The sequence below is a fragment of the Allosphingosinicella vermicomposti genome (assembly GCF_003012815.1).
In the GTDB taxonomy this organism is placed as follows: Bacteria; Pseudomonadota; Alphaproteobacteria; order Sphingomonadales; family Sphingomonadaceae; genus Allosphingosinicella; species Allosphingosinicella vermicomposti.
Map to the genome: position 1 here is coordinate 220,485 of NZ_PXYJ01000003.1, position 53,901 is coordinate 274,385.

Here is a 53,901-nt window from a genome sequence, read left to right on the forward strand (position 1 = left end):
TCGATCTTCCTCATTGATGGTCCCTCACAACCGCGACGAACGCCGCGCCATATTTGTCGAGCTTCGCGGCGCCCACACCCGATATGCGCGACAGCGCTTCGAGGCTTGTCGGCTTCAATTCGGTCATCTCGCGAAGTGTGCTGTCGTGGAAGATGACATAGGGCGGCACGTCCTGCTCCTTAGCCAGGTCGCGGCGGCAGGCGCGCAGGGCCTCGAACAAAGGATCGTGCGGATAGTCCGCCGCATCGCGTTTATTGCGCCGCCGCTCCTTCTTGGGCGGCAGGACGATCTCCACCGCCTCCTCACCCTTAAGGATCGGGCGGGCGCCGGGCCCGAAGGAAAGGCCGCCATAGGCGTCGGCGCGCAGGGCATCGCGCGCCATCAACGCGCGCGCAACCGGCTTGATGAGCGGAAGCTCCTCCTCGCCCGCGATGCCGAAGACGCTCAGGCGATGATGGGCGAAATTGTGGATCTTGTCGGTTTCCTTGCCCGCCAGCACGTCGGCGAGATGACCAAGGCCGAAGCGCATTTCGGTGCGGAAGGCGGCGGACAGCAATTTGCGGGCAATCTCGGTCGCATCCACCGCCTGCGGCGGCTCCAAGCAATTGTCGCAATTGCCGCAGCGTTCGGACGGCGTCTCGCCAAAATGGCGGAGCAGGATCGCGCGGCGGCATCCGGCGGCCTCGACCAATGCGCCCATCGCGTTGAGGCGCTGCCGTTCGCTCCCACGCCGGTCCTCCGGCACTTCGCTTTCGACGCGGGCACGGGCGCGAGAAAAGTCCTCGGCGCCCCAGAAGAGATGCGCTTCCGATGGCTCCCCGTCGCGGCCCGCGCGTCCGGTTTCCTGATAATAAGCCTCGATCGATTTGGGCAGGCCCGCATGGGCGACGAAGCGCACGTCGGGCTTATCGATGCCCATGCCAAAGGCGATGGTCGCGACCATCACCATATCCTCGCTCGACACGAAGGCCGCCTGCGCCCGCGCGCGAACCTGCGGATCAAGGCCTGCATGATAGACACCGGCCGGACGCCGCGTCTTGCCGATCTGCGCGGCGATCTTTTCAGCGGCCGCGCGCGTCGGCGCATAGACGATGCCCGCCCCCGGCTGATTGGCCAGCAAGGCATGGAGCTGACCAGACAAGCCGTCGCGTGGGCGGATATGATAGCGGATGTTCGGCCGGTCGAAGCCCGCGACGATCAGCCCGTCGTCGGGAATGCCGAGCTGGTGGAGAATATCCTCCCGCGTCTGCCGATCCGCCGTCGCGGTGAGTGCGAGGCGCGGCACGCCTGGAAAGCGATCGAGCAAGGGCCGAAGCAACCGGTAGTCCGGCCGGAAATCATGCCCCCATTCGCTGACGCAATGCGCTTCGTCGATCGCGATCAGCGACAAGGGCACCTGGGCGATCAGATTGCGGAAACTTTCGCTCGAAGCCCGCTCCGGCGCGGCATAAAGAAGGTCGAGCTCGCCCGCACGAAACCGCGCGAGCGTCTCCTGCCGATTATCGTCGGCGGAGGTCAGCGAAGCGGCGCGAATGCCGAACGCATCTGCAGACCGTATCTGATCGTGCATCAAAGCAATGAGCGGGGAAATGACAAGCGCGGTGCCCTCTCGCGCCAGCGCCGGAACCTGATAGCAGAGCGACTTGCCCGCCCCGGTCGGCATCACCGCAAGTGTATGCTGCCCCGCCATGACCCGGTCCACCACCTGGGCCTGAACGCCGCGAAAGCCCGCGAATCCGAAGGTCGTGTGGAGAATGTCGAGAGGATCGTGCACCTCGAGGCTCTAGCCGCTCGGGCGGCGGCCCTCAAGGCAAGAAGCCTTTCCAATGTTCCCCTTTCATTCTAATGTGACGCCATGGTCAGCCTTCCCGATTCCTGCTTTGCCGATGCGCCGCTTGTGGCGCAGGATGTGGCGCGCGGCGTGTCGCGCCTCTTTTTCCGGCAGGATCTTCACGCTTTGTGCGAAGTGCCGCTTCCCAACGGGCGGCGGGCGGACATGATGGCGATCGACGGCAAGGGGATGATCACCATCGTCGAGATCAAGGTGTCGCGCGCCGATCTACTCGGCGACTGCAAATGGCCGGATTATCTGGACTATTGCGACCGCTTTTTCTGGGCGGTGCCGCAGGGCTTCGCGCTCGATCCCTTCGATGGTGAAGGCTGCGGGCAGGATTTGTCGGGCCTCATTATCGCCGACCGCTACGATGCGGCCGTCGTCCGGGAGGCGCCAATCCAGATGCTCGCCCCGGCGCGGCGCAAGGCCGAAACCCTGCGCTTCGCCCGCCGCGCTGCCCTCCGCGTCATGGGCGGCATGGATCCAGGATTGGGCGGCCTGGACTAATTCCCCGTCATTGCGAGGAGCGAAGCGACGAAACAATCCACTTCGCCGCCAGATTCAGTGTCGCTGGATTGCTTCGCGCTGCTCGCAATGACGACACCTCAGAATTTCGGGCCGACAAATTCCTTCGCGGGCTTGGCCGGCTGCTCCATGATCTTCAATACCGCTTCGGCGCGTGGATCCTGCCGGGCGTAATCGAGCGCATTATAGCCCGCGATCCGATCACCGATCTTGGGATTGGCCCCCGCTTCCACCAACATGCGCACCATGTTGGCGTCGCGGCGCTGCACGGCCAGGATCAGCGGCGTCTGGCCGCGATTATCCTGCACATTCACATTGGCCTTGCGCGCGATCAGGATTTCCGCGCCTGCCGTCCAGCCCATCTGCGCCGCGAGCGTCAGCGCGGTGTCGCCTTGTCCCGATTGCATGTCGGCGCGCGCACCCTTTCCAAGAAGGTAGCTCAGCCAGCGGCCATCGCGCTTCTTCACGACCTCGTGAATCGCAGCCTCGCCGCTCGTCGGATCCTTGTACAGAAGGACGGTGGAGCCCGGCGCGTCGATCAGGTCCGCCGCCTTCGTCCCGTCATTGTCGCGCACGGCCTTCAAAAAGGTATAGCCGTCCGACATGCGCTGCGCCGCCACCGGAGTGGATAGGGTTATCGCGCCCGCCATCGCCGCCAGGATCAGAGACCTTACCGCCTTCATCGCCAATATTCCCCGCACAAATGATGCTTGATCGCAGCCCCTTAGCAAAGCATGGCTGGAGGGGCCATGAACGGAATCCAAAAAACGCGCCTTTCCGCCGCCCTGTTGCTGGCCGCCCTCACTTTCACCGGCTGTTCCAAGCCGCAGGAGATGCCGCCACTGGCGGGCGCCGCGATCGGTGGACCATTCCAACTTACCGACCAGGACGGCAAGGCCGTGACCGACAGGGATTTTACCGGCCAGTATCGCATCGTCTATTTCGGCTACAGCTTCTGCCCGGACGTCTGCCCGGTCGACCTCCAGCATATCGCGCAAGGCTATGCCAAGTTCGAAAAGACCGACCCCAGCAAGGCAAAGAAGGTGCGCCCCATCTTCATCAGCGTCGATCCGGAGCGCGATACGCCCGCCGTGCTGAAGCAATATGTCGCCGCCTTCCATCCCCGCCTCGTCGGTCTCACCGGCACGCCCGATCAGCTCAAGGCCGTCGCCAAGGCGTACGGCGTCTATTACCAGCGTCGCGACGTTGAGGGCGCGAGCGAATATCTGATGGATCACAGCCGCTCGGCCGTCCTGTTCGGGCCGGACGGGTCGCCTATCGCGCTCATCCCCCAGGATCAGGGGGCCGATGCCGTCGCGGCGGAGTTGCAGCGCTGGGTGATATGAGCGAACGCTTCTGGGAAAAGCCGATCGGCGAGCTCTCCCGTGCGGAATGGGAAGCGCTTTGTGACGGCTGCGGCAAATGCTGCCTTCACAAGCTCGAGGACGATGAAACGGGCGAGGTGCATCACACCAATGTCGCTTGCCGCCTACTTGATCGCCGCAACGGACGCTGCACCCATTATAAAGGCCGCCACGCATTCGTTCCCGATTGCGTGCGGCTGACGCCCGCCAAGATCGCGAGCATGGATTGGCTCCCCTCCACCTGCGCCTATCGCCTGCGCGCGGCGGGCGGGCCGCTGCCCGATTGGCATTATCTGGTGAGCGGCGACCGGGAGAGCGTCCATGCGGCCGGCATGTCGACGCGCGGCTGGACGGTGACGGAGGCCGATGTCGTCGATTTCGAACATCATCTGATCGACCGTGATCTTTAAAAAGGCGGCCACGCCCGTCCTTCCCGATGGCGTCACCCTCAAAGTTTCGGCCCGCGCCAAGGTGATGCGGCTGAAAGTCGACCACCGCACCGGAGGCGTCGTGCTGACGGTGCCGCGGCGCGTGTCGCAGGCCCGCGCGCTCGCCTGGGCGCAAAGCCAGAAGGACTGGATCGCCCGCGCCCGCGCCGCCATTCCCGACCGACAGCCGCTCGAACCCGGCATGCAGCTGCCCTTTCGCGGACGCGACCTCGTTATCCTTTGGGACGAAAAAGCCCCACGCATCCCTCATCTCATCGGCGACGCCATCCATCTCGGGGGGCCGCGCGACACGGTGGAGGCGCGCCTCCTGCGGTGGCTGCGGCAGGAAGCGCTCTGCATCTTGTCGGAGGAAACGCGTTTCTATGCCGTCAAGGCAGGCGTCGCGGTCACTCGGGTCGGCGTCGGTGATACGATCTCACGCTGGGGCAGCTGCTCCTCATCCGGCGCGATCCGCTATAGCTGGCGCCTGATCCTCGCGCCGGATTCAGTGCGGCGCGCGACCGTCGCGCATGAAGTGGCGCACCGCGTCCACATGAACCACGGTCCCGACTTCCACTCCCTTGTCGCGAAACTGTTCGAAGGCAATTCCGATGCCGCGCGCGATTGGCTGCGCAAGCACGGTGCGGGCCTGCATCGGATTGGGCGATAGTCCCCTAAAGCCCCTTCCCCTTGATGGGGGAGGCTGGGTGAGGGTGATCTACGACCGAGGGCACCGCTTCTTCCGGAAACATCACCCCCACCCCAACCCTCCCCCATCAAGGGGGAGGGAGTTAGGTCCGAGCCGTTCTGCCTATTGAGGCTGCGGCGCGGGCTGTCTTTGGCCCGGTGCGGGCGGAAGCGTGTCCTGCCGCAGCTGGCGCTGCGGCTGTGGCTGGCGGTTGGGCGCAGGCCGCTCCCGCCCGATGGCACGGTCCAGCCATTGCTGGTCGAGCCGTTCCTCGCCAGGCGGCGGCGCCTGTTCCTCTTCACCCCCGGGCTCTCTTGGCAGTGGCTGCTCCTGCCCTGGTTGCTGCGGGATCGGGTTGCCGTCCGGATCGACCATCATGAAATCTTCAGGCGCGCCGTACCAGCTTTCCGCGTCGGGCTCGGTCTGCCAGTCGGGCAGCGCAACCTGCACGTCGAACTGTTCGATCGGCCGCTTCGCTGTCGCCTGGATCATATAGTCGCGGAACGCGCGGGCCGGGGCGGTGCCGCCCTGAAGGCCCCCGACGGTCTTTGCATCGTCGCGGCCCATCCAAACACCGGTGGTCAGCCCGCTCGAAAAGCCGATAAACCAGCCGTCCTTGTTGGAGCTGGTCGTGCCGGTCTTGCCCGCCACCGGCCGCCCGATCTGCGCGGCGCGGCCGGTCCCGGTCATCACGGCGGACTGAAGAAGGTCCGTCATCTGCGCCGCGACCCAGGGCGCGACAAGCACGCGATTCTCGTCCGATTGGTGCTGATAGAGGACGGTGCCGTCGCTCAACGTTACCTTGGCAATGCCATAAGGCGTCACCGCCGCGCCCTTGCGCTGCACGGCGGCAAAGGCGCGCGTCATGTCGATGAGACGCACGTCCGACGTGCCGAGCACCATGGACGGGTGGGTATTGACCGGCGTCGTGATCCCGAAACGGCGCGCCATGTCGGCGATCGTGCCGAAGCCCACCTGCTGGCCGATCTGCGCCGACACGGTGTTCAAGGAGAGAGAAAAGGCGCCACGCAGCGAAATCGGCCCAGAGAAGCGGCGGCTATTGTTGCGCGGGCTCCAGCCGTTGATCGTCACCGGCTGGTCGGTCACCGTCGTGTCGGGCGTGTAGCCGGTCTCAAGCGCGGTCAGATAGACGAAGAGCTTGAAGGCCGAACCCGGCTGGCGCTGCGCTTGCGTCGCGCGATTGTAGATCGAATCGACATAATCCTTGCCCCCGATCATCGCCCGCACCGCCCCATCCCGGTCGAGCGAGACGAGCGCGCCCTGCGCGCCGGCAGGCGTATTGGCGTTGATCGCTTCGTCCGCCGCTTTCTGCATGGCGGGGTCAAGTGTCGTCCAGACCTCGATCGGGTCACCCGTCTCGTCGATCAGTGTATCGAGTTGCGGCAGCACCCAATCGGTGAAATATCGCACGCTATTCTGCTTCGCTGGGGCGACGAGCTTCACATCCGCCGGTTCGGCGGTAGCGGCCTGCGCCGCAGTAATCGCGCCGGACCTGACCATGAGGTCGAGAACGACGTTCGCCCGCTCCCGCGCCGCTTCGGCGTCAGCGGTCGGCGAATAATTGGACGGCGCTTTGACGAGGCCCGCGATGATCGCGGCTTCGGACACCGACATGTCCTCCGCACTATGGCCGAAGAACAAGCGGGATGCCGCGTCGATACCATAGGCGCCGCCGCCGAAATAGACGCGGTTCAAATAGAGTTCGAGGATCTGTTCCTTGGAAAAGCGCCGTTCCAGCGCCAGCGCCAGGATCGCCTCGCGAAGCTTGCGGGCATAGCTGCGCTTGCTGGTCAGAAAGACGTTGCGGGCCAGCTGCTGCGCGATGGTCGAAACGCCGCGCACGCCGCCGCCTTGCGTCACGCTGACCTGGATGCCGCGGACGATGCCGACGGGATCGACGCCGGGATGATACCAGAAGCGCCTGTCCTCCACCGCGATCATCGCATCGCGCATGACCGGCGGAATCTCGTCATAAGTGAGCCACTCGCCAAAGCTCGGCCCCATCGACACGAGCACGCTGCCGTCAGCCCCGCGCACCCGGATCATCTGCCCCAGATCGTCGCGGCGAACGAGCTGCTGGTAGGATGGAAGCTGGCTCATCGCGACTCCCACCGCGACGACAAGCGCGATCAGGGCGACGAGACCCGTATAGAGCCCGACTTTGAACGAGGTGACGAAAAACCGCTTCAGCGGCGAGGAAGCATTACCGGCCATTGGCGGCGGAGAATAAGGCGGGATGATGCAACGGACAAGCGGCGAGGCTGTCAGCATCCAAGATTGAACAACTCCTTATCCTCCTCGCTCATCTCAGGGTAATGGATTGGCTTGCCGCCAAAATATTTGGCGGCAGCTTGGTTTCGCCGGTAGAAAGACCACTCGTTCGGGCCGATTTCCTCGGGATAGATATAAGTCGCTTCAAAACGGCCATTTTTGACGAAATATTCGATTTCCTTCCAGGGCTTCTTATTCGTCTGCGCTTCCCACAATTCAAGCAAAGCGTCACCTAGGCGGTCCAAGTCTGGCTCGCGATAGAGGATATGGTTTCCGCGATCCTTGTATATGGAAGGAGCAACGTAAGCCCGTGCGACTTCAGCATAGAGCAAGGTGCCGTCCAGCGGATATTCCGTATCTTCAGCGAGAAGCTGGCCGATCAGATCAAGAAGCTCTTCCGTCCTATCTTTCGGCATTTTTCTGTCCCTCCGACCCATTGGGGAGATTCAAACTTTGTCCCATATCGTCAATCCAGAACCAAATATTGAGACCAGACGGACGCTGCGAACCCTTATGGAATACGGGCACGATCTTCACACGAACGCTTTTGCCGATCCGCTTCGCCCTGGCCCATTGCTCTTCAAGCCTACGATAATCGCCGCGATTGAATTTGGCGTCCTGCGCAAAATGATTGACCGCATCGGTCGGGCCATTGAAGCGACGCGCGATATAGTGGCCGCCATGATCGCCCGGACGCCTGTCAATCCCCCCTGCGGAGCGCTGTGCCGTTCGCGAACGGCCTTGATCGGCCTTGATCGAAATATCTCCCGACACGCGTCTTGTTCGGCCATCGCCGTCAATCTCGTAAAGGTAGCCGTTACGCAAAACGCTCCGCCAACGCCTTGAATCCTGTTGTGGGAAAGGCTGCCCTGCTCTTTGCACTTCCGGCCCGGAGAAAGACCCCTCTGATATAGAGACAAGAGCGCGGCCACTCGACGAAGGTGCGTTGGTGCTGGCTGATTGTCCCAGCTTCCGCTCGCACCTCCGCCTCCGAAACTGCCTCCGCCTCGAACGATTTGACTATTTTGATCAGCGCGGCGCGGGGTAAGCGCATCCCTATAGACGCGATATCGCGCCTCGATTGCCTTCCGGCGGGCTGGGACATGGCCATATTTGGCGAGCTCGGCGGCTTTCCACGCGTCCGCTTCCTCCAAGCTCGCGATCGGACGCCTTTTTGGGTCGCCAATATAGGCGACCGAAACGGACGAGCCTTGTTCGAACCCCCGTTTGCCGCTGCCCTGGGCAAAGTAATGCCCCATGCCGGTAAAGGTGAATCTGCCGGTTTCAGGGTCATGCCAAGCGTTGAATTTGAGTTCGACGCCGTCAGCGTCTTTCGGCCACCGCCCGGTTCTTAGCCAGACGGAGAAGCTCCGCCGCGTCTGCTGTTCTGAGATGCCCACAAAGCCCCCGCTTCCAAAGGGCGAGAACATTTGAGCAACATTTTCCTACAAGTCAACAGATACAGAGCGCGGGCAATATATGCCTGCAGCCGATCCACGCTCTATCTGGAAGGGAAATGGTGCGGTCGAGAAGACTCGAACTTCCACGGCCTTTCGGCCACAACGACCTCAACGTTGCGCGTCTACCAGTTCCGCCACGACCGCACATTTCTAAAGGTTACCGCCGGTCACCCGGCGTCCGGTAGGCCCGCGCCTCTAGCAAAGGTCTTTCAGGGACGCAACGTGCTTATTTTCACTTCTCGTCATTGCGAGGAGCGTGAGCGACGCGGCGGTCCATTGGCACCGGGCGAGGCCGTGGGATGGATTGCTTCGCTGCGCTCGCAATGACGACGGTGAGCGATCAATAAAGGAACATCGGCATGCCCTCGACGCGGAGCAGGCGGGCACGGTAGCGCTCGGCGTCGTAGAGGCTCGCGACGTCCACCGATTTTGTCGCGCTGAGCAATGTATCGATCGGCACATGGCTGTAATTGCCGCCGATCAGCGCCAGCATCCGGCCGCTTGTCCCCTTTTGAAGGAGCTGGATGGCAAGGCCGCCGAACGCGAATCCCACCATCCGGTCCATCGCATCGGGTTCGCCCGCGCGCATCAGATAGGCGAGTTCCTGCACCACCGTGCCGATGCCGGTCTGCTGCTCGATCTGCCGGGCAAGGCGCTGGCCGACCGCGACCTTGCCGCGCTTCGTGTTCGATTTGGCAAGATCGCTATCGTCCCAATCCGCGTCGGTCGACAGACGCGCGCCTTCCGATATCACGCAAACGGCGTAATTGGACGGCCGCGACTTGCGATCCTCGACCAGCAGCGGAAGGAGTATGTCGAGATCGGCCGGGACTTCCGAAATGACGGTGCGGTCGACCTGGGCGAGGAAGCCCGACAGCAAGGCCGTTTCGCCGCTCCGCCGCCCGAAAAGCTCGATGACGGCGATCCGCTCATGGCTTTCCGTGGTGGTGCGAAGCGCATTGATCGCCTCGACCGACCGGCTGACCGCGGTCGAAAAGCCGATGCAGTAATCGGTGCCGAAAACGTCATTGTCCATCGTCTTGGGGATGGAGATGACGGGAAAGCCCCGCCCGGACAGATGCGCCGAAAAACGCAGCGTCCCATCGCCGCCCAATGTGATGAGCGCGTCGATGCCGAGCGCATTCAGCACGCAAAGGACGTGATCAGTGCGGTCCCCTTCCTTCACCGTGCGCGGATCGGTGCGCGATGTGTGGAGGATGGTGCCGCCCAGCCGGTCGATGCCGCGCACTGCTTCCCGGTCGAGGCGATAGGTGAAGGCGTCGATACTTGCGGGATCGCCCGGATCGATGCTCAGGAACCCTTCCCAGCCGCGCCGGAAGCCGGTCACCTGCCAGCCAAGGTCGATCGCCGAAAGGACGATGGAGCGGATGCAGGGGTTGAGGCCCGGTACGTCGCCGCCGCCGGTGAGGATGCCGATCCGCATCAGATCGCCTGCCTAAAGACGATCAGGACAAAGCCCCGAAACGCAAGTGAAGCTCGCGACCCGATGGGGGCACATCCACTTCGGCGCTGTTGAACGTCGCGCTCTGTTTCGGGCGGAGCTGCTGGACGGGCGCGGAGATCGCCCAATCATAGACGACCCGGCCCTGCGCATCGCGAAGCTCGGCCAGGATTTGCGGCACCTTCTGCACGTCGTCGGTCGGATTGACGATGCGGCCGGACACGGTGAGCAGTTCGTTGCCGCTTTCCATCATCCGCCGTTCGGGATCCTTCGACCATTCGATTTCGAGAGCGCTGCTGCTTGCGCTGGCAAGCGGGAGGGCCTTGCCCTCGCCATAATAAACCCAGGCCACAACGGCCGCGAGCAGGATCGTGGCAAGCGCGATTGCGCCCCAGATCCATTTGCGCGCGCTGCTCTTGGGCGCCCCGACCTCCATGTCGGTGAGCGACGCGCGGGAGAAACGCTCGGGCTCTTCGACCGCAGCCTGCGGCAAAGCCGGTGAAATCACCGCCGCCGCGATCGGATCGGGCTGCGGCGCGATTTCCGCAACCGGCTCGGCCTCTACAGCCGCTGGCGGCGCGGCCTCGACCGGCGCAGCGGGCTCCGCCTCGGCTTCCGGCGCCGGGGGCGGCGGTTCCTGGAACCAGCCATGCTTGCACGAAGCGCAGCGCACCTGCCGGCCGGTCGGGCCGACGGCGCTGTCCGGGACAACATAGCGTGTCTTGCAGGCAGGGCAGGTCAGGATCATGTCGGCGCCATCCCCGAAAAGTGTCGATACTGTGCGAATCTAAACACGTTAACGGCGGCCCATGCAAGCGGCACGATGCGAAAGACGCGCTGGCGGGCGCTTTACCTACGCCCCTTGGCCGTGCGATGGCCTTCACGAAGGGCGCTGATGAGCGGGGACGGACAAGCGGGCGATGGCCAACGGCATCGTGAAATTCGAACATGTGGGCCTGCGCTACGGCATGGGCGCCGAAGTGCTGTCCGACTTGAGCTTCTCCCTGCGCGAAGGCGGCTTCTATTTCCTCACCGGCCCGTCTGGCGCGGGCAAGACGTCGCTCCTGAAGCTCCTCTATCTCGCGCAAGCGCCGAGCCGTGGTGCCATCCGCCTGTTCGGCGAAGAGCTGGGCGCGCTTCACCGCCGCGATCTTCCCGCGCTCCGCCGCAAGATCGGCGTCGTCTTTCAGGATTTCCGCCTCGCCGGGCATCTCTCGGCCTTCGATAATGTCGCGCTGCCGCTCCGCATTGCGGGCGTGGATGAGGCGGAAGTCAAAAGCAGCGTCGGCGAAATGCTCGATTGGGCGGGGCTTGCCGACCGTGCCTCGGCCCGACCCGCGACCCTTTCGGGCGGCGAGCAGCAGCGCGTCGCCATCGCCCGCGCCGTGATCGGCCGTCCGAGCCTGCTCATCGCCGACGAGCCCACCGGCAATGTCGATCCCGACATGGCGGCGCGCCTGCTCGGCCTGTTCGACGCACTGAACAAGATCGGCACGACAGTGGTCATCGCTACCCACGATCTCCACCTCCTTTCCCGCTTGCCGGGCGCCGAGATCATGCGCCTCGGCAAAGGGCGGCTCGCCGACCCGACGGGCGCGCTGCGCTATCCGCCGAAGCGGGCTTTGTCATGAACCGCGCCGGGCGCATTGGTGGGGAAGGACGTCTGCTCGCGGGCGGGGGGCTGCTTGGGCCCATGCCGTGGATCATCGCGGTGATGATGCTGCTCACCATCCTTGCCGCCGCCGCCAGCATCGGCCTTGCCCGCATGGCCGACCGGCTCGGCTCGGGCCGTTCGCTCAGCGTGGAAATCGCCAATGCCGATCCGGCCGCGCGGGCGCGGGATGCGGAGGCTGTCCTCGCGATCCTGTCGCGAACGCCCGGGATCAGCGATGCCCGCCGCGTACCGGATACCGAAATCGCCGCCGCGCTCGAACCCTGGCTTGGCGACGTGAAGGATGCCGATATCCCCCTGCCCGCGATTGTGGAGGCGGAGAGCGGTGGCGATCTCACAAGGCTGCGGCGCGAAATCGCCGCGCGCGTTCCCGACGCGAAATTGACAACCAGCGCCGACTGGCTTGCCCCGCTTGCCAATCTCGTATCCGCCCTCCGGCTTGCCGCGGCGGGCCTTCTTCTCCTGATGCTGTGTGCCGCCACGGCCGTCGTGACGCTCGCCGCGCGGGCCGCGCTCGATCTCCACCGGCCGACGATCGATCTTCTCCACCTGATTGGCGCCACGGACGGTCAGATCGCGCGGCTGGTTGAGCGCCGCATCGCCCGCGATACATTGTGGGGCGGGCTCGCCGGCGGCCTCGGCGGCGCCTTGCTTCTCCTCTTCGTCGGGCAGCCTCTCGCGGCACTGGGCTCGGAACTGGCCGGGGCGGCCGCAAGGCCCGATCCACTGTGGCCCGCACTCCTCTTTATCCCGCCGCTTTTCGCCCTCTTCGCGATGCTGGTTGCCCGCCTCACCATTTTCCGGGCATTGAAGGCGACCCTATGATTAGCCGCCTCCTCTCCTTCCTTTTGCTCCTTTATGTGCTCGGCTACGCGCTCTTCGTTGTCCTTTTGCCGAAGCCGGCGGGCCTGGATCGCACCGACGGCATCGTCGTGCTGACCGGCGGGCCGGGGCGCGTCGCGCGCGGCATCGACCTCATCGATGGGAAGCGCGCCGATCGAATGCTGATTTCCGGCGTGGAGCGCAGCGTCCGGCCGGTCGAGCTCGCCGCCGAATATGACGCCGATATCGCTTTGTTCGATTGCTGCATCGATCTTGGCCGGGAATCGATCGATACGCGCTCCAATGCCACCGAAACCGCGCGCTGGCTAAAGCGGCATGACGTGAAGACCGTGCGCCTCATCACCAACGACTGGCACATGCCGCGCGCGCGCCTCGAATTGTCGCTGGAAGTGCCGGATGAGGTGGAGATTATCAGCGACGCGGTGCCCGGAAAGGCGAGCTTCCGGCAATTGTTTAAGGAATATAACAAATATCTGCTGCGCTACGCCGCCGTGATGGTCGGTATCTGATGGACGCGATCCGGTCCGCGCTCTTCGCGCTGTTCTTCTATCCCGGCACTGCATTCTACGTGGCCCTAACCTTTCTGTCCGGTTTTGCGGGGCGTGAGCCCCTGATCCGCGCCGTCCTCGGATGGGCGCGCTACCATCGCTGGTGCGCGGCAACATTCCTTGGTGTTCGTTCGCGCCGGGAAGGGTTCACGCCCGAAGGGCCGATGCTCATCGCGGCGAAGCATCAGTCGATGTTCGAGACAGTCGAATTCCTGCTGTTGCTCGATCGCCCCGCGGTCGTGCTCAAAAAGGAACTGTCCGACATACCCGGCTGGGGTTGGGCGGCCCGCGCCTTCGGCACGATCCCCGTCGACCGCGACGGCGGCGCCACGGCGCTGCGCCGGATGCTGAAAGCAGCGCAAGCGGCGATCGCGGAAGGCCGCCCGATCCTCATCTTCCCCGAAGGCACACGCGTCGCGCCCGGCGAGCAGCCGCCGCTCGCCGCAGGCTTTTCGGGCCTTTACAAGGCACTCGGTCTGCCGGTCGTGCCCGTGGCGCTAGACGCGGGCCGCATCTGGCCCAAGGGTCGGTTCGTGAAGCATCCGGGCGACGTGCGCTTCGTCTTCCACGATCCCATCCCGCCCGGCCTCCCTCGCAAGGAGGTGGAGGCGCGGGTCCACGCCGCGATCAACAGTTTGGAAGCATAATTCTCTCTCCCCTTCAGGGGAGAAAGCTAGGCCCTCAGCGTCGCCCCAACCTTTGCCGCAGCGGCAACTACCTTGTCGGAAATCGCCTTCAGCTCTTCGTCGGTGAAGCTCTTCTCGCCCGGCTGCAGCGTCACTTCGATCGCGAGGGATTTCTGCCCCTCCGGCACGCCCTGGCCGCTAAATAGGTCGAACAGCGACACGGCCATGATCGCCCCCTTGTCCGCCCCCTTCACGGCGCGGAGCAGGATGTCGGCCTTCATGTCCCCCGGCACCAGGAAGGCGAAATCGCGCGTCACGGCTTGGAGGGCGGGCGGCGCATAAGCGCTCTTCATCCGTCCGCTCGCCCGCTTGGCGGGCAGAGCGTCGAGGAAGATTTCGCCCGCCACCACCGGCCCCGAAAGATCGAAGGCCTTCAGCGTGGAGGGATGCAGCTCGCCAAATTCGGCCAGCGCATTCTTGGGCCCAAGGCAGAAGCGCGCGGCTCGGCCCGGATGATAGATGCCCGACGCGCCGTCCAGCACCTGCAAATTCTCGACCGGCGCACCGGCAGCGGCAAGGATCGCGGCGACTTCGGCCTTGGCGTCATAGGCATCGAAGCCCTGCGCCTTTCCGGTCCGCCAATCGCGCGCCAACCGATCGCCCGCCAGCACCACGGCCAAGGTCGGATGCTCGCCTTCCGCCAGATAACGCCGCCCGACCTCGAACAATCGCACGCTGCCCGCGCCCCGCGCCATGTTGCGGCGCGCGGCGGCAAGGAGGCCGGGGAGGAGCGAGGGCCGCATCGCCTTCATTTCCTCGCTGATCGGATTGTCGAGGATCCAGGCGCTTCCGCCGAACGGCGCGGCCTCGGCTTCCGAAACGAAGCTCCACGTCACCGCTTCATTGAGCCCGCGCGCGGCGGCGGTGCGGCGCACCTTTCGTTCCAGCAATTGCGCCGGCGTTGCGGTGGGCTTGGCGACGCCCGGATCGCAAGGGAGCGGCGTCACCGGCACCTTGTCGATGCCTTCGATGCGGATCACTTCTTCGACGAGATCGGCCTGTCCTTCGACGTCGCGGCGCCAGCTCGGCACCGTTACCCGCCAGTCGCCCGACACGGTGAAGCCCAGCGATTCAAGGATCGCCTTCTGCCGATCCGGCGCGATGGCGAGCCCGCCAAGCGCTTCGGCGCGGGCGGTGTCGTAGGCGATGGTGGGCGGCGCTGTCGGCGGACTGCCCGCCCGCGTCACTTCACTCGCCTTACCGCCGCACAAAGCCTGGACGAGCAACGTCGCGACCGTCAGGCCGTCCTCGAGGAACGCCGGATCGACCCCGCGCTCGAAACGCTGGCGCGCGTCGCTGGTCAGCGTCAGTTTCTGGCCCGTCCGCGCGATATGGTCGGGATCGAAATAGGCGCATTCGATCAGCACGTCGGTGGTGCCTTCCGACACGCCCGAATGCTCGCCGCCCATGATGCCGCCGATGTCGTGCACCTGGGCGTCGTCGGCGATGACGGTCATCGTCTCGTCGAGCGTATAGGTCTTGCCGTTCAGGGCCAGCACCTGCTCGCCCGCCTTGGCCTTCCGCGCGGCAAGCCCGCCTTGAAGCGTCGCCATGTCATAGACGTGGAGCGGGCGGCCCAGGTCGAACATCACGAAATTAGTGATGTCGACCAGCGCCGAAATCGGCTTTTGCCCAATGGCCTTTAACCGCCGCGTCATCCATTCCGGCGCCTCGCCATTGGTCACGCCCGAAACCGTGCGGCCGAAGAAAGCGGGGCAGCCCGCCTCATCCTGCGTCGCCACATTCGGCCCCGCGCCTTCGCCCGCGACCGGCTGCAGCTCGATCCGCTGGCCAAGATCGCTTACCGACAAATCACCGGCCTTGGCGCCCGCAGGCGCATAGACATCGGCGAGCGGCTTCAGGCGTCCGATGCCCGTCGCGGCGAGATCGCGCGCAATGCCGCGCACGCCCATGCAATCCTGCTTGTTGGGCGTGATCGACACGTCGATGACCGGATCGTCGAGCCCGGCCCAGCGGGCATAATTCTCGCCCGTGGGTGCGTCCTGCGGAAGCTCGATAATGCCCTCATGCGCATCGCCCAGCTCCAGCTCGCGCACCGAACACATCATGCCCTTGGATTCCACGCCCCGGATCGCGGCGACCTTCAGCGTGATGTCGCTGCCCGGCACATAGGCGCCCGGCGGCCCGAACACGCCTTTCAGGCCCGCCCGCGCATTGGGCGCGCCGCAGACGACCTGAACCGGCGCGCCTTCGCCCGTATCGACGGACAGCACCTGCAATTTATCGGCCTGCGGATGGCGCTCGGCGGTCAGCACATGGCCGACGACAAACGGCGCCAGTTTCTCCGCCGGATTTTCAACTCCTTCGACCTCGAGGCCGATTTGGGTGAGAGTTTCCAAAATGGTGTCGAGGCTCGCATCCGTCTCCAGATGCTCTTTCAGCCAGCTAAGCGTAAACTTCATGCGCCCACTCCTCCGCTCAAAGTGGGGGCATCAAGGCTCGCAAAGCCATAATGGCGCAGCCAGCGCAGGTCGCCGTCGAAGAAGGCGCGCAGATCGTCCATGCCATATTTCAGCATGGCGAGGCGATCGATGCCGCAACCGAAGGCAAAGCCCTGCCACTCATTGGGGTCGAGCCCGCAGGCTTCGATGACCTTGGGGTGGACCATCCCGCTGCCCAGCACCTCCATCCAGCCTTCAGACCCGCCGATTACGCGACGGCCCTTCTCGATCGAATAGCCCACGTCCACCTCCGCCGACGGCTCGGTGAAGGGAAAATAGGACGGGCGCAGGCGCAGGACGATGTCGTCGCGCTCGAAGAATGCCTTCAAGAAGGTTTCCAGCGTCCATTTGAGGTGCCCCATATGGATGCCGCGATCGATGACCAGGCCTTCGACCTGATGGAACATCGGCGTGTGCGTCGCGTCGCTGTCGGACCGGTAGGTGCGGCCCGGCGCGATGATGCGGATCGGCGGCTCCTGTGACGTCATCGTCCGGATTTGAACGGGCGAGGTGTGCGTGCGCAGCAGCATGCGCTTGCCTTCCCGGTCCTTGTCCGCACCGAAATAGAAAGTGTCGTGCATCGCGCGCGCCGGATGGCTTTCCGGAATGTTGAGCGCGGTGAAATTGTGCCAGTCGTCCTCGATCTCCGGACCCGTCGCGACGGAAAAGCCCAGGTCCGCAAAGATTTCGGCGAGTTCGTCCATCACCTGGGACACCGGGTGGACGCTTCCCTGCGGCGCGGGCTGCGCGGGCAGGGTCATGTCCAGCGTTTCGGTGGCGAGGCGACGGTCGAGTTCCGCCCGCTCGAGCGCTTCCTTACGCGCGGCGATCGCCCCGGTCACTGTTTCGCGAAGGCCGTGAATGCGCGGTCCGGTCTCCTGCCGCTCTTCGGGGCTCATCGCACCCAAAGTCTTCAAAAGACCGGTGATGTCGCCCTGCTTGCCTAAGGCGGCGACGCGCACGGCGTCCAGCGCGGCAAGATCGGCGCTCGCGTCAATCCGGGCCAGCCATCCGGCGGCCATCGTGTCGAGATTGGTGGTCATGTCTGCCCCCTATAAGGTTTCTTTGCTATATTGAAGAGGAGGGGCGGCATGCATGGATGAAGGAGCCTCAGCCGACGATCGCCGCATTGCATCTTTTCTCCCAGATCGTCGGCAAGGTCGCGGTCGCCCTCATGCCAGGGGTCAACCATGGCTGGCAGGTTACCTATCGCATCAACCCCGCGACCTTCGCACGCAGACGATCCATGGCCCGAACGGACCGTTCGAACTGGAATTCGATCTTGGCCGCCAAGGCGCTGGCCGGGCGAATTTGCCGCGGTTACACAGGTCGGGATCGGGCGCGGATGCTGGCGTCGAGCGCGTCATTCCGCTTTCGGCGTCAGGCCGAACCAGAAATCGAGAATTTCATCCTTGTCTATCACCTCGTTATTGCGAGGAGCGGCGACGGCCGGACTAGGCGCTGGATTGCCACGCTTCGCTCGCAATGACGATCAGGCTGCCGTTCCGCCGACGGTGAGGCCTTCGATCAGCAGGGTCGGCTGGCCGACCCCTGCGGGGACCGACTGGCCGCCCTTGCCGCAGACGCCAATGCCCTCGTCGAGCGCCATGTCGTTGCCGATCGCCGCGACCTTGGTGAGGACGGTGGGCCCATCGCCGATCAGGGTCGCGCCCTTGATCGGAGCGCCGATCCTGCCGTTCTCGATTCTGTAGGCTTCGGTGCAGGAGAAGACGAACTTGCCGCTGGTGATGTCCACCTCGCCGCCGCCGAAGCTTTTGGCGTAAATGCCGTTCTTCGCGCGGGAGAGGATTTCGCCGGGGTCGTCTTTGCCGCCGAGCATGAAGGTGTTGGTCATGCGCGGCATCGGGGCATAAGCGAAATTCTCGCGGCGGCCATTGCCGGTCGGCGCGACGCCCATCAGGCGGGCATTGAGGCGATCATGGATATAGCCCTTGAGGATGCCGTCCTCGATCAGCGTATTGCACTGGGTGGGCGTGCCTTCATCGTCGATGGTGAGGGAGCCGCGCCGCGCGCCGATCGAGCCGTCGTCGACCACGGTGACGCCGGGCGCCGCCACCCGCTCGCCGATGCGGCCGGAGAAAGCCGAGGTGCCCTTGCGGTTGAAATCGCCCTCAAGGCCGTGGCCGATCGCTTCGTGTAGCAGGACGCCCGGCCAGCCCGGGCCAAGCACCACCGTCATTTCGCCTGCGGGCGCGGCGATGGAATCGAGGTTCACCAGCGCCTGGGCGAGCGCGATGTCGATGGCCTTGTTCCAGGTTTCGGGCTCGAACAGGCTGTCATAGAGGTAGCGGCCGCCCATGCCATGATAGCCGCTTTCCCGCCGCCCATTCTGTTCGACGATGATCTGGACGTTGAGGCGGACGAGCGGGCGCACGTCGTGCGCGACGAAGCCGTCGGGGCGCACGATTTCAATGACGCTCCACGATCCGGCGAGGCTGACCGACACTTGCTTGACGCGCGCATCGCGGGCGCGGGCGGCGGCATCGACTTCCTGGCAGAGCGCGACTTTCTTCGCGAAGGGGACGAGGCCTAAGGGATCGGCCTCGGTGTAGAGGCTGCTATTGGTGCGGCGCGGCGGGGCGGGGCGCTGACCCTTGGCGGGATCGAGCACCGCCATGGTTTCCGCCGCGCGAGTGATGGCGTGCCGCGAGAGTTCGTTGGCGTGCGCGAAAGCGGTGGTTTCGCCCGATACGCCGCGAAGGCCAAAGCCCGCCTGCGTATTGAAATCCGCCGTCTTCAGCCGCCCATCGTCGAAGCCGAAGCTCTCCGACGCGATATATTGAAGGTATAGCTCGCCATCGTCGCAGGCGCGGAGCGCGTCGGCGGTGAGGCGCAACGCCACATCGGGATCGAGATCGTTGCGGTAGAGGAAGCGGCGGGGGTCGGCGGTGCTGATCATTCCGCCGATATAGGATGTTTCCCCAATCCTGCTAACCCGTCATTGCGAGGAGCGCAGCGACGCGGCAATCCAGCGGCGCCGATGGATTGCTTCGCTACGCTCGCAATGACGATCAGGCGGTGGTGCTGGTATCCGCCGCGCCGCCCTTCAGGATGAAGCGCTTGTCGCAATAGCCGCAGTCGACGAAGCCCTTTTCGTCTATCTGCAGATAGACGCGCGGGTGTCCGAGCGCGGGCGAAATGTCGGTCGCGCCGTCGCAGGCGACGCGGGGCGAGTCGACGAAGACGGTTTCGGGCGTGAACGGATCGGTGGCCATGGATGGCGCCATTAGCAGGGGTGCTTTTGACACACAATGTCATGCTGAACTTGTTTCAGCATCCATTTGGCGGGCAGAAAGACTGTCCTCGACATGGACCCTGAAACAAGTTCAGGGTGACGGAGAGTAAATTGAGACGCTAAAGGCCTGCCATGTCCGACGCCGCCATCTCGATCCGCGATCTTCAGAAAACCTATAAGGGCGGGAAGCGCGCTCTCGACGGGGTGACGCTCGACGTGCCGCGCGGGCAAATTTTCGGGCTTCTCGGGCCGAACGGCGCGGGCAAGTCGACGCTGATCAACATCCTCGCTGGTCTTGTGAACAAGAGCGTGGGCGAGGTGTCGATCTGGGGCTTCGACATCGACAAGCATCCGCGCAATGCCAAGGCGTCGATCGGCATCGTGCCGCAGGAAATCCTCTTCGACCCCTTCTTCACGCCAATCGAAACTCTGGAATTGCAGGCTGGCCTCTACGGCGTGCCGAAAGCCGCGCGGCGATCGATGGAATTGCTGAAGGCTGTCCATTTGGAGGACAAGGCGAACGCTTATTCCCGCACGCTTTCCGGCGGGATGAAGCGCCGCCTGCTCGTCGCTAAGGCGATGGTGCACGCGCCGCCCATTCTCGTTCTCGACGAGCCTACGGCGGGCGTCGATATCGAGCTTCGCCAGCAGCTTTGGGATTATGTGCGCACGCTTCACGCGCAGGGTGTGACCGTGGTGCTCACCACCCATTATCTTGAGGAAGCGGAGGAGCTCTGCGACCGGATCGCGATCATCAATCATGGCCGCCTGATCGCCAATGAGCCGACCCGCGCGCTTGTCGGCATGGCACAGGAAAAGGTGGTGGAAGTCACGGTCGACAAGGATGTCGCCGAGGCGCCCGATGCACCATGTTTCGACAAGATCGAACTGAAGGGCGAGCGCACCCTGGCCATCACCTACCGCAAGGACCGGGTGAATGCGGGCGAGGTACTTGCTGCACTTCAGCAACGCGGTCTCGGCATTGTCGATGTGTCGACCAAGGAAGCGGATCTGGAGGATGTGTTCCTGAACCTCACCCGGGCCGCCAATGCGAATGCGTGAGACTCCCATTTGTGCTCCTGCGAAAGCAGGAGCCCAGCGGCCCAGTTCCGCGAAACTGGGCTCCTGCTTTCGCAGGAGCACTGGATTGCTAACCTCCAATGGCTGAGCAGACCTTCGACGTCCTCGTCATCGGCTCGGGCGCGGCGGGGCTTTCGGCGGCGCTGAACCTGGCCCCGAACCTGAAGGTCGGCGTGCTTGCGAAGGGCGAGATTTCGGCGGGTTCGACCGCCTGGGCGCAGGGCGGGATCGCGGCGGTGCTGGAGCCGGGCGATACGTTCGAAAGCCATGTCGAAGATACAATGATCGCGGGCGCGGGGCTCAACGACCGCAAGGCGGTCGAGTTCGTCGTCGGCAACGCCCCTGCCGCGATCGAGCGGCTGGCGGCATTGGGTGTACCCTTCAATCCGGGCGAGAGCGACCGCTGGCACCTGACGCGCGAGGGCGGGCACAGTCATCGCCGTATCGTCCATGTGAACGATGCAACTGGATGGGCGGTGCAGCAGGCGCTGGAAAAGGCTGCGGCCGATCATCCCAACATCACGCTCATTCCCGATGTCGCCGCGATCGACCTCATCACTGCGCGTCACACAGTGAAGGACGGCGCGGACGGCCATGTCTGGGGTGTCTATGGGCTGGACCGGAAAACGGAGCGCGTGTGCACCTATGCGGCGCGGGCGACGGTGCTGGCGACCGGGGGGGCGAGCCGGGCCTGGCTCTATTCGACCAACCCCAAAGGCTCGACGGGCGACGGCATCGCCATGGCCTGGCGTGCGGGCTGCCGGGTGTCGAACATGGAATTCAACCAATTCCATCCAACCTGCCTCTACCATCATGACGTCAAGAATTTCCTGATTACCGAGGCGATGCGCGGTGAGGGCGGGCAGCTCAAAATCCCCGGGACCAACCACCTTTTCATGCCGGATTTCGATCCCCGCGCCGAACTCGCGCCGCGTGACGTGGTGGCGCGCGCGATCGATCATGAGCTGAAGCGCTTGGGCCTCGATTATGTCCATCTCGACATCAGCCACCGCGATCCGGGATTCGTGAAGGGGCATTTCCCGACCATATATGCGCGGCTGCTGGAACTCGGTATCGACATCACGAAGGAACCGATCCCGGTCGTGCCCGCGGCCCATTATACGTGCGGCGGCGTGGTGGTGGACCTGGATGGGCGGACCGACCTCACCGGCCTCTATGCCGCAGGCGAAGTGACGCAATCGGGGCTGCATGGCGCCAATCGCCTGGCGTCCAATTCGGTGCTGGAATGTCTCGTCTTCGGCACGGCGGCGGCGGCGCATATCAATCGCAACTGGAGCGATCTTCCGCCACCGCCAGCCATCCGCCCATGGGACGAAAGCCGCGTCACCGATTCCGATGAAGAAGTGGTCGTCCATCACAATTGGAAGGAAATCCGGCGCTTCATGTGGGATTATGTCGGCATCGTCCGCACCACGAAACGGCTGGAGCGCGCCGCCCACCGCGTCGCATTGCTGCGCCAGGAAACGGCGGATTATTACGGCCATTTCCGCGTGACGAGCGATCTCATCGAGCTTCGCAATCTGGTCGAAGTGGCAGGCCTCATCGTCCGCTGCGCGCTCGCCCGCAAGGAAAGCCGGGGGCTCCACTACACGCTCGATTATCCGGATATGCTGCCCGAGGCGCTCGATACGGTGCTGACGCCTTTTTCCACGAAATAAGTTCCCCAGCGAAGGCCGGGGTCCAGCAGCTCGATCTGCGCCGCTGGGCTCCGGCCTTCGCCGGAGCACATTGAAGCGCGCTCACCAGTTTGCGCCGCCCCTGCATTGCGCTAAGCAGGCCGAATGGCTTCCCCGCATCTCTATCTGGTCGACGGTTCCAGCTACATCTTCCGTGCCTTTCACCGCCTGCCGCCGCTCACCAACCGGCACGGGCTGAATGTCGGCGCGGTCTATGGTTATACGACCATGCTGTGGAAGCTCGCCGAGAGCCTCCACAAGGCGGACGGGCCGACACACCTCGCCGTCATTTTCGATGCTTCGTCCAAGACGTTCCGCAACGACATGTACGATCAGTATAAGGCGCACCGCCCGCCGCCGCCGCCCGAACTGGTCCCGCAATTCCCGCTGATCCGCGACGCGACGCGCGCCTTCTCGCTCCCTTGCATCGAGGAAGTGGGGCTGGAAGCGGACGATATCATCGCTTGCTATTCCAAGGCGGCTTTGAGGGAGGGCTGGAGCGTCACCATCGTCAGTTCCGACAAGGATCTGATGCAATTGATCGAGCCCGGCCTCGACATGCTCGACACAATGAACGATCGGCGGATCGGGCCGGATTATGTGATCGAGAAATTCGGCGTGCCGCCTGAGCAATTGGGCGAAGTGCTGGCGCTGATGGGCGACAGCGTCGACAATGTGCCGGGCGTTCCGGGGGTTGGACCGAAGACGGCTTCGCAGCTGATCCAGGATTACGGCACGGTCGAAAACGTCCTCGCCAATGTCGAGGCGATCAAGAAGCCGAAGCTCAAACAGAATTTGATCGAGCATGCGGACGCCGCGCGCCTGTCCCGCGAACTGGTGCGTCTCGTTTGCGATTCTCCGTTGCCGGAGCCGCTGGAAGACCTGGCCATGAAGGGCATTCCGGATGCGCCGCTGCGTGAATTCCTGGAATATCACGGCTTCAAGTCGCTGCTCGCCAAATTGGACGGCGGGAGCAGCAACCGGGCGACGTCCAATGATTCCACTTCGCCCACCGCCATGCCGAAGCAGGCGGAAGTGCGTCCGGAGCCCGTGATCGACCGCTCGACCTACGAAGCAGTTACTGACGAGGCCGCACTCGACCGCTGGATCGCAGCGGCCTTTGCTGAAGGGAAGGTCGCGCTCGATACCGAAACCGATAGCCGTGATTGCGTCAGCGCCACTCTGGTCGGCATCAGCCTTGCGACGGAATGTGGCAAGGCCTGCTATATCCCGCTCGAGCATGGCGGCCACGATCTGCTGAACGATCGGCCGCATCAGCTTCCCGCCGCGCTCGTTCTCCAAAAGCTGAAGCCGCTGCTCGAAGATCCGGCGACGCTCAAGATCGGTCATAATTTCAAATTCGACTGGGTGGTGCTCGACCGGCGTGGCATCAAGGTCGCGCCCTTGGACGACACGCTCGTCATGAGCTTCAACCTCGATGCGGGCGGGCTCAACAGTCATGCGATGGACGATCTGGCGAAGAAGCATCTCGATCATCAGTGCCTGACCTATAAGGAACTGTGCGGCACGGGCAAAAGCCAGATCGGCTTTCACGAAGTGCCGATCGATCGCGCGACGGAATATGCGGCGGAGGATGCTGACGTCACCCTTCGCCTGTGGACCCGCTTCCACGCGCGTCTGGCGCCGGAGCAGGTGACGCGTGTCTACCAGATGGTGGACCGTCCCCTCGTCGCCGTTGTCGCCCGCATGGAGCGCGAAGGGGTGAAGGTGGACCGCGAGGGGCTCCAGGCACTCTCCACCGAATTCGCCGCGCAGATCGCGGCGCTGGAGGACCGCATCTGCGCCGAAGCCGGGTGCAAGTTCACCATCGGCAGTCCCAAACAATTGGGCGAGATCTTGTTCGACAAGATGCAGTTGCAGGGCGGGCGCAAGGGCAAGTCCGGCACCTGGTCGACCGACGTCAATGAGCTGGAACGCCTTGCCAAGGACGGCGTGCCGATCGCCAATATGATTCTCGAATGGCGGCAGCTTTCGAAGCTGAAGGCCACCTATACCGACGCGCTCGTCCAGCAGATCAATCCGGACACGGGTCGCGTCCATACGAGCTATAGCCTGTCCGGCGCGCAGACCGGGCGTCTGTCCTCGACCGACCCGAACCTTCAGAATATTCCGATCCGCACCGAAGTCGGCCGCCGGATCCGGGACATGTTCATCGCGGAAGCGGGCCACGTCATCCTCGCCGCCGACTATAGCCAGATCGAGTTGCGCCTCGCCGCACATATGGCCGACGTACCGGAGTTGAAGCGGGCGTTCGCGGAAGGGGCGGACATTCACAACATCACCGCGCAGGAATTGTTCGGCGAAGTGAATCGCGACACCCGCGCCAGCGCCAAGACGATCAACTTTGCGATCCTCTACGGCATCTCGCGCTGGGGCCTCGCCGGACGGCTGGGCATCACGGCCGAAGAAGCGCAGGCGATGATCGACCGCTATTTCGAGCGTTTCCCGGGCATTTCCAATTATATCGCGGACACGCTCAACAAGGTGCGCGAGCTTGGCTACACGACCACTTTGTTCGGCCGGAAGACGCACTTTCCGAGCATCAAAAGCAAGACGCAGCACGAGCGCCAGGGCGCCGAACGCGCGGCGATCAATGCGCCGATCCAGGGGACCAGCGCCGACATCATCAAGCGCGCCATGGCCCGCATGTGCCCGGCGCTGGAAGCGGAAGGGCTAGGCAAGGTCCGCATGCTGATGCAGGTTCATGACGAACTGGTCTTCGAAGTGCCGGAGGGGGATGTGGAAAAAGCGAGCAGCGTGATCCGCAGTGTCATGGAAGGCGCCGCAGGGCCGGCGGTCACGCTCTCCGTGCCCCTGGGCGTCGAAATCGGAACCGGCCCCAATTGGGGCGCCGCGCATTGACGGCCGCACGTCCGGTGGAAGCTGATGAAGATATTGCCGCCCTCGCCCGCGGGGGACGGACGAACTTCTTCGGCTTTCTGCTGCGGTTGGCCGCGCGCCTGCCCTTCCTGTTCATCGCGGGCCGGATTTACGGGCCCGAGATGCTCGGCCGTTTCGCCTATGCGATTTTGATCGTCGAATTTGCCGCCCAGCTTGCGACATTGGGGCTGAAGCGTGGCCTCGCGCAGCAGCTTAGTAGCACGGACAAGCCGCATGTGTGCGTGGTCGCCGACGCCCTACTCGTTGCGTTCATCGCATCGGGTATCGCCACGCTCGTTCTGGCGATTTTCCCTCAGGCGATGTTCCCGAATAGCGCGATCCACGGCTTTGAATGGCTGTTGCCGCTGATCGTCTTCGCCATTGCAGGGTCGGACGTGTCGCTCGCGGCGCTCGCCTATCGGCACAATGTGAAAGCGACGGTTACGGCGCGCGCGATCGTCGAGCCTTGGACGATCAGTATCGCGGCCTTCGTCCTTTCCTATCTGTCGAGCCGCGATGGCCTGATCATCGCTTACGTGCTGTCGATGGTGGCTGCCCTCCTCGCCTCGCTCTGGCCGCTCTACAAGAGCTACGGCCTGCCGCGCGGGTGGCGGCCCAATCCCGGCGTCCTCTGGAATCTCGCCCGGCGCAACACGCCGCTCGCAGGCGCCGATGCCATCGAATGGGCCTCGCGCCGCATCGACATTGCGATCCTCGGCCTGTTCTTCTCGCCGGCGATTGTCGGCATTTACTATGTCGCGCAGCAAGTCGCGTCGTTGCCGCAGAAGCTCAAAACCAGCTTCGATCCCATCCTCGGCCCCGTCATTACGGAGAAGCTTGCCGAAGGCGACAAGGCCGCCGTCGCGCGGCAGGTGCGGCAAGTGGGCTTCTGGATCATCGCAGCGCAGACCGGCATCGCCCTTGCCCTCGCCATACCGGGGCAAGCGGTGATGGGGCTGGTCGGACCAGGCTTTATCGGCGGCACCGGGGCGCTTGCTTTCCTGCTATTTGCCGAAGCGATTGCCGCCACGGCCGTGGTTTCCGAAGCCGCGCTCGTCTATATCGCCCGGCACCGAAACCTGATGATTTCGGTCGCGATGCTGTCGGTCCAGGCGGGCCTGTCGGTGGCGCTCATCCTGCTCCTGCGTGAGGTTCGGCCTTATTTCCCGGCCTATATGAAGGACGGCGTGGGCAACGCGATCCCGGATTCGGAATCGACCTTCATCGCGGCCGGCGTTGCGATTGCGTTGATGGCGGCAGTCGGCCTCTCATCGATCCTCAAGTCCCGCCTGCTTGGGCGTTTGCTGGGCACGTCCGTCCAGGCTTGGCGATGGGCGCTGGTCTGGGCCGCACTTGCGGCGGCGATCGTGGGTCAGGCCGTGGTGCGCATTCCCGAATGGGGCGAGCTCATTCTGGGCATTCCCCTCATCCTCCTGACCTTCGGCGTGATCGTGTGGAGGTGGGGCTTTACGCATGAAGACCGGGTACTATTCCGGATGAAGAAGCCCAAGGAGCCGACCCTCCCGCCACCGGGCTTTTCTTCCCCACGTTAGCCCTGAGCTTGTCGAAGGGCGTGGGCACCGCGGCGTTCACACGGGCTTCGACAGGCTCAGCCCTAGCGGGGTTGGCAGAGCTGGGCGGTCAGTGGCGGAAGTGACGCATTCCGGTGAAGACCATGGCGAGGCCCGCCTTGTTCGCCGCCGCGATCACTTCATCGTCGCGGATCGAGCCGCCCGGCTGGATCACCGCCGTCGCGCCCGCTTCGACTGCCGCCATCAGGCCGTCGGCAAAGGGGAAGAAGGCGTCCGACGCCACTGCCGATCCGTGCGTGCGCGGCTCGGCCCAGCCCGCTTTCTCTGCCGCATCCTTCGCCTTCCAGGCGGCGATGCGCGCGGATTCGAGGCGGTTCATCTGACCCGCGCCGATGCCCGCCGTCGCGCCGCCCTTGGCATAAACGATGGCGTTCGACTTCACATGCTTCGCCACCGTCCAGGCGAAGAGGCAATCGGCCAATTCCTGTTCCGACGGCACGCGTTCGGTGACGACCTTCAGATCGTCGCTAGTGATCATGCCGTTATCGCGCGACTGGATGAGGAAGCCACCCGCGATTGACTTCATCACCCGTCCGCGCCGTGCGGGATCGGGCAGGTCGCCAGTGAGGAGCAGCCGCAAATTCTTCTTGCGGGCAAAGACGGCGCGCGCCGCCTCATCCGCATCGGGGGCGACGACGACTTCGGTGAAGATGCCTGAAATCGCCTCGGCGGTGGGTCCATCGAGCGGGCGATTGACCGCGATGATGCCGCCGAAAGCCGACACCGTGTCGCAGGCGAAGGCGGCTTGATAGGCATCGATCAGCGTGTTGGCGGAGGCGACACCGCAAGGGTTGGCGTGCTTAACGATCACCACGGTGGGTGGGCCATCGCGAAACTCGCTGACCAGTTCGAGGGCCGCGTCGGCATCGTTGTAATTGTTGTAGGAGAGCTCCTTGCCCTGCAGCTGCCGGGCCTGGGCGATGCCGTTCACTCCGCCGTCCGCTTGCGTATAAAGCGCCGCGATCTGGTGCGGATTTTCGCCGTAGCGAAGCTCGGACTGCTTCACCATCGGGACGGCGACGCGGTCGGGGAAACGTTCGCCCTGATCGACATGGGCGAACCATCCGGCGATGGCGGAATCGTAAGCGGAGGTGGCGGCATATGCCTTGGCGGCGAGACGCTTGCGGAAGGCGAGCGAGGTCGCGCCGCCATTGCCCTCCAGCTCGCCGATCAATTCGGCATAATCGGACGGATCGGTGACGATCGCGACATGGGCGTGGTTCTTCGCGGCCGAGCGGACCATGGACGGGCCGCCAATGTCGATATTCTCGATAATCTCGTCCCGCTCCGCGCCCTTCGCGACGGTCTGCGCAAAGGGGTAGAGATTGACGACGACTAGGTCGATGGTGCCGATCCCGTGCTCTTCCATCGCGGTGACATGTTCGGGATTGTCGCGGACAGCGAGGAGGCCGCCATGGACTTTCGGGTGGAGCGTCTTCACCCGGCCGTCCATCATTTCCGGAAAGCCGGTGAGGTCCGAAATGTCGCGAACATCGAGACCCGCATCCCGCAATGCTTTTGCGGTGCCGCCGGTGGAGACGAGGTCGACGCCTTGTGCGGCCAGCACCCGGCCAAGCTCGACGAGCCCCGTCTTGTCCGAAACCGAAAGAAGGGCGCGCCTGACCTTGACCTGATCCATGTGTGTCCTCGTGTGTGGGCGGCCTTTAGCCGCGCAGGTTTCTGATATTCTCTGCGTATCTGTCTGGCCCGCCCTTGAAGGTGGCGGTGCCCGCGACGAGCGCATCGGCGCCCGCGTCGACGATGCGGCGGCAATTGCCCTGATCGACGCCGCCGTCGACTTCCAGGTCGATGGGCCTGCCGATCTTGTCGATCTGCTTGCGGATCGCCTCGACCTTGCGGAGCTGGCTTTCGATGAAGCTCTGCCCGCCAAAACCCGGATTGACGCTCATGACGAGGATGAGATCGACCTCTTCCAGCACATAATCGAGCATCTTGGCGGGCGTGGCGGGATTGAGCGAGACGCCGGCCTTCTTGCCCAAAGCCTTGATTGCCTGGATCGTGCGGTGGAGGTGCGGCCCAGCCTCGGGATGGACGGTGATGATGTCGGCGCCCGCTTCCGCAAAGGCTTCCAGAAACGAGTCCACGGGCGAAATCATCAGGTGGACGTCGAAAGGTTTGGTCGTGTGTGGGCGGAGGGCCTTCACGACGGCGGGGCCAATGGTGAGGTTCGGCACGAAATGGCCGTCCATCACATCGATATGGATCCAGTCCGCGCCCGCGGCATCAATCGCCCGGACCTCTTCCCCCAATTTCGAAAAATCGGCGGAAAGGATGGAGGGCGAGATGCGGACCGGTTGCTGCATGGCTGGCCTTTACCGGGCGGGGACGCCGGGGGCAACCGGCGGGCTTGTTATGCGGGCAGTGCGGACAAAGCTGTAGAAACTTTACGCCGGAAGTTGATGAAGTTGATGCTCTGGCAATGTTTCATAATCCGGGGATCGAACCCGCGCCGGCCAAAAGCTGCAATGAGAAAGAGCGTCCGAAAGTCGGTCGGTGTCCATCTTAAAGCGTGGCAAGCGGTGTAGGAAAGATTGTAATACCATTCCGGCCCGATTGTGGCCGACCGGCATCCATCACGGCGTGGAAGGACAGGATATGCTGCGCACCGTTCGCGAGGACGATTTGCAGATGTTTTTCGAACATCAATGCGATCCTGTGGCAGTAGAACTTGCCGCCTTTGCACCGCGCGACCGGGACGCATTTGATACGCATTGGGCCAAGATCCTGAGCAATACCGGATCATGGGTGCGGACGGTAGAGATCGGCGGCGCAGTCGCCGGTTATATCTGCGCCTTTCAACAGGGCGGCCGGTGGGAAATCGCCTATTGGATCGGCCGTGATCATTGGGGACAGGGCATCGGCGCCAAGGCGGTGGCCGAATTCCTGACGCTATTTACCACGCGCCCGGTTTTCGCGACGGTCGCGGCACATAATCGGCCCTCGCTTCGCATCTTGGAGAAAGCGGGTTTCCGCTTCGCCGGGCGACGGCGAGAGGAAGATGGGATTGTGGAGATTATAATGAAGCTTGAGGCCGACACTTAACGCCGTTCGACGGGATGCTCGATATGGCTTTCCAGCAGACCCCGAAAGCGTATAACCGTCTGATAAAGCTGGATCGTTCCGGGTCTAATGAAGGAAATGCCGATGCTCTTCGCTGCCATATCCGCTCTGCTTGCCGTTCAGACGCCGCCCCCCGCATCGGATGATATCGTAGTGACCGGCCAACGCCTCACGGCTGACAGTGCCCGGCGTTATGTGACCGAGATAACCCGCCCCGTGGATGGTCAGCTTCCCCGTTTCCGCCAGCCTGTCTGCCCGGCGGTAATCGGACTTCCGGACGAACATGCCGCGGCTTTGGTTGCGCGGGTCCGCAAGGTCGCCAGCCATGTGCGCATTCCCGTTGCCCCGGAAGGATGCGGGGCGAATCTCCGCGTCATCGTGGTGGATGATGCGCCGCAATTCATGTCCGAACTGAAGCGGCAGAAGCCGGAATTCTTTGCCGGCATGCTGAACGCCGATGTCGATCGCCTGATGGCCGATCAAGGTCCGGTCCGCGCCTGGACGGTGACGCAGGTTCAGAATGAAGATGGGCACGTATTTGCCGCCACCAAATCGGGGCAGAGCGTATTCGACAGGGCATCCAAGGACCGGGTGAGCAGCGGCGACGAGCCGGCAGGCAGCGCGTCCAACATGCCTCGCCCGGACGGGGGCAGCGGCACGATGCGTATCCGGTCCGCTTCGATCATCAAGGAAACGACGCTTCAGGCGATGCTCGATTCCTATGTCGTCATCGAAAGCGGCGCCGTTACCGGCAAATCCACCACCCAGTTGGCGGATTATGTAACCATGCGTGCGATCGGCGGCGCGATCCCGCCGGGGAAGGATATGGTCGTCGACACGATCCTCACCCTGTTCGAAGATGCGCGGGAAACGCCGATCAGCCTCCGCGCGTCCGACCTTGCCTACCTTAAATCTCTTTATAGCGGATCGGGCACGATGCGCGGCGCGCAACAGCTGAACCGGATCACCAAGGCCGTCCTGAAAACCTCACCGTCCCAAGGGGAATGATTTACGCCTTTACATAGACGAAAGCGGTACCGCCGGAGGCGAGCGGGGTTTTGATGCGGATGTAAGCATCGACTTCATAAGCGTCCGACGCGGCCAGTTCCTCCGCCGTAATCTGAAAGACGGTTCCTGGCACTTGGTCGGCTGGATCGCCCGTGGCTACGGCGATGTGGTGGACTGCAAGCCCGCTCGTCGCGATGACCACCGGATCGTCGACCGCAACCGCATCGAGACGAAAACCAACCAGGGCGTCGGCCCGCCCCTCCAGAACGCGACCGAAGTTAGCGAGCTGGACGTTCTCCTGCTGAAGCGTGCCGTAGGAGAAGAGAGGGATGGAAGGCATGATATTGCTTTCGGAAGAGTGGTGCCACATACGTAGCACGTTAAATGATGAGGGAGAGGCCGTTGAAATCGATCGCTCTGTTAATCGCAAGCCTTGTTTCAGCACCGGCGGCACAGGCCTTGCCATCTCCCGTGGAAGCGAAGCTCAGCCCATGGATACAGCGGCTGAAGACGGTCGAGGTTATGATCGACGGACATCCCGCGAAAATGCTTTTCGATTCCGGCGGCGCGGTGACATTGGTCACGCCTGCTTTTGCCAAGAAGATCGGCTGCGATCCCTATGGGCGGCTGACCGGGTTCAACATGGCAGGTACGCCGGGTTATCCGAAGAAATGCGGTCAACGCGAGATCAGGATCGGTGCCTACAAGACTCGTATCGACCTTCTCTCCGGCGACAATTTGGGCCCGCCCGGAGCGCCGGAGATTGACGGTATATTATCGCTTGATGCCTTTGCGGACCAAAAGCTGACCATCGATTTGAGCGGGGACCGGATTGTCATCGAAACCGAGGCCTCTCTTCAAAAAAGGGTCGGAAACAGGCCGCCCGTTCCCATCCGCATCATGCGCGCGATGGGCGGTTTGGGCCTCACAACCTTCGCAAAGGTCCAGGGCCCGAAAGGGGATTTGTGGTTTCTGATCGATTCGAACAATCAAGCGCGGACGCGCGTTTCCCCGGGCGCGTTGGAAGAATTCGGCATCGCCGGCAATGTCGTCAGCGAGGCCGTCGCAAATGTCAAGACCATCCCGCTCGACATCAGGATCGAGGGCGTCGAGGAAGGGCCGACGGACGTGGCGCCCAAGGACATCATCTATGATGGCGTACTGAACGAACGTTTTGTCTACTGGCACAACGTGACGCTCGACCTGAAAGAGAAAAGGGCCTGGTACGTCTTCGATCCCAAATCCGAACTGTAGTCGTTCGCTGAGACGCAGCCTCAGCGTCTAGCTTCGGCGCATTCGGACCATGAAAAAGCCGTCGGCGCCACCATGGTCGGCTAGGATGCCGGGAAGGATGCGAAGATACCCCTCGGATGAGGGCGTCATTCCTTCTGCAATTTCTCCCGAGCGAATGGGGAGGATTTGGAAGTCGAGGTGATCGGCGAGGAAAGCTTCGACAACTTGTTCGCCTTCTTCGGGCTCAAGCGAGCAGACCGAATAGACGAGGGTTCCGCCGGGTTCGAGCCACCCTGCGGTGCGGTCGAGCATCGCTTTCTGGCCTTCGGCGAGTGCGGCGATGATGCGGGGGCGGGCGCGGTAGAGGACGTCGGGGTGGCGGCGGAAGATGCCGGTCGCCGAGCAGGGGGCGTCCAGGAGGATGGCATCGACCTTCTCCTTCGGTTCCCATTTCATCACGTCGACGGCGATGGTTTTTGCGTTGAGTTTCGTGCGGGCGAGGTTTTCGGCGAGGCGTTCGAGCCGCTTTTCGGAGGCGTCGACTGCCGTCACGTCATAACCGGCGGCGGCGAGCTGCATCGTCTTCCCGCCCGGAGCGGCGCAAAGATCGAGGGCGGTCTTGCCTTTGCCCTCGCCCAGCAGGCGGGCGGGCATGGAGGCGGAGATGTCCTGCACCCACCAGTCGCCTTCGACATAGCCGGGGAGGCCGGGCACATGGGTGTCCCTCGGCAAGCGGAGGTGACGGGGCATGAGGGAGAGGGGGTGTGCCTCCCCGTGCTCCTGCGGAAGCAGGAGCCCAGTTTCGTCGTTCGGCGCCGCTGGGTTCCTGCTTTCGCAGGAACACTGGAGGCGATCGAGGGCGGCATCGTCCTTGAAGATGAGATCGAGCGGCGGGGGCGTGGCGAGGGCGCGAGAGGCGGCTTCGACGACAAGGCCGCCCCAGGCTTGCTGCCAGCGGTGGCGGACATTGCCGGGGAGGCTCGGCAGTTCGGGAAGCGCGGCGCCCTTCTTCGTCAAGGTACTGAATACGCCGTGGACGAGGCGGCGGGGGCCGCCGTCGACGAGCGGGAGCACGGTCGAGATGGCGGCGTGGTGGGGCGTGTCCATCGCAAGGGCTTGGACAAGTGCGATGCGGAGCGCGGCGCGGGCCTTGCTATCGTCGGGCAGCGGCTTTTTCGTCGCGCTGTCGATGAGCGCGTCGAGATCGGTGAGGCGGCGGAGCGCCTCGGCAACCATAGCGTGGGCGAAAGCGCGATCGTCCGGGCGCTTCAAGTCGCGCGCGGCGGTGTCGAGCGCGGCTTCCAGCGGCAGGCCCTTGCGAAGCACCGCGTCCATAAGGCGCAGGGCCGCGCGGCGCGAGGCCGTGCCTTGAGGCTCCTTCGCGTTCAGCGGTTTTCACCGTGCGGATCGAGCGCGCTCGACTTGCGGCGGCTGGTTGGGACTGCGGTCATGCGCGCCGCTGTGGCGACAGGCGGGGGCGAGGACAAGCCCATTTCGTCCGCAATGGCGTGGAGCGCGGCGATGCGGTTCCCTGTATCCGGGTGCGTCGAGAACAGGCTGTCGCGGGCGCCCGGCACGATATAGAGGGCGGCGGCCGCGGGATTACGGGCGGTAACCGGATTGGGAACGCGGGCGGCGCCCTGGGCGAGCTTTGCCAGCGCGGAGGCGAGGGCGCGGGGGTTGCCGCTGATTTCCGCGCCGCCCCTATCCGCCGAATATTCGCGCGTGCGGCTAATCGCCATCTGCACGATCATCGCGGCGAAGGGCGCGACGATCACCGCGAGGATCATGGCGAGCGCACTGCCGCGATTGTCGCCGCCGCCGCCACGGAAGAATAGGCCGAAATTGGCGAGGAAGGAGATGGCGCCCGCGATGGTCGCGGTCATCGTCATGATCAGCGTGTCGCGATTCTTCACATGGGCAAGCTCGTGCGCCATCACGGCCGCGACTTCTTCGCGGTCGAGGATGGCGAGGAGGCCGGTGGTCGCGGCGACGGCGGCATTGTCCGGATTGCGGCCCGTCGCGAAGGCATTGGGGTGGGGCGAGTCGATCAAATAGACGCGCGGCATCGGGAGGCTGGCGCGGGTGGCGAGGCCGGTCACGATGCCGTGGAATTGGGGGGCGCTACGGGCATCGACCTCGTGCGCGTCGTGCATCTTCAGCACGATTTTGTCGGCATTCCAGAAGGTGAAGAGGTTCATCAACGCCGCGAAGCCGAGCGCCATCAGCGCGCCGCCCGAGCCGCCGAGCGTGTAGCCCAAAGCCATGAACAACGCCGTCAGTGCCGAGAGTAGCAGGACTGTCTTGAAACCGTTCATCTTGTCATAGTGCCTTTCGTCCCCGAAATGTGGGGGCGACGACACGCCTTATCAACGGAAAAAGACCCATGCCCGGCCCGCGCCCACCCCATGTGAAACCGCCCGCTCATCTTTCGGAGAGCCCGCCCGTGCCAGAGCCGGAGAAGGCGGCGGACGCGGAGGAACATGGCGGGCCCAAGGGCGAGGAGCCCACGCGCTATGGCGACTGGGAGAATAAGGGGATTTGCTGGGATTTCTAATTGATCCAAAAGCGGTTGCGTCCGCCGCGTTTTGCTGTATTAAATCCATAATACACGAGGTGGCGCATGACTTCTCTTAAACATCTTGCATTTCTGGCACTGAGCTTCGCTTCATCGACACCGGCCGTTGCCGACAGCGGCATCGAGACGCGTATCGACATGGCCGTCCGGCCGTTTCTCGACCTCCCGATTACCGGCATGTCCGTTGCTGTGTCCCGCGAAGGGGAAATCATTGCGCGCCGGGACTATGGCATTGCCGACATCGCCGCCAATCGGCCGGTCCAGCCGAATACCAGCTTCGAAATCGGTTCGATCACCAAACAATTTACGGCGGCGGTCGTGCTGCGTCTTGCCGAGGCCGGCAAGATCGACATTGATGGCCACATCGATGCCTATTTGCCGGAGCTGAAGGGCGCTGCCGATGGCGTCACCGTCCGCCACCTTCTGTCCCACCTATCCGGCCTTTATGACGGCCCGGTCACCGATGACCTGACAAAGCCGATCGCATCGGAGCAGGTGATTGCCACGCTTCGAGAAAAAGGGCCAGTCAACGCGCCGGGGGAGCGTTTCCGCTACAACAATAATGGATATTACCTTCTCGGATTGCTGATCGAGCGGGTAACGGGCGATGGCTACGGCGACCATTTGAAGCGCGTATTCTTTGAGCCACTGGGAATGGACCATATGGCGATCTGCGCCAGCCCGCGTGGCCCGAATGCCTCAGCGGGATACGATCATCCGGCGCGCGGCCCGGCCACGCCGGTGCCGTTCGCAATCCACCACCCGAGCGTCAACTTTTCCGCCGGAGCCATCTGCGGAACGTCGGCTGACCTGGTGCGCTGGCAAGTCGCGCTGACCGGCGGCCATGTCGTCTCACCGGCAAGCTATAACCAGATGACGACGCCGGCGACGCTCACGAATGGACAAAAAACCCGCTACGGGATGGGCATGGAAATTGGCGAGCGCGATGGCGAGACCGTGCTGTATCACGGCGGCGCGTCGTCCGGCTTCATCACCGAACTTGCCTATCGCCCCGCAGACCGGCTGGGCATCGCGATCCTGACCAATGGCATCTATTCGGGCGATATGGTCGAACAGGTTGAGAGCGCCGTCGCACGCGCCGTCCGGGGCGACGCGCCTCAGACGTACCCCGATCTTCCAACGGACGCCACGACGCGGGCCCGTTTCGCCGGAACCTATTCGCTCGGTCCTGTGACGATGGATGTTTACGAGCAAGGCGCATATCTGCGCGCTCAGCCGCCGGGGCAGGTGGCCGCGCGGCTTCTTTATCAAGGCCAGGGCCGCTTTTTAGTGCAACACGATCCGGAAATGAGCATCCGCTTCCAGCCCGATGCGGCCGGCGTAATGGAGATGATCATAAGCAAGGGCGGCCGCGACATGCCCCCCGGGCGCCGCGTCGGGCCGTAGCGACGAATCGCGTCATCGCCCGGCCCGTTTCAGGGTGTGAGGGGGAGAAACAGGCTGCCGTCATTGGGTAAAAGCCACACGGGAAAATGCGGACTGATCCGGCGGGCGGAGACGGGCATGATGCGCACTGCCAACGCTCAAGACCAAGAAGAAGGAACGTCCGATGCGCTTCAAATCCGCCCTCGTCGCGGCGAGTCTTGCCGCTGTCCTGCCCGCGACGGCGCCGGCCAATCCCGCCGACGCATTGTCGCTGACCCGCGCCGGACCGGCGATGGAGGACGACAATCGCCTGACGAAGGGTGAGCTTTACCCGCTGCTCGGCCTCATCGCCGTGGCGGTGCTTGCTCTCGCCTTGCTCGATGGCACCACCGAGCCGCAGGAAGAGCCGGTCAGCTCCTGATCACACGCCTTCGCTGCGGAGGGGACGGGCCAAGAGGGTCTCGACCGCCGCATCGGCTGATACTGCGCCGTCGAGAAGCGCGCAAACGGCGTCGACGATCGGCATGTCGACGCCCGCCGCATCGGCGACCCGCTTGAGGACAGGAGCGGTGAAGGCGCCTTCCGCCACCGTGCGGCGGTCGGCCATCAATTCCGCCGCGCTCCGCCCCTCGCCAAGGCCCTTGCCAAGGCTGAAATTGCGCGAGCTTGTCGACGAGCAGGTGAGGACGAGGTCGCCGAGGCCGGAAAGGCCCGCCAGCGTTTCGGCGCGAGCGCCGTGCGAGACGCCGAAACGCGTCATTTCCGCAAAGCCGCGCGCGATGAGGGCGGCGCGGGCATTCTGGCCGAGACCCTTTCCCTCCACGACGCCACAAGCGATGGCGAGAACGTTCTTCACCGCGCCGCCAATTTCCGCGCCGGTCACATCATCGGAAAGATAGGGGCGGAAGCTCGGGCCAGCGAGGCGATCGCGAAGGAGGGCGCCGAGTGTTTGATTGTGAATCGCGAGCGTGACGGCAGTGGGAAGCCCGGCGGCAACCTCATGCGCGAATGTGGGGCCGGACAGGACGGCGATCGGGGCATCGGGCTGCACTTGATGGGCAACGTGATTGAGGAGAAGGCCAGTGCCGTCCTCGATCCCCTTCGAGCAGAGAATGAGCGGCGCGGCGCGGGACGGCAGGCGGTCGAGAACCTTGCGCATATGCTGGGCGGGCGTGACAACGAGGAGCGCGTCGCAGGCGGCAAGATGGTCCAAGGCCGTGGTCGCGCGTATCGCGGGATGGAGCGGGGTGCCCGGGAGATAGAGGCGGTTTTCGTGGTCCGCGTTGATCGTTTCGACCACCTCCGCTTCCAGCGCCCAGAGCAGGGTTTCATCGCCCTTGGCTGCGGCGACCTGTGCCAGAGCCGTTCCCCAGGCGCCGCCGCCGATCACGCCAAGCTTCATGCCTTTACCCCCGCGCCGCGCGCTTTTTCCGCATGTGGATCCAACGGCCAGCGCGCCCGCGCCGCCACATCGAGATCGTCCACCAGTCCCGCTTCGAAGCGAAGTGCCCCCGCCCAGGCTATCATTGCCGCATTGTCCGTGCAGAGCCAGAGCGGGGGCGCGACGAAGGGGAGGTCATGGCTGGCGGCAAGCTGCTGAAGAGCGCCGCGCACCGCCTGATTGGCGGCGACCCCGCCCGCGACGACCAAGGCTGTTGCGCCAGCTGCATGCATCAAGGCGCGTTTCGTTCGGTCGATCAGGCAATCGACGACCGCCTTCTGGAAGGAGGCCGCGATGTCCGGAACAGTGTAGCGTCCGGATTCGCGAGCGCGCAGGACCGCGCTCTTGAGACCGGCAAAGGAGAAGTGCGGCTCGGCGGTGCCGACGAGTGGGCGCGGGAGGGGCACTGCCCTCGAGTCGCCTTCCTGCGCCGTCTTCTCGACCGCCGGGCCGCCGGGGAAGCCGAGGCCGAGCAGCTTCGCACTCTTGTCAAAGGCTTCGCCCGCCGCATCGTCGATGGTGGTGGCGAGGCGGCGGTATCGGCCGACGCCTTCGACGAACAGCAATTGGCAATGGCCGCCCGATACGAGGAGCAGGAGATAGGGGAAAGCGAGATCTGGATCGGTCAGCATCGGCGAAAGGGCATGGCCTTCGAGATGGTTGACCGCGACCAGCGGCTTGTTCGCAGACAGGGAGAGGCCCTTTGCAGTCATGAGGCCGACCATCACGCCGCCGATGAGGCCCGGGCCAGCCGTCGCCGCAATGGCATCGACCTGGCCGAGCGGAATATTTGCTTCGGCCAGGACCTCTTCGATCAGCGAGGGCAGGATTTCGACATGGGCGCGGGCGGCGATTTCAGGGACGACGCCGCCAAACGGGCGATGCGCGCTTTCCTGCCCCGCAACGCGATGGGCGAGGATGCGGCGGTCGGCGGTGACGAGCGCCGCCGCCGTTTCATCGCAGCTCGATTCAATGCCGAGGATAAGGCTCATGCCCCGTCCCTGCCATCAGATGCGCGGATCAACAACCTTTGCCGCGTGGGCAAAAAGAAAAGGCGCGGACGGTTTCCCATCCGCGCCTTTAATCTTCGTGTCGCTTGTGGCGCTCAGGCCTGCTTGGGCAGGGCCGCTTGCGCCTGGGCAACGATCGCCTTGAACGCATCGCCTTCGTGCATCGCGATATCGGCCAGGACCTTGCGGTCGAGATCGACGCCAGCGAGCTTCAGGCCGTGCATGAACTGGCCATAGGTCAGGCCTTCCATGCGGACGGCGGCGTTGATGCGCTGGATCCAAAGGGCGCGGAAGCTCCGCTTCTTCACCTTGCGGTCGCGATAGGCGTACTGGCCAGCCTTTTCGACGGCCTGACGCGCGATACGGATCGTGTTCTTGCGACGGCCATAATAGCCCTTCGCCTGATCCAAAATCCTCTTATGCTTCGCCTTGGTGGTTACACCGCGTTTCACACGTGCCATGCTCTAATCTCCTTAACGCAGGCCGTAGGGCGCCCAAAGCTTCACGCGCGCCGTATCGGCGTCGGCGAGAACTTCGGTGCCGCGGTTCTGGCGGATATACTTGGCATTGTGGCTGATCAGGCGGTGGCGCTTGCCGGCGACCCCATGCTTCACCTTGCCGGTGGCGGTGAGCTTGAAGCGCTTCTTCACGCCGCTCTTCGTCTTCAGTTTGGGCATTTTCGTCTCCTTTGCCGCTTTTGGCGGACGGTTATGAACAGCCACGGCAGCCCTAGTCGCCGGGCGGTTCGATTCTTCCAATATAACTTGGAAAGGCGCGCCTATACGGGGGAAGGGGCGAGGGCGCAAGGGCGGAGGCAGCTGCCTTATTGGTCGTATTTCAGTCCCGCGACCGGCACCGCCTTATCAAACGCTTCGGGCGGTGTGTCCGAATCCGCGTCGCTGACGATCGCCCAATTGCCGTCCGGCTGCTTGGCGAGAACGGTCATGAACTTGCCGTTGCTGATGATCGGCGCGCCGCCCTTTTCCAAAATATAGGTCGTGCGGACGAAGCCGTGATCGATATAGACGTCGCCAAGACGCTTCCGCTCGGCAACCCGGAAACGGATGTCGACATGTCCGCCCTTGTCCTTCACCTGCCTTTGAAAGCCCGACAGTCCGGTCATCAACCGTTGGTAATCGTCGATCCCTGCCTTGGCGTTGCGCGGATTATAGGTCGCGCCGGGAGCATAAACCTTATCGAGGCTCGCAGGATCGAGAGCGCGATAGGATGCCGCCATTCGCTCATAGACGGCATTGGCGGCCTCGTCATTCGCGGCGGCCGGCGACCCGAGCGCAACTGCAAGCGAGATCGCTGCAAAGACAGGTTTCATGATTACCCCCCACTTTTAATCGAAGAGGCTGGAGACCGAGCTTTCCTGCGAGATGCGGCGGATCGCTTCGGCGAGCAGCGGGGCGACGGTGAGGATGCGGATCTTGTCCGATCCCTTCACGATGTCATGGAGACCAATGGAATCGGTGACGACAAGTTCCCGAAGCTCGGACTTCTCGACGCGGGCGACGGCGCCGCCCGACAGCACGCCGTGGGTGCAATAAGCGACGACATCTTCGGCGCCCGCTTGCTTCAAGGCGGCGGCGGCATTGCAGAGCGTGCCCGCCGAATCGACGATATCGTCGATGAGGATGCAGAAGCGACCGCGCACGTCGCCGATAATGTTCATCACCTCCGATTCGCCGGCGCGTTCGCGGCGCTTGTCGACGATGGCGAGCGGGGCGTTGTTGAGGCGCTTGGCAAGGGCGCGGGCGCGGACCACGCCGCCGACGTCGGGCGACACCACCGTGATATTCTCACCCGCAAAGCGCGCCTGGATGTCGGCCGACATGACGGGCGCCGCATAGAGATTATCGGTCGGAATATCGAAAAAGCCCTGGATCTGACCGGCGTGGAGATCGATCGACAGGACGCGATTGGCGCCCGCAACGGTGATGAGATTGGCGACGAGCTTGGCGGAAATCGGCGTCCGGGGCCCGGGCTTCCGGTCTTGCCGCGCATAGCCGAAATAAGGGAGGACGGCGGTAATGCGCTTGGCCGACGAACGGCGGAGCGCGTCGATGCAGATGAGCAGCTCCATGAGATTGTCGTTGGCCGGATAAGCGGTCGGCTGGATGACGAACACATCTTCGCCGCGCACATTCTCGTTGATCTCGACGAACACTTCCTCGTCGGCGAAGCGCTTCACGGCCGCATCGGTCATCGGGATTTCAAGGTATTTGGCGATGTCCTTCGCGAGCGGAAGGTTCGCATTGCCCGACATCAATTTCATGATTGGTCCCCGTGCGGCTGGCTTGATGCCCTTTAAGCGGCGGAAGGGCCGCGCGGCAAGGGGCGTTGCCGATGCGCCAACCGCCAAGTAGAGGCTGGGTGATGGACGTCATCACCCGCTTCGCACCTTCCCCGACCGGCACGCTTCATGTCGGCAATATCCGCACCGCGCTCCACAATTGGCTGTGGGCGAAGCGGCACGGCGGACGCTTCATCCTTCGCCTCGACGATACCGACAAAGAGCGGTCGCGGGAGGAATATGCCGATTCGATCAAGGCGGACCTCCAATGGCTGGGCCTCGACTGGGACGAAGAGCATCGCCAGTCGCAGCGCTTCCACCGCTATGAAGAGGCGCTCGACCGGCTGCGCGAGGCGGGGCGCGTATATCCCTGCTACGAGACCGCGCAGGAACTGGATCTGAAGCGCAAGGTGCAATTGAGCCGGGGCAAGCCGCCGGTTTACGATCGCGCCGCTCTGGACCTCACCGACGCTGATTTCGTGCGCTACGAGAATGAGGGACGGCAGCCGCACTGGCGCTTCAAGCTCGATCATTCGAAGGCGATCGAATGGCATGACGGCATTCGCGGTCCGCAGCATTTCGATCCGGCGCTGCTGTCCGATCCCGTGATCCGGCGTGAGGATGGCAGCTGGCTCTACATGCTGCCGAGCGTCGTTGACGATATCGACATGGGGGTCACCCACGTCGTGCGTGGCGAAGATCACGTCACCAACACCGGCCTTCAGCTCCAGATGTTCGAGGCGCTCGGCGCGCCGGTTCCAGCCTTTGCGCATGAGGCTTTGCTCGTGGGCTCGGAAGGGAAGTTGTCGAAGCGGCTGGGATCGCTCGGCGTCGAGGCGATGCGCGAGACGGGGATCGAGCCGATGGCGCTGATCGCCAAGCTCGCCCGCATCGGGACCAGCCAGCCGGTCGAGGCTGTAACGACGCCGCAGCCGCTGATCGCGCATTTCTGCTTCGACACATTCGGCCGCGCACCGGCCCGGTTCGACATGGAGGAGCTTGAAAGCCTCAATGCCCGGATCATCCACCAGCTCGATTTTGACCAGGTCGCGGACGGCCTGCCCAATGGCATGGACCGCGCCGGGTGGGAGGTCGTTCGCCCGAACCTCCACACCGTCGCGGAGGCAGCCGATTGGTGGCATATCGTCGAAGGGCCTGTGACGGTTACAGCCGATCCCGCCGACACGGATTTGCTGGCCGCCGCCGTTGCGGTTGCAGATGGGACGGACTGGACGGATGGGCCCTGGCAGGCACTGACCAGCGCCCTGAAAGCCCAGACAGGGCGGACGGGCAAGGCCCTGTTCCTGCCGCTCCGCCGCGCCCTCACCGGACGGGACAGCGGCCCCGAAATGGGGGCGCTCGTCAAGCTGATCGGCAAGGAGCGCAGCATTCAGCGGTTGAAGGCGGCGGCGGGCCTGTAAGTTTCCTCGTCATTGCGAGGAGCGGAGCGGGACGGCAATCCATTTTGCCCTTATGTGCGGCACTGGATTGCTTCGCTTCGATTCCAATGACGAAAGGCTTTGCCAATTCTCGAGAATTCTTCCTCTAAACATAGAATCCTCTTGTCAAAGCAACATTATATCATCACGATATAATGTAACGTCATCGCGGAGAATGGCGTGAGCTAGGAGAGATGAGATGGAAGGAGGATTTCTCGCCCCCCGAACCAGCAATGCCGCAAGCCTGCTGGTCGTCGTCGCGCTGCATGGCGCTGCTTTGACGGCCTTGGCGCTGTCCAAGATGGACATGCCGATCAAGGCCTTCATTCCCCGGCTGACGGTTGAAAATATCCCCTTGCCGAAAGATCCGCCGGAAGTGGTGCCCGACCCGCAGCCCGAAGCGCGCAAGCCGACGGCGCCCTCGGAGCTTCTTGCGTTGAAGCCACCCGTCGAATTGCCGAGACATTCGGAAGTTGAGGGCAAAACCGATCCATTGCCGACGCCGAACATCGAGAGCCAGCCGGGCCGAGAGGTCGTCATTCCCGAAGATAAGGGGACGGCCGTGCAGATCCCCAATCCGGTCCGGATCGCCGCCGCCATCGACCCCCGCCATGCCGGTGCGCTTCAGCCGCCTTACCCGGCGTCCGAACAGCGTATGGGCAACGAAGGCAAGGTGTCGGTGCGGGTGACGATCGGCACGGACGGCCGAGTGAAGGCGGTGAGCCGGGTGTCCGCGACGAGCGACGCTTTTTGGAAGGCCACCGAACGACAGGCTCTGAGCCGCTGGCGCTTCCGCCCCGCAACCGTGGACGGCAAGCCGGTGGAAAGCGAAAAGGTGATGAGCGTCACGTTCCGACTGGATAGCTGACGCCGCGAAGGGGCTGGCCTAAATGCCGGGCCAGCCCTATCTTCCCTCTTATGGCTCTGCCCAAACCCTCGTCGCCCAAGGTGCTGCTCGCGGACCTCAAGGCATTCATGCGGGAGCGCAGCCGCCATCAGTGGATCGCAGCTTTCTTTGCCGTCGTTATGCCGGTCGTGATCCTGGTCGGCTTCTACTACGACTCGCAAACCAATATCGCGCCGGGCGAGCAAGTGATTTACGTCGAAAACTGGAAGGCTGACCGCACGGACGCGGAAATCATCGCCCAGCAGAAGATCGACCAGGCCGAAAAGGAAAAACGCGCGGCCGCCCGCCAGCGCGAATTCCAGAAACTCGAAAAGCGTCTTGGCATCTAATCTCCCTCGTCATTGCGAGCATAGCGAAGCAATCCAGCGGCTCGGGGTTGGCCGCAGGGTGGATTGCTTCGTCGCTACGCCCCTCGCGATGACGAAGTGAGGGTTGGCCTGTGATGGATGATGAAGGCTGGATGAAGTCCGCCATAGCGCTTGGGGCGGAAGCGCGGGGGACGACGGCGCCCAATCCCAATGTCGGCTGCGTGATCGTGAAGGACGGGCGGGCCGTTGGTCATGGCCGCACCCAGCCCGGCGGCCGCCCTCATGCCGAAGCGGTGGCGCTGGAGCGGGCGGGCGTCGAGGCGGAAGGCGCCACGATCTATGTCTCACTCGAACCGTGCGCGCATGACAGCGCGCGGGGCCCGGCCTGTGCCGACCTGCTTGTCGCGGCGCGACCGGCGCGCGTGGTGATCGCGGCGACGGACCCCGATCCGCGCACCAACGGCAGGGGCGCCGCACGGCTTCGCGAGGCCGGTATCGAGGTTGAAACCGGCATCCTAGCCGATGAGGCCAAAGCGGGGATGGAAGGCTTCTTTTCCCGCATCATTCAGGGGCGGCCCTTCGTCACCCTGAAGCTTGCCATGTCATTGGACGGCAAGATCGCACTGCCCTCGGGCGAGAGTAAATGGATTACCGGGGAGGATGCGCGGCGCCACGTCCATGAGGTGCGCGCGCAGAGCGACATGATCCTCGTCGGGCGCGGCACATTGCTTGCAGACGACCCGAAATTGAACGTGCGCCTGCCGGGCCTCGAAGACCGCTCGCCGCGCAAGGCGCTGCTGACGCGTGGCGAGGCGCCGGAGGGCTGGACCGGCCTTTCCGGTCCCGAGGCGATATTCGATCTTGGCGACGTCAACGATCTGCTCGTCGAGGGCGGATCGGGCGCGGCGTCGGCTTTCCTCGCCGCCGATCTCGTCGATCGCCTGCTTCTCTACCGCGCGCCGATCCTGATCGGGGAGGGCAAGTCGGCGCTGGGCTATATCGGCCTCACCAGCCTTGCCGACGCGCACCAGCGCTGGCGCTTCGACCATGCGGAGACGCTTGGCATCGACCGGCTGGAAGTCTACGAGCGCGACAGGCTTGGCCCGAGTTAGAATTCACGATCGTTCCCCGGCAAACGCCGGGGTCCAGTTTCACAGATCTGCGCCACTGGGCTCCGGCCTTCGCCGGAGCACTGCTTCCATAACCCAAGGTTGGTAAGACATGTTCACCGGCATCATCACCAGCATCGGCACGATCACCGCCGCCGAGCAGAAAGGCGACCTGCGCCTGCGCATCGCCTGTTCTTATGACATGGACAGCGTCGATCTCGGCGCATCGATCGCATGTTCGGGCGTGTGCCTGACGGTCGTGGACAAGGGGCCCGGCTGGTTCGACGTCGACCTCTCCGCCGAAACCGTATCGCGCAGCGCGCCGGGCCTGTGGACGGCCGGCAATCGCCTCAACCTGGAACGCGCGCTGAAGGTGGGTGACGAGCTTGGCGGCCATATCGTCACCGGCCATGTCGACGGCATCGGCACCGTCGAAGGCGCGGTTGCGGTCGGCGATTCGCTGCGCATGACCGTGATCGCCGACGAAGCGCTCGCCCAATATATCGCACCGAAGGGCTCGATCACGCTGGACGGCGTCTCGCTGACCATCAACGAGGTTGAGGGGATCGCCGACGGCGTGCGCTTCGCAATCAACATCATTCCCCATACCGCGCAGCAGACGACGTTTACCGATGTAGCGCCGGGGCGAAAGCTTAATATCGAGATCGATATTCTCGCCCGGTATCTCGGCCGGATGATGGAGATGAGGGCGCAATGACCCGTCCCGTTCGTGCTGAGTAGGGACTGAGCGAAGCCGAAGGCCCGTATCGAAGCATCTCGTGCTAAACCCTTCGATACGCCGTTTCGGCAAGCTCAACAGCTACTCAGGGCGAATGGACAGAGTGATGTGATTAACTATTGTGTCATCACATTGCAATGTGATAGCGGGCTTCAATGAGCACGATATTGATCGACAAGGTTCTCGACCTCGTCACCAACGGCGGCATGTCCCGCTCGGGCCTTGCCCGGGCGGCGGGCCTTCACCCCAATTCGCTGCGCAAGCTCGGCGATTCCGACTGGAATCCGACGGCCGACACCTTGTTGAAGCTGGAGAAATTCCTCGCCAGCGGCACCTATGGCGTGATGGCGACGCCCGAGCAGATTATCGACGAGGCGCGGAACGGGCGCATGTTCATCCTTGTCGACGATGACGACCGGGAAAATGAAGGCGACCTCGTCATCCCGGCGCAGATGGCGACGCCGGACGCGATCAACTTCATGGCGAAGCATGGCCGCGGCCTCATCTGCCTCGCCCTTTCCAAGGGCCGTGTCGATCAGCTCGGCCTTGGCCTCATGTCACGCAACAATGGCACGCGGCACGAAACCGCCTTCACCACATCGATCGAGGCGCGGGACGGCGTCACCACCGGCATTTCCGCCGCCGACCGCGCGCGGACCATCTCGGTCGCCATCGATGCGTCGAAGGGGCCGGAGCATATCGTGACACCCGGCCATGTCTTCCCGCTCGTCGCGCGCGAAGGCGGCGTGCTGGTCCGCGCGGGGCATACCGAAGCGGCGGTGGACGTGTCCCGCCTCGCGGGGCTCAATCCGTCGGGTGTGATCTGCGAGATCATGCGCGAGGACGGGACGATGGCGCGCATGGACGACCTCATCGAATTCGCACAGCTTCACGGCCTCAAGATCGGCACGATCCGCGATTTGATTGCCTATCGCCTCAAGAAGGATCACCTTGTCGAGCAGACCGCAGAGGCGCCGTTCGAAAGCCAGTGGGGCGGCACCTGGACGGCGAAGAGCTTCCTCAACAAGGCGACCGGCATCGAACAGATCGCGCTGGTCAAAGGCCGCATCGATCCTGACACGCCGACGCTCGTGCGCATGCACGCGCTCAGCATGTTCTCCGATGCTTTTGCCGAGAACGATCCGCGTTCGGGGCTGCTTCAGGGCGCGATGAAGGCGATTGCCGAGGAAGGCGCGGGCGTGATCGTCGTTATCAACCGTCCCTTGTCCAATGCCTTGTCGAACGAGCTCAACAAGCGCGCCGGTAAGGAGACGATACAGGATAGCGAGCAGCTGCGCGATTATGGCGTCGGCGCGCAGATCCTGTCCGCGCTCGGCGTGCATGAAATGGTGCTCCTCACCAACACCCATCATACGCCCGTGGCCCTTGGCGGCTACGGCCTCTCCATCATCGGCGAACGGCCGATTCCCCTGAAAGGCTGATCCCATGGCGAAATTGCTCATCGTCGAAGCGCGCTTCTACGACCATCTGAACGACATGCTGCTCGACGGCGCGCGTACCGCGATCGAGGAAGCTGGGCATGCTCACGATACGGTGACCGTCCCCGGCGCGCTCGAAGTGCCGGGCGCCATCGCGCTTGCTGCCGAAACCGGCCGCTATGACGGCTATGTCGCGCTTGGCGTCGTGATCCGCGGCGAAACCTATCATTTCGAAATTGTCGCGAACGAAAGCGCGCGCGGGATCATGGCGCTAACCATGGACGGCATCGCCATCGGCAATGGCATCCTGACGGTCGAAGACGAAGCCCAAGCCCTCGCCCGCGCCAGCCGCCAAGTGAAGGACAAGGGTGGCGAAGCGGCAAAGGCGGCGCTCGCGATGATGAAGCTAAAAGAGAAGTTCTCCTGAGTTGCTCCCCGGCGAAAGCCGGGGTCCAGCCGCTCGGACCGTACCGCTGGGCTCCGGCTTTCGCCGGAGCACAAAGGAGGTTTACGCAGCCACCGCCGCTTCGGCCTCCGGATAGTCGATATAGCCTTCGGGCCCCTGAGTGTACCAGGTCGACTGATCGTCCTTCGCCCAGTCCGCGCCGCATTCGATCCGGCGGGGCAAGTCCGGATTGGAAATGAACGGACGACCGAAGCTGATCGCATCGGCGACACCGTCATCCAGGGCCGCCTGCGCGCGCTCGGCATTATAATCCGAATTGAGGACGAGAGGGCCGTTGAAGACCTTACGGATTTCCGGCGCGATCGGCGGCAATTCGCCTTTGCCATAGGTGCCGTCGAGCGGCGGTTCGCGAAGCTCGAGGAAGGCGATGCCGATTTCGTTCAGCATCTCCGCCGCTGCGGTGAAGAGCGGCACCGGATCGCTGTCGTTCACGCCTTGTGATTCCCCATTTGGCGATAGGCGAACCGCCGTGCGCTCCGGCCCCACCACGTCGGCAATGGCGCGTGTTGCCTGGCGGAGCAGGCGGATGCGGTTTTCGATCGGGCCGCCATAATCGTCGTCGCGATGATTGCTGCCGTCGCGCAGGAACTGGTCGATCAGATAGCCATTGGCGGCGTGAAGCTGCACGCCGTCGAAGCCAGCGGCGATCGCGTAGCCCGCCGCCCGCGCATAATCGTCGAGGAGATCCGGGATTTCGTCCAATTCCAGCGCCCGCGCTTCTTCATAAGGTTGGCGGCCGTCATAGGTATGCGCCTTGTAAGGGGCTGTGGTCGCGGACGCCGAAACCGGCTTCTCGCCGTCGAGGAAGCTCGGATGGACAAGGCGGCCCATATGCCAGAGCTGGCTGAAGATGCGGCCGCCCGCTTCGTGCACGGCTTCCGTGATCGGCTTCCACGCCTCCACCTGCTCCATCGTCCACAGGCCCGGCGCATAGGGCCAGCCAAGGCCTTGGCGGCTGATTCCCGTCGCCTCGCTGATGATGAGGCCCGCGCCCGCGCGCTGGGTGTAATAGGTTTTCATAATCTCGGTCGGCACATGTTCCCGCGTCGCCCGGGCGCGCGTCAGGGGGGCCATGACGATGCGGTTGGGCGCCGTCACCGCGCCGAAGGAAATGGGATCGAACAGCGAGGACAAAGCAGGTTTCCTTTCGAAACGGGAGACGGAGAGTTAGGAACGCGCGCGGTGGTTGAAAAGTCCCACCCACACATGTCCGTTCGGTTCGAGCGAAGTCGAGAACCATGCCCGCGCATCTCGACTTCGCTCGATGCGAACGGGTGAGAGGTGTTCGAGTTAGGCGATTTCCGCTAGCGCCTCCCCATGCCCGTTTCCTCTCCCAACCGTGCCGCCTTCCCCGCGATGATCCTCGCCAATGTCGTGCTGGCGCTGGGGCCGTGGATGGTGCGGCTGGCCGATGTCGGGCCGATCGCGGCGGGCTTCTGGCGGCTGGCGCTGGCGGTGCCTTTCCTGATGATCCTTGCCTGGTTCTCGCCGGGAAAGTTGCGCACGCGTGGCGCCTTGCTGGCGATGATCGCGGTGGGCGGCCTGTTCTTCGCGGCCGACCTCGCCGCCTGGCATTATGGCATCCACCATACGAAGCTCGCCAACGCCACTTTGTTCGGCAATATGAGCAGCCTGATCTTTGCCCTTTACGGCTTCATCTTGCTCCGTCGTTTGCCGAGCGGGGCGCAAGGGTTCGCGTTGGCATTGGCTCTCGTCGGCGCGATCCTGCTGATGGGCAGCAGCTACGAGCTTTCGCCCGACCATCTTGAAGGCGATCTTTTCGCTCTGCTCGCGGGTCTTTTCTACACCTTTTACCTGATCGCTGTGGACCGGGCGCGGCGCGAGATGGCGCCGATGCCGGTGCTCGCATTGTCGACGCTCGCGGGAACGCTGCCGCTCTTCCTCTTCGCCCGCATCATGGGTGAGGCGATCCTGCCGGGCGACTGGACCGCCTTGTTCCTGCTGGCGCTCAGCAGCCAGGTGATCGGCCAGGGCCTGCTCGTCTACGCCATGGGGCACTTGTCGCCGGTGATCGTCGGCCTCGGCCTCCTCACCCAGCCGGTCGTCTCGGCACTGGTCGGCTGGCTGGCTTATGATGAGCACCTGTCGCTCGCCGACGGCGCGGGGGCGTTGCTCATTTCGGTGGCTTTGGTGCTGATCCGTCTGCCCGATCGACGCAAGGCTTGAGCTTGCAACGCCGCCCGCGCGCCCTCATCTTGGGCGAAGGAGAGTGATATGACCGATCAGACCATTCCACCGGCCGAAATGACGCTGGACGAACTGCGCGTCGCGCTGGCGCCGCTCATCCCCGGCCATGCCGTGTTCGACGGATGGAATGACGCCGCGCTCGCCATGGCGGCGAACGAGCTTGGTGTTCCGGCCGATCGCGCGAAGCTCGCCTTTCCTGGGGGCGCGATGGAGATGATCGATGCCTGGTTCGATGCGATCGATTTGGCGATGGCAAAGGCTTTTCCGCCCGAACGGATCGCGACGATGAAGATTCGCGCGCGGATCCGCGATCTCCTCCTCTACCGGATCGAAGTGACGCATCCGCACAAGGAGGCGCTGCGCCGCGCCTTCGCGATCCTGTCTATGCCGCAAAATGCTTTGGCGGCGGCAAAGCTCGCCTGGCGCGCGGCGGACCGGATGTGGCGCCTTGCGGGCGACAGGGCGAGCGATTTCAACCATTATTCGAAGCGCGGAATATTGTCGGCCCTCTATACCTCGACCCTGCTCGTCTATCTCGACGACGACACGCCCGACATCGCGGCAACAAAGGGCTTCCTGGATCGGCGCATCGACGATGTGATGCGGTTCGAGAAATTCAAAGCACAGTGGAAGGGCGGGAGCGAGCGGATGCCGAGCCTCAGCCGCTTCCTCGGGCGGCTCCGTTATCCGGCGGTATAATTCGTCATTGCGAGGAGCGTAGCGGCGGCAATCCAACTTGCGGCAGGCTCAGCGCGGCTGAATTGCTTCGCCCCGCTCGCAATGGCGAAGAAAAATCACCCTGCCATTTGCAGGCGCGGCGCTGCGGCGGCCGGGCGCTGATAGAAGGAGACGAAGCGCTTGATGCGGCGACCCTGCGACCACAGATCGCCCGTTTCCATACCGCGCAACTCTTCGGCCAAGGCGATCGCTTGCGCATCGTTCGCCGCGTCGAATTCCTTGTAAGACCGGATTTCGCGGTGGCGTTCGCCGAGGAGATAGAGGCGGTAGGTCTTCATGGCACATCCTTCACTTCACCCTCACATGAGCGAGGTTAAATCGGTTGCCGGCCCGCTTGGTTCCATAGAAAGGCATGCGCCCTGCGCTGCAATTGACATGGATCAATTGTTTCGGCGCTGTGCGATGAAATGCGGCCCGAATGCCCTGAAGCGATGCGAAATTGGCAGTGGCCATGAGCCGCTCTTATTGATAATCACTCGCAGCAATATGACTCAGCCTCTCAGCCTCGACCGATTGCCGTTCCGGACCCCGGCCCGCATCACCGCCATCGATTGGCTGCGGATGAGTGAGGGCGACGCGCGGCGCCTGCGCAATCTCGGCTTCGATGAAGGCGTATCGGTCGAATCGCTCCACGCCGCGCCGTTCGGCGGCGATCCATTAGCGGTGCGGGTTGGGCGGATGACCGTGGCAATGCGCCGCGCCCTTGCAAATGCCGTCGCGGTGGAGACAGGCCAGTGACGACCGTCCCGCTCATCGCCGTCGTCGGCAATCCCAATGCGGGCAAGAGCGCGCTGTTCAACATGCTCACCGGCGCGCGGCAGAAGGTCGGCAATTATCCGGGCGTCACCGTGGAGCGGAAATCAGGGCGGCTGTCCCTGGCTGATGGCCGTCCGGTCGAATTGGTCGATCTCCCCGGCGCCTATAGCCTCGAACCGTCGAGCCCGGACGAAGCGGTGACCCGCGATGTCGTGATCGGCCGCCAGCAGGGTGAGCGCCTGCCCGACGCATTGTTGATCGTCCTCGACGCGACGAACCTCGACAACCATTTGCGCTTTGCGTTGCAGCTCATCAATCTCGGCCTGCCGACGGTCGTCGCCTTGAACATGGTCGACATGGCGGCGCGCGACGGCCTCGTCATCGACAGCGCGCGTCTTTCGGAAGAACTTGGCGTGCCGGTGATCGAGACGGTGGCGGTCCGTCGCCGCGGGCTCGGCAGCTTGAAGGAGGCCCTCAGTCTCGCCGTTACGGCCGAGAAGAGAGCACCGGTGCCCGACGAGCCGTTCGCCGCCGTCCAACGCCGCGCACGGGCGATCGCCGATGCGGCGGTTGCCGGAGATGCGACCATTCACCGCACGTCGAGCGTGATCGACCGCATCGTTCTCAATCCCGTCGCGGGGCCATTCCTGTTCGCGCTCATCATGTTCCTGATGTTCCAGGCGGTGTTCGCCTGGTCCGAAGCGCCTATCGGCTGGATCGAGGGGGCGATCACCGGGCTTCAGGGCGCCGTCACGGATGCGATGCCGGACGGCTTCATCCGCTCACTGCTTGTCGACGGCGTGTTGGGCGGGGTGGGGGCGGTGGTCGTCTTCCTGCCGCAGATCCTGATCCTGTTCCTGTTCATCCTGCTTCTGGAAGCGACCGGATATATGGTCCGCGCCGCCTTCCTGATGGACCGGCTGATGGCGAAGGTCGGCCTCTCCGGCCACGCCTTCATTCCGCTCCTCTCATCCTTTGCCTGCGCCATTCCCGGCATCATGGCGACGCGGACGATCGAAGATCCCAAGCATCGCCTGACGACCATTCTCATCGCGCCGCTGATGACCTGTTCGGCACGCCTCCCGGTTTATGCAGTGATCATCGGCGCCTTCATCCCGGCGACGTCGGTCGGCTGGGGCATTGGCCTCCAGGGACTGGTGATGTTCGGCCTTTACCTTCTGGGCATTGCGGGCGCGCTGCTTGCGGCCCTCGTCCTGCGCCGCACGGTGGCCAAGGGCAGCCATCAGGGTTTCATGATGGAAATGCCCAAATATCAGGTGCCGATTCCGCGCGACGTGCTGCTTGGCCTCTGGCAGCGCGCGGCGATCTTTTTGAAGCGCGCGGGTTCGATCATCCTCGTTTCGACGATCGTGCTTTGGGCCTTGCTCTCCTTCCCGCAGCCAAGGCCCGGCGAAAGCGCGCTCGACGCCTCCATCGCAGGCAAGATTGCGGGCGGCCTCGAAACGGTGGTGCGCCCGATCGGGTTCAACCACGAAATCGCGCTCGCGCTCATCCCCGCCATGGCGGCGCGCGAGGTTGCGGTGTCGGCGCTTGCTACCGCTTATTCGATCGAGGCGGATGACGAGGCGCAGGCCGAACAGTCGCTGGTGGAACGCTTGCAGGGCCGCTGGACCTTGCCGACCGCTTTGGCCTTCCTCGCTTGGTTCGTCTTCGCGCCGCAATGCCTGTCTACGGTCGCGGTCGTCCGGCGGGAAACGAACGGGTGGAAATGGCCCGCCTTCATGCTAGCCTATCTGTTCGGTCTCGCCTATCTGGCCGCAGGCGCAACTTACTGGGCGGCAATAGCCCTCGGGCTTTAGGAGTTTTTTAAATGGCGGGTTCGGTCAACAAGGTGATTCTGGTCGGCAATCTCGGGCAGGATCCCGAATCCCGTTCGCTCGGCAATGGCGGCGAGGTGGTGAACCTGTCGGTCGCCACGTCGGAAAGCTGGAAGGACCGCGACGGCAATCGTCAGGAGCGGACCGAATGGCACCGCGTCGTGATCTTCAACGAAAATCTCGGGAAGGTCGCCAAATCCTATCTGCGCAAGGGTTCGAAGGTCTATCTCGAAGGCCAGCTGCAGACCCGCAAGTGGCAGGACAATGAGGGCAAGGACAAATATTCGACCGAAGTGGTGCTGCAGCGCTTCCGCGGCGAACTCGTCCTCCTCGATTCGCGCGGCGGCGGCGGCGGCGGCGGCGGCGGCGGATCAGGCGGCTATGACGATGGCGGCTACGATCAGGGCTTTGGCGGCGGCCAGTCCTCGGGCTTCGGCGGTGGCGGCCAGAGCCGCCCGCAATCGCGCCCGGCGCCCGCGTTCGACAGCGATCTGGACGACGACGTTCCGTTTTGACGGGAAACGTCATGCTGAACTTGTTTCAGCATCCATGCCGATGACGATCGCGACTGTCGGACAGATGGACCCTGAAACAAGTTCAGGGTGACGGGCTATTATTTCTTCTTGAGCGCAGCCAATCCCGCAAAGGGCGAGGATTCCCGCTTGGCCTCCTCCTCGCTTTTCACACCCGCCGCGCGTAGGGCATCCTCGGCGCCCGGCGCGCGTGGCCAGGGGTCGAGGTTCAGCGACAATGTCTCGGCGACCGCTTCGCCGATATCGATCATCGCGCCTTCGTAAAAAACGACATCGCATTCCGCTTCGCTGAGCTCGATCTCTTCATCCGGCGCGCCATCCTGCGGCTCCGGGCGGAAAAGGATGGTGAAATCCTCAGCGACATGTGCGGGTATCGGAACGCCGGTCGCGACGCAGCTTTGCGTCACCTCGGCCTCCATCCGGCCCTTGGCTGTCACCGTTTCTCCGTCCCGTTGCAGCGTCAGCGTCGCGGCAAGCCGGTCGATAGCGACAAGGTCGAAGCGGGCGGCGAGCGCGGCGCGTTCCTCCGCCGACGCCTCCACCGTCATCGGCTTTGCGACCGACGGCAACGTGTCGAGGCGGGCGGGGCGGCTGA

At 63.8% G+C, this 53,901-nt stretch carries 57 protein-coding genes and 1 tRNA gene (2 of these 58 running past the window's edge); 31 read left to right on the forward strand and 27 right to left on the reverse strand.

Translation table 11 applies throughout. The features are described from left to right. Together C7I56_RS09855 and recQ are read right to left on the reverse strand one after the other, a co-directional pair. On the reverse strand, positions 1 to 14 hold the start of the coding sequence (locus tag C7I56_RS09855; RefSeq protein WP_106640430.1) for a protein tyrosine phosphatase family protein. 394 nt of this gene lie to the left of the window's left edge; 14 of the gene's 408 nt are visible here — the first part of the coding sequence; the start codon lies at positions 12 to 14; its stop codon lies off the left edge, out of view. Further along, on the reverse strand, positions 11 to 1,774 hold the full coding sequence (gene recQ, locus C7I56_RS09860) for a DNA helicase RecQ (protein WP_106640431.1): 1,764 nt from the start codon (positions 1,772 to 1,774) through the stop codon (positions 11 to 13). The genes C7I56_RS09855 and recQ overlap by 4 nt, the downstream gene beginning before the upstream one ends. An 81-nt stretch (positions 1,775 to 1,855) precedes the next feature. On the opposite strand from recQ, the gene C7I56_RS09865 reads away from it, so the two are divergent. After that, complete coding sequence (locus C7I56_RS09865) at positions 1,856 to 2,341, forward strand: MmcB family DNA repair protein (protein WP_106640432.1); 486 nt, start codon at positions 1,856 to 1,858, stop codon at positions 2,339 to 2,341. Between the two features lie 98 nt (positions 2,342 to 2,439). Here the strand turns inward: C7I56_RS09865 and C7I56_RS09870 are convergent, their stop codons facing one another. Next, positions 2,440 to 3,060, reverse strand: a complete 621-nt coding sequence (locus C7I56_RS09870; RefSeq protein WP_158703092.1) for an ankyrin repeat domain-containing protein — start codon at positions 3,058 to 3,060, stop codon at positions 2,440 to 2,442. Positions 3,061 to 3,093: 33 nt separating this feature from the next. Between C7I56_RS09870 and C7I56_RS09875 the strand changes: the two genes are divergently transcribed. The 3 genes from C7I56_RS09875 to C7I56_RS09885 are packed head-to-tail and all read left to right on the forward strand — an operon-like array spanning position 3,094 to position 4,821. Then, on the forward strand, positions 3,094 to 3,705 hold the full coding sequence (locus C7I56_RS09875; protein WP_106640434.1) for an SCO family protein: 612 nt from the start codon (positions 3,094 to 3,096) through the stop codon (positions 3,703 to 3,705). After that, entirely contained in the window at positions 3,702 to 4,133 is a 432-nt protein-coding gene (locus tag C7I56_RS09880) for a YcgN family cysteine cluster protein (RefSeq protein WP_106640435.1), read from the forward strand. Before C7I56_RS09875 ends, C7I56_RS09880 begins: the two co-directional genes overlap by 4 nt. After that, positions 4,123 to 4,821, forward strand: a complete 699-nt coding sequence (locus C7I56_RS09885; RefSeq protein WP_342587706.1) for a M48 family metallopeptidase — start codon at positions 4,123 to 4,125, stop codon at positions 4,819 to 4,821. The genes C7I56_RS09880 and C7I56_RS09885 overlap by 11 nt, the downstream gene beginning before the upstream one ends. Before the next feature lie 141 nt (positions 4,822 to 4,962). Here the strand turns inward: C7I56_RS09885 and C7I56_RS09890 are convergent, their stop codons facing one another. The 6 genes from C7I56_RS09890 to C7I56_RS09925 form a co-directional block, all read right to left on the reverse strand. Then, complete coding sequence (locus C7I56_RS09890; RefSeq protein ID WP_106640436.1) at positions 4,963 to 7,074, reverse strand: transglycosylase domain-containing protein; 2,112 nt, start codon at positions 7,072 to 7,074, stop codon at positions 4,963 to 4,965. A 50-nt stretch (positions 7,075 to 7,124) separates the two neighbouring features. Next, entirely contained in the window at positions 7,125 to 7,547 is a 423-nt protein-coding gene (locus C7I56_RS09895; protein WP_106640437.1) for a hypothetical protein, read from the reverse strand. Beyond that, positions 7,534 to 7,956, reverse strand: coding sequence for a DNA/RNA non-specific endonuclease (locus C7I56_RS09900; RefSeq protein WP_106640438.1), 423 nt, complete (start codon positions 7,954 to 7,956; stop codon positions 7,534 to 7,536). Before C7I56_RS09900 ends, C7I56_RS09895 begins: the two co-directional genes overlap by 14 nt. A gap of 692 nt (positions 7,957 to 8,648) precedes the next feature. Continuing rightward, positions 8,649 to 8,735 (reverse strand) — tRNA-Leu (locus C7I56_RS09915). Positions 8,736 to 8,931: 196 nt separating this feature from the next. Continuing rightward, on the reverse strand, positions 8,932 to 10,035 hold the full coding sequence (locus tag C7I56_RS09920; RefSeq protein WP_106640441.1) for a 6-phosphofructokinase: 1,104 nt from the start codon (positions 10,033 to 10,035) through the stop codon (positions 8,932 to 8,934). 22 nt (positions 10,036 to 10,057) lie between these two features. Further along, complete coding sequence (locus tag C7I56_RS09925) at positions 10,058 to 10,801, reverse strand: MJ0042-type zinc finger domain-containing protein (RefSeq protein ID WP_106640442.1); 744 nt, start codon at positions 10,799 to 10,801, stop codon at positions 10,058 to 10,060. Positions 10,802 to 10,973: 172 nt separating this feature from the next. Between C7I56_RS09925 and ftsE the strand changes: the two genes are divergently transcribed. Genes ftsE through C7I56_RS09945 form a run of 4 tightly spaced genes read left to right on the forward strand, consistent with a single transcriptional unit; the run spans position 10,974 to position 13,763 of the window. Beyond that, the gene (gene ftsE, locus C7I56_RS09930; RefSeq protein WP_106640443.1) at positions 10,974 to 11,684 is read left to right on the forward strand and encodes a cell division ATP-binding protein FtsE; all 711 of its coding nucleotides are present in this window, start codon (positions 10,974 to 10,976) and stop codon (positions 11,682 to 11,684) included. After that, complete coding sequence (locus tag C7I56_RS09935) at positions 11,681 to 12,550, forward strand: cell division FtsX domain-containing protein (RefSeq protein ID WP_106640444.1); 870 nt, start codon at positions 11,681 to 11,683, stop codon at positions 12,548 to 12,550. Before ftsE ends, C7I56_RS09935 begins: the two co-directional genes overlap by 4 nt. Beyond that, positions 12,547 to 13,077 (forward strand): YdcF family protein, encoded by a 531-nt coding sequence (locus C7I56_RS09940; protein ID WP_106640445.1) that lies wholly within the window; start codon positions 12,547 to 12,549, stop codon positions 13,075 to 13,077. The genes C7I56_RS09935 and C7I56_RS09940 overlap by 4 nt, the downstream gene beginning before the upstream one ends. Beyond that, positions 13,077 to 13,763 (forward strand): lysophospholipid acyltransferase family protein, encoded by a 687-nt coding sequence (locus tag C7I56_RS09945; RefSeq protein ID WP_106640446.1) that lies wholly within the window; start codon positions 13,077 to 13,079, stop codon positions 13,761 to 13,763. The genes C7I56_RS09940 and C7I56_RS09945 overlap by 1 nt, the downstream gene beginning before the upstream one ends. 26 nt (positions 13,764 to 13,789) lie before the next feature. On the opposite strand, the gene pheT is transcribed toward C7I56_RS09945, so the two are convergent. Together pheT and pheS are read right to left on the reverse strand one after the other, a co-directional pair. Further along, entirely contained in the window at positions 13,790 to 16,225 is a 2,436-nt protein-coding gene (gene pheT / locus C7I56_RS09950) for a phenylalanine--tRNA ligase subunit beta (RefSeq protein WP_106640447.1), read from the reverse strand. Continuing rightward, entirely contained in the window at positions 16,222 to 17,307 is a 1,086-nt protein-coding gene (gene pheS / locus C7I56_RS09955) for a phenylalanine--tRNA ligase subunit alpha (protein WP_106640448.1), read from the reverse strand. Before pheS ends, pheT begins: the two co-directional genes overlap by 4 nt. A gap of 56 nt (positions 17,308 to 17,363) precedes the next feature. On the opposite strand from pheS, the gene C7I56_RS09960 reads away from it, so the two are divergent. Then, positions 17,364 to 17,753 carry a DUF5996 family protein gene (locus tag C7I56_RS09960; RefSeq protein WP_106640449.1) on the forward strand — a complete coding sequence of 130 codons (390 nt, stop codon included), beginning with the start codon at positions 17,364 to 17,366 and terminating at the stop codon, positions 17,751 to 17,753. A gap of 3 nt (positions 17,754 to 17,756) precedes the next feature. On the opposite strand, the gene tldD is transcribed toward C7I56_RS09960, so the two are convergent. Then, positions 17,757 to 19,184, reverse strand: coding sequence for a metalloprotease TldD (gene tldD, locus C7I56_RS09965; RefSeq protein WP_106640450.1), 1,428 nt, complete (start codon positions 19,182 to 19,184; stop codon positions 17,757 to 17,759). Positions 19,185 to 19,296: 112 nt separating this feature from the next. Then, on the reverse strand, positions 19,297 to 19,500 hold the full coding sequence (locus C7I56_RS09970; RefSeq protein ID WP_106640451.1) for a zinc-finger domain-containing protein: 204 nt from the start codon (positions 19,498 to 19,500) through the stop codon (positions 19,297 to 19,299). 152 nt (positions 19,501 to 19,652) lie between these two features. Between C7I56_RS09970 and C7I56_RS09975 the strand changes: the two genes are divergently transcribed. The 4 genes from C7I56_RS09975 to C7I56_RS09990 all read left to right on the forward strand — a co-directional run bounded on the left by C7I56_RS09975 (position 19,653) and on the right by C7I56_RS09990 (position 26,751). Continuing rightward, a complete protein-coding gene (locus C7I56_RS09975) occupies positions 19,653 to 20,582 on the forward strand; it encodes an ABC transporter ATP-binding protein (RefSeq protein WP_106640452.1) in 930 nt (309 codons plus the stop codon). 98 nt (positions 20,583 to 20,680) lie between these two features. Continuing rightward, positions 20,681 to 22,279, forward strand: coding sequence for an L-aspartate oxidase (nadB, locus tag C7I56_RS09980; protein ID WP_106640453.1), 1,599 nt, complete (start codon positions 20,681 to 20,683; stop codon positions 22,277 to 22,279). 123 nt (positions 22,280 to 22,402) lie between these two features. Beyond that, positions 22,403 to 25,180, forward strand: a complete 2,778-nt coding sequence (gene polA, locus C7I56_RS09985; protein ID WP_106640454.1) for a DNA polymerase I — start codon at positions 22,403 to 22,405, stop codon at positions 25,178 to 25,180. Beyond that, entirely contained in the window at positions 25,177 to 26,751 is a 1,575-nt protein-coding gene (locus tag C7I56_RS09990) for a lipopolysaccharide biosynthesis protein (protein WP_106640701.1), read from the forward strand. The genes polA and C7I56_RS09990 overlap by 4 nt, the downstream gene beginning before the upstream one ends. A gap of 88 nt (positions 26,752 to 26,839) precedes the next feature. On the opposite strand, the gene purH is transcribed toward C7I56_RS09990, so the two are convergent. Together purH and rpe are read right to left on the reverse strand one after the other, a co-directional pair. Further along, positions 26,840 to 28,429 (reverse strand): bifunctional phosphoribosylaminoimidazolecarboxamide formyltransferase/IMP cyclohydrolase, encoded by a 1,590-nt coding sequence (gene purH, locus C7I56_RS09995; protein WP_106640455.1) that lies wholly within the window; start codon positions 28,427 to 28,429, stop codon positions 26,840 to 26,842. Between the two features lie 25 nt (positions 28,430 to 28,454). Then, on the reverse strand, positions 28,455 to 29,114 hold the full coding sequence (gene rpe / locus C7I56_RS10000; RefSeq protein WP_106640456.1) for a ribulose-phosphate 3-epimerase: 660 nt from the start codon (positions 29,112 to 29,114) through the stop codon (positions 28,455 to 28,457). A gap of 292 nt (positions 29,115 to 29,406) precedes the next feature. Here rpe and C7I56_RS10005 point away from each other — a divergent pair, with 292 nt between their 5' ends. Together C7I56_RS10005 and C7I56_RS10010 are read left to right on the forward strand one after the other, a co-directional pair. Further along, positions 29,407 to 29,853, forward strand: a complete 447-nt coding sequence (locus C7I56_RS10005) for a GNAT family N-acetyltransferase (protein ID WP_158703093.1) — start codon at positions 29,407 to 29,409, stop codon at positions 29,851 to 29,853. A 102-nt stretch (positions 29,854 to 29,955) separates the two neighbouring features. Continuing rightward, positions 29,956 to 30,879, forward strand: coding sequence for a hypothetical protein (locus C7I56_RS10010; protein WP_158703094.1), 924 nt, complete (start codon positions 29,956 to 29,958; stop codon positions 30,877 to 30,879). Between the two features lies 1 nt (position 30,880). Here C7I56_RS10010 and C7I56_RS10015 read toward each other — a convergent pair whose 3' ends face one another. Next, a complete protein-coding gene (locus C7I56_RS10015; RefSeq protein ID WP_106640702.1) occupies positions 30,881 to 31,219 on the reverse strand; it encodes a gamma-glutamylcyclotransferase family protein in 339 nt (112 codons plus the stop codon). Between the two features lie 62 nt (positions 31,220 to 31,281). Between C7I56_RS10015 and C7I56_RS10020 the strand changes: the two genes are divergently transcribed. Further along, positions 31,282 to 32,133, forward strand: coding sequence for an aspartyl protease family protein (locus C7I56_RS10020; protein ID WP_158703095.1), 852 nt, complete (start codon positions 31,282 to 31,284; stop codon positions 32,131 to 32,133). 27 nt (positions 32,134 to 32,160) lie between these two features. On the opposite strand, the gene C7I56_RS10025 is transcribed toward C7I56_RS10020, so the two are convergent. Then, a complete protein-coding gene (locus C7I56_RS10025) occupies positions 32,161 to 33,501 on the reverse strand; it encodes an RsmB/NOP family class I SAM-dependent RNA methyltransferase (protein WP_106640460.1) in 1,341 nt (446 codons plus the stop codon). Next, positions 33,498 to 34,430, reverse strand: coding sequence for a zinc metalloprotease HtpX (gene htpX / locus C7I56_RS10030; protein WP_106640461.1), 933 nt, complete (start codon positions 34,428 to 34,430; stop codon positions 33,498 to 33,500). Before htpX ends, C7I56_RS10025 begins: the two co-directional genes overlap by 4 nt. 68 nt (positions 34,431 to 34,498) lie before the next feature. On the opposite strand from htpX, the gene C7I56_RS10035 reads away from it, so the two are divergent. The 3 genes from C7I56_RS10035 to C7I56_RS10045 all read left to right on the forward strand — a co-directional run bounded on the left by C7I56_RS10035 (position 34,499) and on the right by C7I56_RS10045 (position 36,497). Then, positions 34,499 to 34,669, forward strand: a complete 171-nt coding sequence (locus tag C7I56_RS10035) for a DUF1674 domain-containing protein (RefSeq protein ID WP_106640462.1) — start codon at positions 34,499 to 34,501, stop codon at positions 34,667 to 34,669. 66 nt (positions 34,670 to 34,735) lie between these two features. Continuing rightward, a complete protein-coding gene (locus tag C7I56_RS10040) occupies positions 34,736 to 36,097 on the forward strand; it encodes a serine hydrolase domain-containing protein (protein ID WP_106640463.1) in 1,362 nt (453 codons plus the stop codon). Positions 36,098 to 36,260: 163 nt separating this feature from the next. Beyond that, entirely contained in the window at positions 36,261 to 36,497 is a 237-nt protein-coding gene (locus C7I56_RS10045) for a hypothetical protein (RefSeq protein WP_106640464.1), read from the forward strand. On the opposite strand, the gene C7I56_RS10050 is transcribed toward C7I56_RS10045, so the two are convergent. The 6 genes from C7I56_RS10050 to C7I56_RS10075 all read right to left on the reverse strand — a co-directional run bounded on the left by C7I56_RS10050 (position 36,498) and on the right by C7I56_RS10075 (position 40,808). After that, complete coding sequence (locus C7I56_RS10050; protein ID WP_106640465.1) at positions 36,498 to 37,478, reverse strand: NAD(P)H-dependent glycerol-3-phosphate dehydrogenase; 981 nt, start codon at positions 37,476 to 37,478, stop codon at positions 36,498 to 36,500. Continuing rightward, the gene (gene tsaD / locus C7I56_RS10055) at positions 37,475 to 38,509 is read right to left on the reverse strand and encodes a tRNA (adenosine(37)-N6)-threonylcarbamoyltransferase complex transferase subunit TsaD (protein WP_106640466.1); all 1,035 of its coding nucleotides are present in this window, start codon (positions 38,507 to 38,509) and stop codon (positions 37,475 to 37,477) included. The genes C7I56_RS10050 and tsaD overlap by 4 nt, the downstream gene beginning before the upstream one ends. Positions 38,510 to 38,622: 113 nt before the next feature. Next, positions 38,623 to 38,988, reverse strand: a complete 366-nt coding sequence (gene rplT / locus C7I56_RS10060) for a 50S ribosomal protein L20 (protein WP_106640467.1) — start codon at positions 38,986 to 38,988, stop codon at positions 38,623 to 38,625. 12 nt (positions 38,989 to 39,000) lie between these two features. Next, complete coding sequence (rpmI, locus tag C7I56_RS10065) at positions 39,001 to 39,204, reverse strand: 50S ribosomal protein L35 (RefSeq protein ID WP_106640468.1); 204 nt, start codon at positions 39,202 to 39,204, stop codon at positions 39,001 to 39,003. Between the two features lie 146 nt (positions 39,205 to 39,350). Beyond that, positions 39,351 to 39,857, reverse strand: a complete 507-nt coding sequence (locus tag C7I56_RS10070; protein ID WP_106640469.1) for a YybH family protein — start codon at positions 39,855 to 39,857, stop codon at positions 39,351 to 39,353. Positions 39,858 to 39,872: 15 nt separating this feature from the next. Next, on the reverse strand, positions 39,873 to 40,808 hold the full coding sequence (locus C7I56_RS10075; protein ID WP_106640470.1) for a ribose-phosphate pyrophosphokinase: 936 nt from the start codon (positions 40,806 to 40,808) through the stop codon (positions 39,873 to 39,875). 101 nt (positions 40,809 to 40,909) lie between these two features. On the opposite strand from C7I56_RS10075, the gene gltX reads away from it, so the two are divergent. The 7 genes from gltX to ribH all read left to right on the forward strand — a co-directional run bounded on the left by gltX (position 40,910) and on the right by ribH (position 47,194). Further along, complete coding sequence (gltX, locus tag C7I56_RS10080) at positions 40,910 to 42,247, forward strand: glutamate--tRNA ligase (protein ID WP_106640471.1); 1,338 nt, start codon at positions 40,910 to 40,912, stop codon at positions 42,245 to 42,247. 217 nt (positions 42,248 to 42,464) lie between these two features. After that, on the forward strand, positions 42,465 to 43,133 hold the full coding sequence (locus C7I56_RS10085; protein WP_106640472.1) for an energy transducer TonB: 669 nt from the start codon (positions 42,465 to 42,467) through the stop codon (positions 43,131 to 43,133). 50 nt (positions 43,134 to 43,183) lie between these two features. Then, entirely contained in the window at positions 43,184 to 43,501 is a 318-nt protein-coding gene (locus C7I56_RS10090; protein WP_106640473.1) for a hypothetical protein, read from the forward strand. Positions 43,502 to 43,614: 113 nt separating this feature from the next. Then, positions 43,615 to 44,592, forward strand: a complete 978-nt coding sequence (gene ribD, locus C7I56_RS10095) for a bifunctional diaminohydroxyphosphoribosylaminopyrimidine deaminase/5-amino-6-(5-phosphoribosylamino)uracil reductase RibD (protein WP_280951975.1) — start codon at positions 43,615 to 43,617, stop codon at positions 44,590 to 44,592. Positions 44,593 to 44,701: 109 nt separating this feature from the next. Further along, positions 44,702 to 45,307: a riboflavin synthase gene (locus C7I56_RS10100; RefSeq protein WP_106640474.1), complete on the forward strand. Its 606-nt coding sequence runs from the start codon at positions 44,702 to 44,704 to the stop codon at positions 45,305 to 45,307. A gap of 176 nt (positions 45,308 to 45,483) precedes the next feature. Continuing rightward, positions 45,484 to 46,770 (forward strand): 3,4-dihydroxy-2-butanone-4-phosphate synthase, encoded by a 1,287-nt coding sequence (ribB, locus tag C7I56_RS10105; RefSeq protein WP_106640475.1) that lies wholly within the window; start codon positions 45,484 to 45,486, stop codon positions 46,768 to 46,770. 4 nt (positions 46,771 to 46,774) lie between these two features. After that, positions 46,775 to 47,194 carry a 6,7-dimethyl-8-ribityllumazine synthase gene (gene ribH, locus C7I56_RS10110; protein WP_106640476.1) on the forward strand — a complete coding sequence of 140 codons (420 nt, stop codon included), beginning with the start codon at positions 46,775 to 46,777 and terminating at the stop codon, positions 47,192 to 47,194. Positions 47,195 to 47,275: 81 nt separating this feature from the next. Here the strand turns inward: ribH and C7I56_RS10115 are convergent, their stop codons facing one another. Then, positions 47,276 to 48,367: an alkene reductase gene (locus C7I56_RS10115; protein WP_106640477.1), complete on the reverse strand. Its 1,092-nt coding sequence runs from the start codon at positions 48,365 to 48,367 to the stop codon at positions 47,276 to 47,278. Between the two features lie 183 nt (positions 48,368 to 48,550). Here C7I56_RS10115 and C7I56_RS10120 point away from each other — a divergent pair, with 183 nt between their 5' ends. Next, complete coding sequence (locus C7I56_RS10120; RefSeq protein WP_106640478.1) at positions 48,551 to 49,420, forward strand: DMT family transporter; 870 nt, start codon at positions 48,551 to 48,553, stop codon at positions 49,418 to 49,420. A gap of 48 nt (positions 49,421 to 49,468) precedes the next feature. After that, complete coding sequence (locus C7I56_RS10125) at positions 49,469 to 50,140, forward strand: COQ9 family protein (RefSeq protein ID WP_106640479.1); 672 nt, start codon at positions 49,469 to 49,471, stop codon at positions 50,138 to 50,140. A gap of 95 nt (positions 50,141 to 50,235) precedes the next feature. Here C7I56_RS10125 and C7I56_RS10130 read toward each other — a convergent pair whose 3' ends face one another. After that, positions 50,236 to 50,457: a hypothetical protein gene (locus C7I56_RS10130; RefSeq protein ID WP_106640480.1), complete on the reverse strand. Its 222-nt coding sequence runs from the start codon at positions 50,455 to 50,457 to the stop codon at positions 50,236 to 50,238. 208 nt (positions 50,458 to 50,665) lie between these two features. On the opposite strand from C7I56_RS10130, the gene C7I56_RS10135 reads away from it, so the two are divergent. Genes C7I56_RS10135 through ssb form a run of 3 tightly spaced genes read left to right on the forward strand, consistent with a single transcriptional unit; the run spans position 50,666 to position 53,288 of the window. Beyond that, positions 50,666 to 50,917, forward strand: a complete 252-nt coding sequence (locus C7I56_RS10135; RefSeq protein WP_106640704.1) for a FeoA family protein — start codon at positions 50,666 to 50,668, stop codon at positions 50,915 to 50,917. Further along, positions 50,914 to 52,755 carry a ferrous iron transporter B gene (gene feoB, locus C7I56_RS10140; RefSeq protein WP_106640481.1) on the forward strand — a complete coding sequence of 614 codons (1,842 nt, stop codon included), beginning with the start codon at positions 50,914 to 50,916 and terminating at the stop codon, positions 52,753 to 52,755. The genes C7I56_RS10135 and feoB overlap by 4 nt, the downstream gene beginning before the upstream one ends. 11 nt (positions 52,756 to 52,766) lie before the next feature. Next, positions 52,767 to 53,288: a single-stranded DNA-binding protein gene (gene ssb / locus C7I56_RS10145; RefSeq protein WP_106640482.1), complete on the forward strand. Its 522-nt coding sequence runs from the start codon at positions 52,767 to 52,769 to the stop codon at positions 53,286 to 53,288. A 98-nt stretch (positions 53,289 to 53,386) separates the two neighbouring features. On the opposite strand, the gene C7I56_RS10150 is transcribed toward ssb, so the two are convergent. Then, positions 53,387 to 53,901 carry the 3' portion of a YceD family protein gene (locus tag C7I56_RS10150; RefSeq protein ID WP_199792381.1) on the reverse strand. 19 nt of this gene lie beyond the right edge of the window, so the window shows 515 of its 534 coding nt (coding positions 20–534); its start codon lies beyond the right edge, outside the window; the stop codon is at positions 53,387 to 53,389.

What these genes read in the sequence shown, in the direction of transcription:
- C7I56_RS09960 (WP_106640449.1), top strand. Translation starts at nt 17,364, where the DNA reads ATGAAGGAGCCTCAGCCGACGATCGCCGCATTGCATCTTTTCTCCCAG.
- C7I56_RS09925 (WP_106640442.1), bottom strand. Translation starts at nt 10,801, where the DNA reads ATGATCCTGACCTGCCCTGCCTGCAAGACACGCTATGTTGTCCCGGAC.
- C7I56_RS10130 (WP_106640480.1), bottom strand. Translation starts at nt 50,457, where the DNA reads ATGAAGACCTACCGCCTCTATCTCCTCGGCGAACGCCACCGCGAAATC.
- tsaD (WP_106640466.1), bottom strand. Translation starts at nt 38,509, where the DNA reads ATGAGCCTTATCCTCGGCATTGAATCGAGCTGCGATGAAACGGCGGCG.
- ribD (WP_280951975.1), top strand. Translation starts at nt 43,615, where the DNA reads ATGGATGATGAAGGCTGGATGAAGTCCGCCATAGCGCTTGGGGCGGAA.
- C7I56_RS09880 (WP_106640435.1), top strand. Translation starts at nt 3,702, where the DNA reads ATGAGCGAACGCTTCTGGGAAAAGCCGATCGGCGAGCTCTCCCGTGCG.
- C7I56_RS10045 (WP_106640464.1), top strand. Translation starts at nt 36,261, where the DNA reads ATGCGCTTCAAATCCGCCCTCGTCGCGGCGAGTCTTGCCGCTGTCCTG.
- nadB (WP_106640453.1), top strand. Translation starts at nt 20,681, where the DNA reads ATGGCTGAGCAGACCTTCGACGTCCTCGTCATCGGCTCGGGCGCGGCG.
- ribH (WP_106640476.1), top strand. Translation starts at nt 46,775, where the DNA reads ATGGCGAAATTGCTCATCGTCGAAGCGCGCTTCTACGACCATCTGAAC.
- C7I56_RS10120 (WP_106640478.1), top strand. Translation starts at nt 48,551, where the DNA reads ATGCCCGTTTCCTCTCCCAACCGTGCCGCCTTCCCCGCGATGATCCTC.
- C7I56_RS09920 (WP_106640441.1), bottom strand. Translation starts at nt 10,035, where the DNA reads ATGCGGATCGGCATCCTCACCGGCGGCGGCGACGTACCGGGCCTCAAC.
- ssb (WP_106640482.1), top strand. Translation starts at nt 52,767, where the DNA reads ATGGCGGGTTCGGTCAACAAGGTGATTCTGGTCGGCAATCTCGGGCAG.
- C7I56_RS09890 (WP_106640436.1), bottom strand. Translation starts at nt 7,074, where the DNA reads ATGGCCGGTAATGCTTCCTCGCCGCTGAAGCGGTTTTTCGTCACCTCG.
- C7I56_RS10125 (WP_106640479.1), top strand. Translation starts at nt 49,469, where the DNA reads ATGACCGATCAGACCATTCCACCGGCCGAAATGACGCTGGACGAACTG.
- pheS (WP_106640448.1), bottom strand. Translation starts at nt 17,307, where the DNA reads ATGACCACCAATCTCGACACGATGGCCGCCGGATGGCTGGCCCGGATT.
- C7I56_RS10100 (WP_106640474.1), top strand. Translation starts at nt 44,702, where the DNA reads ATGTTCACCGGCATCATCACCAGCATCGGCACGATCACCGCCGCCGAG.
- C7I56_RS10085 (WP_106640472.1), top strand. Translation starts at nt 42,465, where the DNA reads ATGGAAGGAGGATTTCTCGCCCCCCGAACCAGCAATGCCGCAAGCCTG.
- C7I56_RS10070 (WP_106640469.1), bottom strand. Translation starts at nt 39,857, where the DNA reads ATGAAACCTGTCTTTGCAGCGATCTCGCTTGCAGTTGCGCTCGGGTCG.
- C7I56_RS09895 (WP_106640437.1), bottom strand. Translation starts at nt 7,547, where the DNA reads ATGCCGAAAGATAGGACGGAAGAGCTTCTTGATCTGATCGGCCAGCTT.
- C7I56_RS10075 (WP_106640470.1), bottom strand. Translation starts at nt 40,808, where the DNA reads ATGAAATTGATGTCGGGCAATGCGAACCTTCCGCTCGCGAAGGACATC.
- rpe (WP_106640456.1), bottom strand. Translation starts at nt 29,114, where the DNA reads ATGCAGCAACCGGTCCGCATCTCGCCCTCCATCCTTTCCGCCGATTTT.
- C7I56_RS10090 (WP_106640473.1), top strand. Translation starts at nt 43,184, where the DNA reads ATGGCTCTGCCCAAACCCTCGTCGCCCAAGGTGCTGCTCGCGGACCTC.
- C7I56_RS09970 (WP_106640451.1), bottom strand. Translation starts at nt 19,500, where the DNA reads ATGGCCACCGATCCGTTCACGCCCGAAACCGTCTTCGTCGACTCGCCC.
- C7I56_RS10010 (WP_158703094.1), top strand. Translation starts at nt 29,956, where the DNA reads ATGCTCTTCGCTGCCATATCCGCTCTGCTTGCCGTTCAGACGCCGCCC.
- C7I56_RS10040 (WP_106640463.1), top strand. Translation starts at nt 34,736, where the DNA reads ATGACTTCTCTTAAACATCTTGCATTTCTGGCACTGAGCTTCGCTTCA.
- C7I56_RS09865 (WP_106640432.1), top strand. Translation starts at nt 1,856, where the DNA reads ATGGTCAGCCTTCCCGATTCCTGCTTTGCCGATGCGCCGCTTGTGGCG.
- polA (WP_106640454.1), top strand. Translation starts at nt 22,403, where the DNA reads ATGGCTTCCCCGCATCTCTATCTGGTCGACGGTTCCAGCTACATCTTC.
- C7I56_RS09935 (WP_106640444.1), top strand. Translation starts at nt 11,681, where the DNA reads ATGAACCGCGCCGGGCGCATTGGTGGGGAAGGACGTCTGCTCGCGGGC.
- rpmI (WP_106640468.1), bottom strand. Translation starts at nt 39,204, where the DNA reads ATGCCCAAACTGAAGACGAAGAGCGGCGTGAAGAAGCGCTTCAAGCTC.
- C7I56_RS09875 (WP_106640434.1), top strand. Translation starts at nt 3,094, where the DNA reads ATGGCTGGAGGGGCCATGAACGGAATCCAAAAAACGCGCCTTTCCGCC.
- C7I56_RS09940 (WP_106640445.1), top strand. Translation starts at nt 12,547, where the DNA reads ATGATTAGCCGCCTCCTCTCCTTCCTTTTGCTCCTTTATGTGCTCGGC.
- purH (WP_106640455.1), bottom strand. Translation starts at nt 28,429, where the DNA reads ATGGATCAGGTCAAGGTCAGGCGCGCCCTTCTTTCGGTTTCGGACAAG.
- rplT (WP_106640467.1), bottom strand. Translation starts at nt 38,988, where the DNA reads ATGGCACGTGTGAAACGCGGTGTAACCACCAAGGCGAAGCATAAGAGG.
- C7I56_RS10050 (WP_106640465.1), bottom strand. Translation starts at nt 37,478, where the DNA reads ATGAAGCTTGGCGTGATCGGCGGCGGCGCCTGGGGAACGGCTCTGGCA.
- ftsE (WP_106640443.1), top strand. Translation starts at nt 10,974, where the DNA reads ATGGCCAACGGCATCGTGAAATTCGAACATGTGGGCCTGCGCTACGGC.
- gltX (WP_106640471.1), top strand. Translation starts at nt 40,910, where the DNA reads ATGGACGTCATCACCCGCTTCGCACCTTCCCCGACCGGCACGCTTCAT.
- C7I56_RS10005 (WP_158703093.1), top strand. Translation starts at nt 29,407, where the DNA reads ATGCTGCGCACCGTTCGCGAGGACGATTTGCAGATGTTTTTCGAACAT.
- C7I56_RS09975 (WP_106640452.1), top strand. Translation starts at nt 19,653, where the DNA reads ATGTCCGACGCCGCCATCTCGATCCGCGATCTTCAGAAAACCTATAAG.
- tldD (WP_106640450.1), bottom strand. Translation starts at nt 19,184, where the DNA reads ATGATCAGCACCGCCGACCCCCGCCGCTTCCTCTACCGCAACGATCTC.
- htpX (WP_106640461.1), bottom strand. Translation starts at nt 34,430, where the DNA reads ATGAACGGTTTCAAGACAGTCCTGCTACTCTCGGCACTGACGGCGTTG.
- C7I56_RS09945 (WP_106640446.1), top strand. Translation starts at nt 13,077, where the DNA reads ATGGACGCGATCCGGTCCGCGCTCTTCGCGCTGTTCTTCTATCCCGGC.
- C7I56_RS10015 (WP_106640702.1), bottom strand. Translation starts at nt 31,219, where the DNA reads ATGCCTTCCATCCCTCTCTTCTCCTACGGCACGCTTCAGCAGGAGAAC.
- pheT (WP_106640447.1), bottom strand. Translation starts at nt 16,225, where the DNA reads ATGAAGTTTACGCTTAGCTGGCTGAAAGAGCATCTGGAGACGGATGCG.
- C7I56_RS10135 (WP_106640704.1), top strand. Translation starts at nt 50,666, where the DNA reads ATGACTCAGCCTCTCAGCCTCGACCGATTGCCGTTCCGGACCCCGGCC.
- ribB (WP_106640475.1), top strand. Translation starts at nt 45,484, where the DNA reads ATGAGCACGATATTGATCGACAAGGTTCTCGACCTCGTCACCAACGGC.
- C7I56_RS10035 (WP_106640462.1), top strand. Translation starts at nt 34,499, where the DNA reads ATGCCCGGCCCGCGCCCACCCCATGTGAAACCGCCCGCTCATCTTTCG.